The organism is Pantoea folii, from assembly GCF_056678875.1.
In genome coordinates this window covers 1-48,766 of the sequence record NZ_JBWXON010000030.1, presented here as the reverse complement: position 1 = coordinate 48,766, position 48,766 = coordinate 1, and the positions used below count along the sequence as shown (strand labels likewise).

Annotated in this window: 46 protein-coding genes and 9 tRNA genes; 36 read left to right on the top strand and 19 right to left on the bottom strand. The window is 53.8% G+C overall.

All coding sequences use genetic code 11. From position 1 onward, the window contains the following. The 13 genes from AC1MDE_RS24895 to nagB form a co-directional block, all read right to left on the bottom strand. Positions 1-75, bottom strand: a tRNA-Gln gene (locus tag AC1MDE_RS24895). A 27-nt stretch (positions 76-102) separates the two neighbouring features. Then, positions 103-177, bottom strand: a tRNA-Gln gene (locus AC1MDE_RS24890). A gap of 29 nt (positions 178-206) precedes the next feature. Then, positions 207-281: transfer RNA gene (locus AC1MDE_RS24885), tRNA-Gln, on the bottom strand. Between the two features lie 6 nt (positions 282-287). Then, a tRNA-Met gene (locus AC1MDE_RS24880) sits at positions 288-364 on the bottom strand. Between the two features lie 28 nt (positions 365-392). Further along, positions 393-467, bottom strand: a tRNA-Gln gene (locus tag AC1MDE_RS24875). Between the two features lie 34 nt (positions 468-501). Beyond that, a tRNA-Gln gene (locus AC1MDE_RS24870) sits at positions 502-576 on the bottom strand. A 21-nt stretch (positions 577-597) separates the two neighbouring features. After that, positions 598-682: transfer RNA gene (locus AC1MDE_RS24865), tRNA-Leu, on the bottom strand. Positions 683-689: 7 nt separating this feature from the next. After that, positions 690-766 (bottom strand) — tRNA-Met (locus tag AC1MDE_RS24860). Between the two features lie 215 nt (positions 767-981). Next, positions 982-2,649, bottom strand: a complete 1,668-nt coding sequence (asnB, locus tag AC1MDE_RS24855; protein WP_160867870.1) for an asparagine synthase B — start codon at positions 2,647-2,649, stop codon at positions 982-984. A gap of 330 nt (positions 2,650-2,979) precedes the next feature. Next, entirely contained in the window at positions 2,980-3,732 is a 753-nt protein-coding gene (locus AC1MDE_RS24850; RefSeq protein ID WP_034829095.1) for an HAD-IIA family hydrolase, read from the bottom strand. Positions 3,733-3,771: 39 nt separating this feature from the next. Next, on the bottom strand, positions 3,772-4,992 hold the full coding sequence (gene nagC, locus AC1MDE_RS24845; RefSeq protein WP_034829098.1) for a DNA-binding transcriptional regulator NagC: 1,221 nt from the start codon (positions 4,990-4,992) through the stop codon (positions 3,772-3,774). A gap of 7 nt (positions 4,993-4,999) precedes the next feature. Then, positions 5,000-6,148 carry an N-acetylglucosamine-6-phosphate deacetylase gene (gene nagA, locus AC1MDE_RS24840; protein ID WP_058962152.1) on the bottom strand — a complete coding sequence of 383 codons (1,149 nt, stop codon included), beginning with the start codon at positions 6,146-6,148 and terminating at the stop codon, positions 5,000-5,002. Between the two features lie 60 nt (positions 6,149-6,208). Next, a complete protein-coding gene (gene nagB, locus AC1MDE_RS24835) occupies positions 6,209-7,009 on the bottom strand; it encodes a glucosamine-6-phosphate deaminase (protein ID WP_479414699.1) in 801 nt (266 codons plus the stop codon). 342 nt (positions 7,010-7,351) lie between these two features. Here nagB and nagE point away from each other — a divergent pair, with 342 nt between their 5' ends. The 3 genes from nagE (at position 7,352) to AC1MDE_RS24820 (ending at position 11,825) form a co-directional block, all read left to right on the top strand. Beyond that, positions 7,352-9,376 carry an N-acetylglucosamine-specific PTS transporter subunit IIBC gene (gene nagE, locus AC1MDE_RS24830; RefSeq protein WP_058962154.1) on the top strand — a complete coding sequence of 675 codons (2,025 nt, stop codon included), beginning with the start codon at positions 7,352-7,354 and terminating at the stop codon, positions 9,374-9,376. A gap of 151 nt (positions 9,377-9,527) precedes the next feature. Then, the gene (glnS, locus tag AC1MDE_RS24825; protein ID WP_480345164.1) at positions 9,528-11,195 is read left to right on the top strand and encodes a glutamine--tRNA ligase; all 1,668 of its coding nucleotides are present in this window, start codon (positions 9,528-9,530) and stop codon (positions 11,193-11,195) included. Between the two features lie 234 nt (positions 11,196-11,429). Further along, positions 11,430-11,825 (top strand): hypothetical protein, encoded by a 396-nt coding sequence (locus AC1MDE_RS24820; protein WP_038648263.1) that lies wholly within the window; start codon positions 11,430-11,432, stop codon positions 11,823-11,825. A 61-nt stretch (positions 11,826-11,886) separates the two neighbouring features. On the opposite strand, the gene fur is transcribed toward AC1MDE_RS24820, so the two are convergent. From fur to ybfF, 4 genes are all read right to left on the bottom strand, one after another. Further along, entirely contained in the window at positions 11,887-12,336 is a 450-nt protein-coding gene (gene fur, locus AC1MDE_RS24815; RefSeq protein ID WP_058962149.1) for a ferric iron uptake transcriptional regulator, read from the bottom strand. 355 nt (positions 12,337-12,691) lie between these two features. Continuing rightward, positions 12,692-13,222, bottom strand: coding sequence for a flavodoxin FldA (gene fldA / locus AC1MDE_RS24810; RefSeq protein ID WP_058962148.1), 531 nt, complete (start codon positions 13,220-13,222; stop codon positions 12,692-12,694). Positions 13,223-13,357: 135 nt separating this feature from the next. Beyond that, a complete protein-coding gene (gene ybfE / locus AC1MDE_RS24805; protein WP_034829114.1) occupies positions 13,358-13,633 on the bottom strand; it encodes a LexA regulated protein in 276 nt (91 codons plus the stop codon). A gap of 168 nt (positions 13,634-13,801) precedes the next feature. Next, entirely contained in the window at positions 13,802-14,566 is a 765-nt protein-coding gene (gene ybfF, locus AC1MDE_RS24800; RefSeq protein ID WP_480345163.1) for an esterase, read from the bottom strand. 248 nt (positions 14,567-14,814) lie between these two features. Here ybfF and seqA point away from each other — a divergent pair, with 248 nt between their 5' ends. Both seqA and pgm read left to right on the top strand, forming a co-directional pair. Further along, positions 14,815-15,360, top strand: coding sequence for a replication initiation negative regulator SeqA (seqA, locus tag AC1MDE_RS24795; protein ID WP_058962146.1), 546 nt, complete (start codon positions 14,815-14,817; stop codon positions 15,358-15,360). A 25-nt stretch (positions 15,361-15,385) separates the two neighbouring features. After that, a complete protein-coding gene (gene pgm, locus AC1MDE_RS24790) occupies positions 15,386-17,026 on the top strand; it encodes a phosphoglucomutase (alpha-D-glucose-1,6-bisphosphate-dependent) (protein WP_034829119.1) in 1,641 nt (546 codons plus the stop codon). 79 nt (positions 17,027-17,105) lie between these two features. On the opposite strand, the gene kdpE is transcribed toward pgm, so the two are convergent. Next, a complete protein-coding gene (gene kdpE / locus AC1MDE_RS24785) occupies positions 17,106-17,780 on the bottom strand; it encodes a two-component system response regulator KdpE (protein ID WP_479401065.1) in 675 nt (224 codons plus the stop codon). Positions 17,781-18,025: 245 nt separating this feature from the next. Here kdpE and AC1MDE_RS24780 point away from each other — a divergent pair, with 245 nt between their 5' ends. The 11 genes from AC1MDE_RS24780 to nei all read left to right on the top strand — a co-directional run bounded on the left by AC1MDE_RS24780 (position 18,026) and on the right by nei (position 27,257). Beyond that, positions 18,026-18,226, top strand: coding sequence for a YbfA family protein (locus AC1MDE_RS24780; protein ID WP_480345162.1), 201 nt, complete (start codon positions 18,026-18,028; stop codon positions 18,224-18,226). Positions 18,227-18,379: 153 nt separating this feature from the next. Next, positions 18,380-19,336, top strand: a complete 957-nt coding sequence (locus AC1MDE_RS24775; RefSeq protein ID WP_034829125.1) for a YbgA family protein — start codon at positions 18,380-18,382, stop codon at positions 19,334-19,336. Between the two features lie 12 nt (positions 19,337-19,348). Next, positions 19,349-20,776 carry a deoxyribodipyrimidine photo-lyase gene (gene phrB / locus AC1MDE_RS24770; RefSeq protein WP_058962142.1) on the top strand — a complete coding sequence of 476 codons (1,428 nt, stop codon included), beginning with the start codon at positions 19,349-19,351 and terminating at the stop codon, positions 20,774-20,776. Positions 20,777-20,798: 22 nt separating this feature from the next. After that, positions 20,799-21,542 carry a type 2 GTP cyclohydrolase I gene (locus tag AC1MDE_RS24765; protein ID WP_058962141.1) on the top strand — a complete coding sequence of 248 codons (744 nt, stop codon included), beginning with the start codon at positions 20,799-20,801 and terminating at the stop codon, positions 21,540-21,542. Between the two features lie 148 nt (positions 21,543-21,690). Further along, positions 21,691-22,347: a 5-oxoprolinase subunit PxpB gene (gene pxpB / locus AC1MDE_RS24760; RefSeq protein WP_034829131.1), complete on the top strand. Its 657-nt coding sequence runs from the start codon at positions 21,691-21,693 to the stop codon at positions 22,345-22,347. After that, a complete protein-coding gene (gene pxpC / locus AC1MDE_RS24755; RefSeq protein WP_480345161.1) occupies positions 22,341-23,273 on the top strand; it encodes a 5-oxoprolinase subunit PxpC in 933 nt (310 codons plus the stop codon). The genes pxpB and pxpC overlap by 7 nt, the downstream gene beginning before the upstream one ends. Continuing rightward, positions 23,263-24,000, top strand: coding sequence for a 5-oxoprolinase subunit PxpA (gene pxpA, locus AC1MDE_RS24750; protein WP_058962139.1), 738 nt, complete (start codon positions 23,263-23,265; stop codon positions 23,998-24,000). The genes pxpC and pxpA overlap by 11 nt, the downstream gene beginning before the upstream one ends. A 57-nt stretch (positions 24,001-24,057) precedes the next feature. Further along, the gene (locus tag AC1MDE_RS24745; RefSeq protein WP_034829137.1) at positions 24,058-24,786 is read left to right on the top strand and encodes a DUF969 domain-containing protein; all 729 of its coding nucleotides are present in this window, start codon (positions 24,058-24,060) and stop codon (positions 24,784-24,786) included. Continuing rightward, positions 24,786-25,802 carry a DUF979 domain-containing protein gene (locus AC1MDE_RS24740; protein ID WP_058962138.1) on the top strand — a complete coding sequence of 339 codons (1,017 nt, stop codon included), beginning with the start codon at positions 24,786-24,788 and terminating at the stop codon, positions 25,800-25,802. The genes AC1MDE_RS24745 and AC1MDE_RS24740 overlap by 1 nt, the downstream gene beginning before the upstream one ends. Positions 25,803-25,809: 7 nt before the next feature. Next, positions 25,810-26,457 (top strand): pyroglutamyl-peptidase I, encoded by a 648-nt coding sequence (gene pcp, locus AC1MDE_RS24735; RefSeq protein WP_058962137.1) that lies wholly within the window; start codon positions 25,810-25,812, stop codon positions 26,455-26,457. 11 nt (positions 26,458-26,468) lie between these two features. Further along, positions 26,469-27,257 carry an endonuclease VIII gene (gene nei, locus AC1MDE_RS24730; RefSeq protein WP_097117417.1) on the top strand — a complete coding sequence of 263 codons (789 nt, stop codon included), beginning with the start codon at positions 26,469-26,471 and terminating at the stop codon, positions 27,255-27,257. A 76-nt stretch (positions 27,258-27,333) separates the two neighbouring features. On the opposite strand, the gene AC1MDE_RS24725 is transcribed toward nei, so the two are convergent. Then, positions 27,334-28,617, bottom strand: a complete 1,284-nt coding sequence (locus AC1MDE_RS24725) for a citrate synthase (RefSeq protein WP_034829145.1) — start codon at positions 28,615-28,617, stop codon at positions 27,334-27,336. Positions 28,618-29,249: 632 nt separating this feature from the next. Between AC1MDE_RS24725 and sdhC the strand changes: the two genes are divergently transcribed. The 20 genes from sdhC to AC1MDE_RS24625 all read left to right on the top strand — a co-directional run bounded on the left by sdhC (position 29,250) and on the right by AC1MDE_RS24625 (position 48,765). Beyond that, positions 29,250-29,639 (top strand): succinate dehydrogenase cytochrome b556 subunit, encoded by a 390-nt coding sequence (gene sdhC / locus AC1MDE_RS24720; protein WP_480345160.1) that lies wholly within the window; start codon positions 29,250-29,252, stop codon positions 29,637-29,639. Further along, a complete protein-coding gene (sdhD, locus tag AC1MDE_RS24715; RefSeq protein WP_058962135.1) occupies positions 29,633-29,980 on the top strand; it encodes a succinate dehydrogenase membrane anchor subunit in 348 nt (115 codons plus the stop codon). The genes sdhC and sdhD overlap by 7 nt, the downstream gene beginning before the upstream one ends. Further along, positions 29,981-31,747, top strand: a complete 1,767-nt coding sequence (gene sdhA / locus AC1MDE_RS24710) for a succinate dehydrogenase flavoprotein subunit (protein ID WP_034829148.1) — start codon at positions 29,981-29,983, stop codon at positions 31,745-31,747. It abuts the gene before it with no gap. A gap of 14 nt (positions 31,748-31,761) precedes the next feature. Beyond that, positions 31,762-32,478 carry a succinate dehydrogenase iron-sulfur subunit gene (locus tag AC1MDE_RS24705; protein WP_034829149.1) on the top strand — a complete coding sequence of 239 codons (717 nt, stop codon included), beginning with the start codon at positions 31,762-31,764 and terminating at the stop codon, positions 32,476-32,478. A 209-nt stretch (positions 32,479-32,687) separates the two neighbouring features. Continuing rightward, entirely contained in the window at positions 32,688-35,495 is a 2,808-nt protein-coding gene (sucA, locus tag AC1MDE_RS24700; protein WP_160832598.1) for a 2-oxoglutarate dehydrogenase E1 component, read from the top strand. A 15-nt stretch (positions 35,496-35,510) separates the two neighbouring features. Next, positions 35,511-36,731, top strand: coding sequence for a 2-oxoglutarate dehydrogenase complex dihydrolipoyllysine-residue succinyltransferase (gene odhB / locus AC1MDE_RS24695; protein WP_034829152.1), 1,221 nt, complete (start codon positions 35,511-35,513; stop codon positions 36,729-36,731). Between the two features lie 61 nt (positions 36,732-36,792). After that, complete coding sequence (sucC, locus tag AC1MDE_RS24690) at positions 36,793-37,959, top strand: ADP-forming succinate--CoA ligase subunit beta (RefSeq protein ID WP_097117414.1); 1,167 nt, start codon at positions 36,793-36,795, stop codon at positions 37,957-37,959. After that, on the top strand, positions 37,959-38,834 hold the full coding sequence (sucD, locus tag AC1MDE_RS24685) for a succinate--CoA ligase subunit alpha (protein WP_034829155.1): 876 nt from the start codon (positions 37,959-37,961) through the stop codon (positions 38,832-38,834). The genes sucC and sucD overlap by 1 nt, the downstream gene beginning before the upstream one ends. 701 nt (positions 38,835-39,535) lie before the next feature. After that, positions 39,536-41,107: a cytochrome ubiquinol oxidase subunit I gene (gene cydA, locus AC1MDE_RS24680; RefSeq protein ID WP_058962353.1), complete on the top strand. Its 1,572-nt coding sequence runs from the start codon at positions 39,536-39,538 to the stop codon at positions 41,105-41,107. Between the two features lie 11 nt (positions 41,108-41,118). Continuing rightward, complete coding sequence (gene cydB / locus AC1MDE_RS24675; protein ID WP_058962354.1) at positions 41,119-42,258, top strand: cytochrome d ubiquinol oxidase subunit II; 1,140 nt, start codon at positions 41,119-41,121, stop codon at positions 42,256-42,258. A gap of 15 nt (positions 42,259-42,273) precedes the next feature. Then, positions 42,274-42,387, top strand: coding sequence for a cytochrome bd-I oxidase subunit CydX (cydX, locus tag AC1MDE_RS24670; RefSeq protein ID WP_058962355.1), 114 nt, complete (start codon positions 42,274-42,276; stop codon positions 42,385-42,387). Next, entirely contained in the window at positions 42,387-42,680 is a 294-nt protein-coding gene (gene ybgE / locus AC1MDE_RS24665; protein WP_045833524.1) for a cyd operon protein YbgE, read from the top strand. Before cydX ends, ybgE begins: the two co-directional genes overlap by 1 nt. 177 nt (positions 42,681-42,857) lie before the next feature. Then, positions 42,858-43,280, top strand: a complete 423-nt coding sequence (gene ybgC, locus AC1MDE_RS24660) for a tol-pal system-associated acyl-CoA thioesterase (RefSeq protein ID WP_202404442.1) — start codon at positions 42,858-42,860, stop codon at positions 43,278-43,280. Next, positions 43,277-43,963: a Tol-Pal system protein TolQ gene (gene tolQ, locus AC1MDE_RS24655; protein WP_034829162.1), complete on the top strand. Its 687-nt coding sequence runs from the start codon at positions 43,277-43,279 to the stop codon at positions 43,961-43,963. Before ybgC ends, tolQ begins: the two co-directional genes overlap by 4 nt. Positions 43,964-43,976: 13 nt before the next feature. Next, a complete protein-coding gene (gene tolR, locus AC1MDE_RS24650) occupies positions 43,977-44,405 on the top strand; it encodes a colicin uptake protein TolR (RefSeq protein ID WP_034829164.1) in 429 nt (142 codons plus the stop codon). A gap of 25 nt (positions 44,406-44,430) precedes the next feature. Further along, a complete protein-coding gene (gene tolA, locus AC1MDE_RS24645; RefSeq protein WP_034829166.1) occupies positions 44,431-45,717 on the top strand; it encodes a cell envelope integrity protein TolA in 1,287 nt (428 codons plus the stop codon). 115 nt (positions 45,718-45,832) lie between these two features. Continuing rightward, complete coding sequence (gene tolB, locus AC1MDE_RS24640) at positions 45,833-47,128, top strand: Tol-Pal system beta propeller repeat protein TolB (RefSeq protein WP_479398125.1); 1,296 nt, start codon at positions 45,833-45,835, stop codon at positions 47,126-47,128. 64 nt (positions 47,129-47,192) lie between these two features. Then, positions 47,193-47,708, top strand: coding sequence for a peptidoglycan-associated lipoprotein Pal (gene pal, locus AC1MDE_RS24635; RefSeq protein WP_034829168.1), 516 nt, complete (start codon positions 47,193-47,195; stop codon positions 47,706-47,708). A 9-nt stretch (positions 47,709-47,717) separates the two neighbouring features. Beyond that, positions 47,718-48,527 carry a cell division protein CpoB gene (cpoB, locus tag AC1MDE_RS24630; protein WP_058962357.1) on the top strand — a complete coding sequence of 270 codons (810 nt, stop codon included), beginning with the start codon at positions 47,718-47,720 and terminating at the stop codon, positions 48,525-48,527. Between the two features lie 165 nt (positions 48,528-48,692). Further along, a tRNA-Lys gene (locus AC1MDE_RS24625) sits at positions 48,693-48,765 on the top strand. Position 48,766: the final 1 nt, after the last annotated feature.

The window sequence follows — 48,766 nt, the reverse complement described above, 5'->3', positions numbered from 1 at the left end:
TGGCTGGGGTGCAGGGATTCGAACCCCGGAATGCTGGTATCAGAAACCAGAGCCTTACCGCTTGGCGACACCCCAATAATTCGTTTTCAAATTGTCTTTAATTGGCTGGGGTGCAGGGATTCGAACCCCGGAATGCTGGTATCAGAAACCAGAGCCTTACCGCTTGGCGACACCCCAATTAATGGCGTTACAAATTATCTTTAATATGGCTGGGGTGCAGGGATTCGAACCCCGGAATGCTGGTATCAGAAACCAGAGCCTTACCGCTTGGCGACACCCCAAAAATTTGGTGGCTACGACGGGATTTGAACCTGTGACCCCATCATTATGAGTGATGTGCTCTAACCAGCTGAGCTACGTAGCCTGAGTTTACTGCTTATTACTTCCGATAATGGCTGGGATACCTGGATTCGAACCAGGGAATGCCGGTATCAAAAACCGGTGCCTTACCGCTTGGCGATATCCCATCTGTCGACTCGCATCCACGAGTAAATATCGGATTGGCTGGGGTACCAGGATTCGAACCTGGGAATGCTGGTATCAAAAACCAGTGCCTTACCGCTTGGCGATACCCCATCCGGCTGCCGAAGACTGAAATGGTGCGGGAGGCGAGACTTGAACTCGCACACCTTGCGGCGCCAGAACCTAAATCTGGTGCGTCTACCAATTTCGCCACTCCCGCGAAAAGATGGTGGCTACGACGGGATTTGAACCTGTGACCCCATCATTATGAGTGATGTGCTCTAACCAGCTGAGCTACGTAGCCATCTTTTTTCGCTAACCTTCATCGGCGTTGCGGGGCGCATTATGCGTATTGAGCTTTGTAGCGTCAACAAGTTTTTTGCCGTTTTTTGCCTTAAAACGCCTGTTTGACTGGCTTGTAACCAGGGTGGCGATTTATTCAGCAGTTTTCGATCGCAACATCGACGATGAAAACAAAAAGGGGCCTTTTCAGACCCCTTATCCTACTCATTCACAAGCTTATTTGTAGGCAGACTGATGCACACCGACAGCACGACCAGATGGGTCATCCATGTTCTTGAAGGCTTCATCCCACTCAATCGCTTTAGCCGATGAACAGGCGACGGATGGACCGCCCGGTACACACTCTGCTGCACTGGCAATCGGGAACAGCTCTTCAAAGATTTCACGATACAAATACGCTTCTTTCGAGTTCGGCGTGTTGTACGGGAAACGGAAGTGCGCGGTAGACAATTGCTGATCGGTGATCTGCTTCGCGGCCACTTCTTTCAGGCTATCGATCCAGCTGTAGCCTACGCCATCAGAGAACTGCTCTTTCTGGCGCCATGCCACGCTCTCCGGCAGGTAAGAAGAGAAGCATTCACGCAGAATGTGTTTCTCCATTTTGCCGTTGCTGCCGCACATTTTGTCTTCCGGGTTGATGCGCATCGCCACATCAAGGAATTTCTTGTCAAGGAACGGTACGCGCGCTTCAACGCCCCATGCCGACATCGCTTTGTTGGCACGCGCACAGTCAAACATGTGCAGCGCCAGCAGTTTACGCACGTTCTCTTCGTGGAATTCCTGAGCGTTAGGTGCTTTGTGGAAATACAGGTAACCACCAAACACTTCGTCCGCACCTTCACCAGACAGCACCATTTTGATGCCCATTGCCTTGATTTTACGCGACATCAAATACATCGGCGTAGAGGCGCGAATGGTGGTGACGTCATAGGTTTCGATGTGGTAAATCACATCGCGAATCGCATCCAGACCTTCCTGCACGGTGAAGTGAATCTCGTGGTGCACGGTGCCCAGATGTTCCGCCACTGATTTGGCCGCTTTCAGATCAGGTGAGCCTTCCAGACCTACCGCAAAAGAGTGCAGCTGTGGCCACCAGGCATCACTTTTATCTTCATCTTCCACACGTTTTGCCGCAAAGCGCTTCGTCACGGCAGAAATGATAGAGGAGTCGAGGCCGCCAGACAGCAGCACGCCATAAGGCACGTCAGACATCAGGTGGCTTTTCACTGACTCTTCCAGTGCATGCTTCAGGCCCGCAGCGTCAGTGGTGTTCTCGGCAACGGCAGCGAAATCCATCCAGTCGCGCTGCCAGTAACGACGGATTTCGCCATCGCTGCTGCACAGGAAGCTTCCCGGCGGGAATTCTTTGATGGTGCGGCAAACCGGCACCAGCGCTTTCATTTCAGAGGCGACAAACAGGTTGCCGTGCTCATCGTTGCCCATGTACAGCGGGATAATCCCGATGTGGTCACGACCAATCAGATACTGCTGCTTCACGCTGTCCCACAGAATAAAGGCGAACATACCTTGCAGATCATCGAGGAAATCGAGACCTTTTTCCTGATACAGCGCGAGAATCACTTCGCAGTCAGAACCGGTCTGGAACGCGTAACGATCGCTGAGTTCAGCACGCAAAGCCTGATGGTTGTAGATCTCGCCGTTCACGGCCAGTACGTGGGTGTGGTCAGCGTTGTACAGCGGCTGTGCACCGTTGTTAACGTCAACAATCGACAGGCGCTCATGCACCAGAATGGCTTTGTCATCGGCATACACGCCAGACCAATCCGGTCCACGGTGACGCATCAGACGGGAACACTCCAGCGCTTTCTTGCGCAGTTCAACAGGATCGGATTTCAGATCCAGCACACCAAAAATCGAACACATAACTGACTCCTGATCTCACCTTGCGGCGATGTTATTTCTACGTTTGTCCGGCAGCCTTGACTGCGTGATGTATAAGAAAATGCGCTATCAGGTGGTGTCAACGCAAGTTAAATTGCGATCTTTTGATAAAAAGATTGTTGTGATGGCTTAAAAATTGGATATCATCTAATTAAATGTCAATTAAATTAGATGGCGTCTAATGAATTGGCGTTTTGGATGATTTCCTGCGCAATTAACGGTGCACAGAATCATAATAAAGGGATGTAAAAACAAACGCCCTGCTCACACGACGTGCGGGCAGGGCGATAAGTAAACGCGATAAGAGAAGGTTTAGAACAGGTCGATATCGGCCACTGAAGGGTAAATCCAGTCAGGGCGGAAAGGCATCGCATCAATGTCACTCAGCGTCGAAACCCCGGAGAGCACCAGAATGGTTTCCAGGCCCGCCTGGAATCCGGCCAGAATATCGGTGCGCAGGTTATCGCCGACAATCACCGTCTCTTCCGAGTGGGCATGCATCTTATTTAGCGCAGCACGCATGATATACGGGCTCGGCTTACCGACGTAAAACGGTTTGCGACCGGAGATGGTTTCGATACCGGCGCAGAGTGCACCGCAGGCTGGCACAAAACCGCGTGCGTGGGTATCCGGGTTGGTGGCGATAAAGCGTGCGCCATTAGCCACAAAGAAAGCCGCTTTATGCATCATTTCCCAGTTAAAGGAGCGCGTCTCCCCAACAATCACAAAATCGGGATTCACATCGGTGATGGTAAATCCGGCTTTATACAGTTCGTGAATCAGCGCGCCTTCGCCAATCACGTAGGCTTTTTTGCCTTCCTGACGACGCAGGAAATCGGCTGTCGCCATCGCCGAGGTATAGAACACTGAATCCGGTACCTCGACACCCGCATTGGCAAAACGGTTTGCCAGATCCTGAGCGGTTTGCGACGGATAGTTGGTCAGCACCACCAGCGGCATCTCTTTTTCAAGGATGCGCTGCAGAAACTCATTCGCGCCTTTCACGGCGGTATTGTCGTGCATCAACACGCCGTCGATGTCACAGATTACGCTTTTGATGGTCATATTGGCTTCCGGTCGGGCCCGCCAGACGGCAGGCTTCAATTATTCTTCCAGCAGATGCTGCAGCAAAATACCATTCAGCATCGCACGTTTCGCCAGGGCAAAAGCGCCAATAGCGGAACGGTGATCCAGTTCGGAACGCACCACCGGCAGGTTTTTGCGGAAGGCATTCAGCGCTTGGGTATTAATGCAGCCTTCAATCGCCGGGAACAGCACTTTGTCTGCGTCGGTGATTTCCCCCGCCAATACCACCTTTTGTGGGTTGAACAGGTTAATGGCAATCGCAATCGCTTTCCCGAGATAACGCCCTACATACTCAATCACTTCGCAGGCCAGCGCATCGCCCTGGTTGGCGGCACGGCAAATTTGCGGCATCAGGCAGTTATCCAGCGTCAGCGTGCTGGGATAGCCCTGGTTGAGCAAATGGCGCACGCGATTTTCAATCGCGCCATTGGCGGCAATCGTTTCCAGACAGCCAAAGTTGCCGCAGTGGCAGCGCTCACCCAAGGGATCGACCTGGATGTGGCCAATTTCGCCCACGTTGCCGTTGCTGCCGAGGAAAATATGGCCGTTAGCGATGATGCCCGCGCCGGTACCGCGATGTAAACGCACCAGTATGGAGTCTGCACAGTCACGACTTGCACCGAAATAGTGCTCCGCCAGCGCCAGACTACGGATATCGTGACCGACAAAGCTGGTGACGTTAAAGCGTTTCTGCAAGCTGGATACCAGCGGCCAGTGGCTGACAGCGATGTGCGGCATATAGCGAATAATGCCGTTAATCGGGTCCACCAGGCCTGGCAGAATCACCGCGATCGCGATTAATTCATGAATCTTGCGTTGATGCGCCGCCATAAATGCCGTGATGGCATTGAACAGCGCATTCTCCAGCGTTTCCTGGGTGCGCTCAGGCAGGGGATAATCTTCCTGCGCCAGCGATTTTCCGCTCAGATCGAATAATGTCAGCGTGGCATCATTGCGTCCTAAGCGAACGCCGATGGTATGAAAATGGCGAGTTTCGGTAATGATGGAAATGGCGCGGCGACCACCGGTAGAGGCTTGTTGCTCTACCTCTTTGATCAGGCCGCGCTCAATAAGCTGGCGGGTAATTTTCGTGACGCTGGCGGGCGCAAGCTGGCTGAGATCGGCGATCTGTATGCGCGATATCGGCCCTTGTTGATCAATTAGCCGGTAAACGGCTGCACTATTGAGTTGTTTGACAAGATCGACATTTCCTATTTGAGTCTGGCCGCCAGTGGTCATTCAGTACTTACTCGCTGAGGACGTCGTCTCCATTGACTAACGTCTTAGTGATTTGATAATCGCGGGTAAAGACAGTGAGGTTAGCGACTTTTCCTGCTGTCACTGAACCCAGCTGTTTTTCCACACCCATTGCCTGGGCCGGGTAGAGCGTTGCCATGCGCAAAGCTTCATCCAGCGCGATACCGCAATGTTCGACGCTGTTTTGCACCGCTTCAATCATGGTGAGCGCAGAACCGCTTAAGGTACCGTTTTCGTCAACGCAAAGGCCGTCGCGATAGTATATTGTTTTGCCTGCAAAAATGAATTTATCAATTGACGCGCCAGCGGGTGCGGTCGCATCCGTTACCAACACCAGCTTGTCACCTTTGATGCGCTTTGCATTACGCACGTTAGCGTAGTGGACATGTAAACCATCCGCAATGATGCCGCAGTATACATCAGGTGAATCAAACAGCGCACCGATCAGACCAGGTTCACGCCCTGCAAAGGTTGGCATGGCATTATAAAGGTGAGTGGCAAAAGAGACACCCGCACTAAAGCCCGCTTTGGCTTCTTCATAAGTGGCGTTTGAATGGCCCGCAGAAATAATAATGCCGGCATTGCGCAGCTTGCCAATCACCTCGGCACCGGCATTTTCTGGCGCCAGCGTCACTTTGGTGATCACGTCTGCGTTGGCGCAAAGAAAATCGACCATCTCCGCATCGGGCAGACGAATCAAATCTGGATTATGGGTACCTTTTTTGGCTTTGTTCAGCCATGGACCTTCCAGGTGTAGGCCTAACGCCTGATTAGGGTGTTTGGCCAGATAGGCGCGCATGGTTTCGATGGCACGCTTCATCAAAGCATTGGTGCTAGTGATCAGCGTTGGCAGATAGCTGGTGCAGCCTGATTTTTCGTTGGCACGCTGCATGATTTCCAGCGTTTCCACGCTCAGCGCATCGATATCATCGTTAAACTGCACGCCGCCGCAGCCGTTTAACTGCAAATCAATAAATCCGGGAGCGATAAACGCACCAGCCACATCCTGCTGTGTCATCGTTGCATCAAGCGCATCTCGTGGGCACACGCGCTCAATCAGGCCATCTGCAATCACCACTGCATGATTGTCCAGAATTTCATGACCGGTAAAAATCCGGCCGTTCACTAATGCGTACATCGTTTTTCTCTCCCGGCTAAGCCTGCCACCTTACGGCAGCAGGTTTTTCACAACGTGTTCTCACACACCTTTCATATTTTCCGCTTCCATTTCGCGGAAATATTTCACGGTTTTCACTTTCAGTTCCATGGTGGCCGGTTCGTCACACACCACCACAGATTTCGCATGCAGCTGCAGGCAGCTGATGGTCCACATATGATTAACGTTACCTTCTACAGCGGCCTGCAACGCCTGCGCTTTAAGATGGCCCGTCACCAGAATCATCACTTCTTCGGCATCCAGAAGCGTACCCACACCCACGGTCAGAGCGTACTTTGGCACCTGATCGACATCGCCGTTAAAGAAACGCGAGTTGGCGATGCGGGTATCGTGCGTCAGGGTTTTGATGCGGGTGCGGGAAGAGAGTGAAGAAGCCGGCTCATTAAAGGCAATGTGTCCGTCGTTGCCCACGCCGCCCATAAACAGATTAATTTTACCGTAAGAGCGAATCTTCTCTTCGTACTGGCGACATTCTGCGTCAATATCTGGCGCATTGCCATTCAGAAGATTAATATTTTCTGGTTGGATATCAACGTGATCGAAAAAATTGCGGTACATGAAGCTGTGGTAGCTTTCCGGATGCTCTTTTGGCAGGCCCACGTATTCGTCCATATTGAACGTCACCACATGCTTGAAACTAATCTGGCCCGCTTTGTGCATATCAATCAGGTGCTTGTAAGCTTCCAGTGGCGTACCACCGGTTGGCAAGCCCAGCACGAAGGGACGTTCTGCGTTAGGCTTAAACGCATTAATGCGGTTAACAATGTGGCGTGCAGCCCATTTACCCACCTGGGTCGGTGTGGCCAAGGGGATCAGTCTCATGTCTTCACCTCAATTAAGATTAGGAAAATGTTGTCGCCGATGCTGGTTTAGGTTGCTGCCATTAAGCGTAATCGGTTTAAGCGCAACCAGCAGGGAAAAGTGCGACCTGATATTTTTCATCATAAAATAAGTTTGTGGTGGTGGCTAGCATTTCGCAGTGATAAACGTCCATTATGGTGATTAAAGTCACAGTTACTGTGGTTTTAATTTGCGAGGCGAATTAATTTATCTTTACACTGCGCCTCGTGGTGAAAGATGTCATCAAGGTACCGAGCGTAGGGATAATAAAATCAACCCGCGCTACGGCAAACGCCAGTCTCATAGGGGGAGAAAAAGGTGAGTATTTTAGGATATCTGCAAAAGGTCGGCCGCGCGCTTATGGTGCCGGTAGCGACACTGCCGGCAGCGGCAATCTTGATGGGGGTAGGGTATTGGATTGATCCAGACAGCTGGGGTGCAGGCAATGCGCTGGCCGCTCTGCTGATCAAGTCCGGTTCTGCCATTATCGAAAATATGTCAGTGCTGTTTGCCATCGGTGTGGCTTACGGTATGTCCAAAGATAAAGATGGTGCGGCCGCGTTAACCGGCTTCGTGGGCTTCCTGGTGGTGACGACACTCTGTTCACCTGCCGCAGTAGCGATGATTCAGAAGATTCCGGTCGATCAGGTGCCTGCTGCCTTCGGCAAGATCAACAACCAGTTCGTGGGTATTCTGGTCGGTATTCTCTCCGCTGAAGTGTATAACCGCTTTAGCCATGTTGAGCTGCCCAAAGCGCTGTCGTTCTTCAGCGGGCGCCGTTTGGTGCCGATCCTTGTCTCCTTCCTGATGATCGTTGTGGCGTTTATCCTGATGTACATCTGGCCAATCATCTTCGGCGGCCTGGTGAACTTCGGTGAGCACATTCAGAAAATGGGCTCGGTGGGCGCAGGCGTGTATGCCTTCTTTAACCGCTTGCTGATTCCGGTCGGTCTGCATCACGCACTGAACTCCGTATTCTGGTTTGACGTGGCAGGCATTAACGATATTCCTAAGTTCCTTGGCGGTGCACAATCAATCGCGAATGGCACGGGTATCCCGGGCATCACCGGTCGCTATCAGGCGGGCTTCTTCCCGATCATGATGTTTGGCTTGCCGGGTGCAGCATTGGCTATCTTCCACTGCGCACGTCCAGAAAACCGCGCGAAAGTCGGCGGTATTATGCTGGCTGCGGCCTTCGCGGCCTTCTTCACGGGGATCACTGAACCGCTGGAATTCTCCTTCATGTTCGTGGCACCGGTGTTGTATGTGATCCATGCCGTATTGACCGGTATCTCGGTATTTATTGCTGCGAGCATGCACTGGATTGCAGGCTTCGGCTTCAGTGCCGGTTTGGTGGATATGGTGCTGTCAACGCGTAACCCGCTGGCGGTGAATTGGTGGATGCTGATTCCACAAGGTCTGGTGTTCTTCGCCATCTACTATGTGGTATTCCGTTTCACTATCCAGAAATTCAATCTGATGACGCCGGGTCGTGAATTGTCTGCGGGCGATGAAACTGACGGCTACGACGTCAACGTTGATCACAGCGGTAACGGTGAAAGCCAGACCGAATCACTGGCACGTCGTTACATTGCCGCCATCGGCGGTTCAGACAACCTGACCAACATCGATGCCTGCATTACTCGTCTGCGTCTGAACGTCAAAGACTCAGCCCAGGTGAATGAAGGCGTGGCGAAACGTTTGGGTGCGTCTGGTGTGATTCGTTTGAACAAGCAGAGCGTGCAGGTGATTGTCGGCACTCAGGCTGAAAGCATCGCCTCCGCAATGAAAACGGTATTGAGCAAAGGCCCGGTTGCTGCGGCTTCCGCTCCTGCCACCGCTGCGCCGGTCGTGACTAAACCCCAGGCCGTGCTGAATACTGAAAAAGCGGTGATTGCTACGCTGGTGGCACCGGTGACCGGTGAGATTGTCGCGCTCGACGCGGTGCCGGATGAGGCGTTCGCCAGCAAAGCGGTGGGCGATGGTCTGGCAATCAAGCCAACCGACAAAACGGTGGTGGCTCCGATCGCCGGTACCGTGGTGAAAATCTTCAACACCAACCATGCGTTCTGTCTGGAAGCCGCTAACGGCGTTGAGATCGTGGTGCACATGGGCCTGGACACCGTGGCGCTGGAAGGAAAAGGCTTTACACGTCTGGTAGAAGAGGGAGCAACCGTCACTGCCGGTCAGCCGATTCTGGAGATGGATCTGGACTTCCTCAACGCCAACGCGCGCTCAATGATTAGCCCGGTGGTGGTCAGCAACAGCGATGATTTCGCCGGACTGAATCTGCTGGCCAGCGGTTCGGTGGTTGCAGGCGTCACGCCGCTGTATGAAGTGAAAAACTAAGTCCTTGTGATTTAGCCAGAAGGCAGGAAGAAATTCCTGCCTTTTTTGTTTTAAAACGACCAACAAACGGTTGTTTCCCTCCTGCGCTTTGTGGATCATACTCCGTTACTTCGTGGTACAAATCACCCGCTATTGTTTTGAGGATTTTGAGATGAGTGAGGCTGAAGCCCGCCCAACGAACTTTATTCGTCAGATCATCGACGAAGACTTGGCGAGCGGTAAGCACAGCAGTGTGCATACCCGTTTCCCGCCTGAGCCCAATGGTTATCTGCATATTGGCCATGCGAAATCAATCTGCCTGAACTTTGGTATCGCCCAAGATTATCAAGGACAGTGCAACCTGCGTTTTGACGATACTAACCCGGTGAAAGAAGACCTGGAGTTCGTTGAATCCATCAAGCGTGACGTGCAATGGCTGGGCTTTGAGTGGAGCGGCAACATTCGTTACTCCTCAGACTATTTCGACCAACTGTTTAACTACGCCGTTGAGCTGATCAATAAAGGTCTGGCTTACGTTGATGAGTTGTCGGCGGAAGAGATCCGTGAATATCGCGGCACCTTGACTGCGGCGGGTAAAAACAGCCCGTACCGCGACCGCAGCGTGGAAGAGAACCTCGCGCTGTTCCAGAAAATGCGTGATGGCGGTTTCGAGGAAGGTAAAGCTTGTCTGCGTGCCAAAATCGACATGGCATCGAGCTTCATTGTGATGCGCGATCCGGTGCTATACCGCATTAAGTTTGCCGATCACCATCAGACCGGCAGCAAGTGGTGCATCTACCCGATGTACGACTTCACCCACTGCATTTCGGATGCGATCGAAGGCATTACCCACTCATTGTGTACGCTGGAGTTCCAGGACAACCGTCGCCTTTACGATTGGGTGCTGGACAATATCACCATTCCGCAGCATCCGCGCCAGTACGAATTCTCGCGGCTGAATCTGGAATACGCGGTGATGTCGAAGCGCAAGCTGACGCAGTTGGTCACCGAGAAAGTGGTGGAAGGCTGGGACGATCCCCGCATGCTGACCGTTTCAGGTCTGCGCCGTCGTGGTTACAGCGCGGCCTCGATTCGTGAATTCTGCCGCCGCATCGGCGTGACTAAACAGGACAATATCGTTGAGATGGCGTCGCTGGAATCCTGTATTCGTGACGATCTCAATGAGAACGCACCACGCGCGATGGCGGTACTTGACCCGTTGAAAGTGGTGATCGAAAACCTGCCCGCCGGCCACGAAGAAACGCTGACCATGCCTAATCATCCAAACAAGCCGGAGATGGGCACGCGTGAAGTGTCGTTCAGCCGTGAAGTGTGGATTGATCGCGCTGACTTCCGTGAAGAAGCCAACAAACAGTACAAACGTTTGATTCTGGGCAAAGAAGTGCGTCTGCGCAATGCTTATGTGATTCGTGCTGAGCGTGTGGCGAAAGACGAAGAGGGTAACATTACCTGCATCTATGCCACTTGTGATGTTGACACCCTGAGCAAGGATCCGGCGGATGGTCGCAAAGTGAAAGGTGTGATCCACTGGGTTTCCGCCATTCATGGACTGCCAGCTGAGTTCCGTCTTTACGACCGTCTGTTCAGCGTGCCAAACCCCGCGGCGGCTGAGGATTTCCTCACCACCATTAACCCGAACTCGCTGGAGATCAAACAGGGCTTCGTGGAGTCTGGTTTGCGTGAAGCGGCCACTACCGCAGCTTATCAGTTTGAACGTGAAGGTTATTTCTGTGCCGATAGCGTCTACTCACAGCCGGGTAAATTGGTGTTTAACCGCACGGTTGGACTGCGCGATACTTTCGCGAAGATTGGCGAGTAATATCTTTCGTCAATAGCACAATATGATCATGAAAGGGCGAGCAATCGCCCTTTTTTATTGCCTGTAATTCGCCACGAGCAATTAATTATGCTGAAGGCGGCAAGCTGAGCTTGTTGTCTATTTTGCGACAATTCTGACTTTAGCAAAATTAACCCATTTGCGAGTGTGAAAAATTGTATTTCAGGTAGGCTATGCGCTCTCAACAAAGCTCTGCGGGTTATCAAAGGAAATAAAATGACAAGTCTCGCCCTGGAAGCTAAGCATAGTGTGGTGGTATTACATCAGCTTATTGAACGTGTTTTTAACCAGGTAGAAGGCAGTGATGACAGCATGGAACTGCTATTGTCACACTTTCACCCGGATTTCAAAATGGTGACGCCGCTGGGTAAGCAGCTGGATCTGAATGAGACCGAAGTGCTGTTTCGCAAACTGCACGGTCAGCGGGAAGGGCTGCGCATTGCCACCAGTGAGCATGCCATCATTTCTCAACAGAGCCAGGAAGTGACGATTCAGTATCGTGAACTGCAGATGTTGAACGGCACCCATCAAACGCGCATCTCTTTGGCTGTGCTGGATTGCAGCACCACCATTCCTCGCTGGCGCTACCTCCACGAGACCTTTATCGCTTGATAACAGGCATAAAAAAACCGGTGACCAGCACCGGTTTTTTTATATTGCATAGCACACTCAATTACTTATCGTGGAGCGTCTCGTCTTCGCGGCAGTCTCCCAGTGCACAGTGGCCGTACAAGTACAGGCTGTGGTTACTGAGTTTAATGCCATGGCGAGTGGCAATCTCACGCTGACGCGTTTCGATTGATTCATCGCTGAATTCGATTACTTTGCCACAATCCAGGCAGATCAAGTGGTCATGGTGATGCTGCTGAGTCAGTTCGAATACGGATTTGCCGCCTTCGAAGTTATGACGGGTGACGATACCCGCGTCATCAAACTGGTTAAGAACGCGATATACCGTTGCCAGGCCAATCTCTTCGCCCATATCGATCAGGCGCTTATACAAATCTTCCGCACTGACGTGATGGGACTCGGGGCCCGGTCCCTGAAGCACTTCCAAAATTTTCAATCTTGGCAGAGTGACTTTCAGGCCAGCCTTCTTCAATGCGGAGTTGTTGTCAGTCATTCGGATATTGTCCTGTTACTTTGCATGTCACTTACGGCGCAGGGGCCTTGAATGTTTAGGTCACACGTATTCTCATTTGCGTCTCATTATAGAACTCAAGCAGTGAAATGAAAACCGGGGTATCGCGCAAATCAACAAAAGTCGTAAGGATAAACATCGCCTACGTCAGCGCGGAACGGTGTGGTTTGGGTTTCCATTTCACTCAGCCTCAGTCAACAATCAGAGGAATAAGCGGATGACCATTGCGGGTATTCTACAGATTTGCGGGGAAAAGTTAAAAAACCGTAGCTATTATTTTTATAGGAAATTCCTTTGTCCCAATGTGAGCCAGCGCTCACATTGGGGAGGCGAGGCATCAGGCTTCGATGATCTCTTTTAACTGCAGCTCATCAAAAATCTGTTTCACCCAGGCATCAACACGTTCGTTGGTCAGCTCAGGTTGACGGTCTTCGTCAATTGCCAGGCCGAGGAAGTGTTTGTCATCGGCCAGACCTTTAGAGGCTTCAAAATGATAGCCCTCGGTCGGCCAGTGGCCCACGATCACCGCGCCATTTGGCTCAATGATGTCGCGAATCGTGCCCATCGCATCACAGAAATATTCTGCGTAGTCTTCCTGGTCGCCACAACCAAACAGCGCCACCAGTTTGCCATTAAAGTCGATCTCTTCCAGCGAAGGGAAGAAGTCATCCCAGTCACACTGTGCTTCGCCGTAATACCAGGTAGGAATGCCCAGCAGCAGGATGTCGAACGCTGCGAGATCTTCTTTGGTGCTCTTAGCAATGTCATGCACTTCGGCGACATCTTTACCCAGTTGTTTCTGGATCATTTTTGCAATGTTTTCAGTGTTGCCGGTATCGCTGCCGAAGAAAATGCCTACGATTGCCATGGGTTAAGTAACCTCTTAAAGCCTGATTGTGAAAGTAAGTCAATTGACTGCACATGTTAGCGAATGATAGCAGACCGTTGAAAAGGGCGGAACGAGTAAAGCCTGAACTTTGTGTTCCTGCGTGCGGTCAGCGCGCTAAGACAGTTTGAGTTGCGCCAGCAGCATTTGTTCAATCAACTCGCTGCGGCTGATGTTTTGTTGCTCGGCCAGCGTGTTCAGGGCGTCAACCGCTTCGCTGGACATTTTCAGCTCAACACGACGCAGCCCTCGCACTTTATCGCGCTTGAGCTGGTTACGTTTGTTGATACGCAACTGTTCGTCACGTGTCAGCAGGCTGGTTTTGGGTCGACCAGGACGCCGCTCGTCTGCAAAAAGATCAAGCGTGGTACGGTCTGTCTGTTCTTTTGCCATGATTTGTGAAACTGAGTGGGCGCGAACGGCGGAAAGGCGCTGCGCGATTTATACATTATCGGCCCGACCACGGCGAAAAAATCATCCGCGGCAAATTTTTAGCGCGACATCATACTCCAGCACCATCCGCGACGCCAACCCTAAACCGCATACGGCAAGCTTTTGCTTTTACAGGTTAAAAAAGCGACGAACTGCGCGCAAAACCGCATCAGGTTTTTCAGCATGTACCCAATGACCGGCCCCGCTAATCACGTGTGCGTGTGCCTGCGGGAACTGGCGTAGCAGTGCATCGCGGTGCTGATTGTCGAGGTAAGGAGAATCGCCACCGCGGATAAACAATGCGGGATGTGGCCAGGCGGGAACTTCTTCCCAGCCAGAAATCGTGGTGTAGTTGTCCCACAGCACCGGCACGTTAAAGCGCCACTCGCCCTCGACAAAGGACTTGAGGATAAACTGAATTACCCCCTCTTCAGTGACATGTTGACGCATCACCTCGGCCGCTTCGCTACGACGCGTTACACCCGCGGCGGTGACGGCGCGAATACCGGCAAAGATTTCATCGTGGCGGCGGGTTTGGTAATCCACGGGCGCGATATCGATCAGCACCATCTTCTCAATACGTTCGGGGGCCACTGCGCTCAATGCCATGGCGATCTTACCGCCCATCGAGTGACCTATCACGCCAGCGCGTTCAATCTGGTGTGCATCCAGCGTCTCAACGATATCTTGCGCCATGGCGTGATAATTCATCACCTCACTGCGCTCAGATAAACCATGGTTGCGTACGTCCACTTGTAGCGTGGGGCGAGCATCCCGTACGCCGCGTGCCAGCACGCCAAGGTTATCCATGCTGCCAAACAGGCCATGAATTAACAGAATCGGGGACGCTTCAGGGGGAGATTGTTCAGTTTGCAGACAGGCGTTCAAAATCATGGCTAAAGTTCTTACGGTTGTGACCTTGGCTTAGGGTATCATGGATTCACCTGTCCAGGAGCCAGCCGGCCAGGCATTAGGGCATATTCCGACTTTTGCCCTGAAACGACGCCAGCGCTATCGGCTGCCACGGATTTAACTTTATAATCCTTATGTTAGAGCCCGCTCACGTTTTGCACAGCTCGATTTTGCTAAGGCCGTTGCAATAAAGCGTGGTTCTGTCATTTGCCAGAATTGTACGGAATAAGATGAAAACGATTGAAGTTGACGAAGAACTCTACCGTTATATTGCCAGCCACACGCAGCACATTGGTGAAAGCGCCTCGGATATTTTGCGCCGCATGCTGAAGTTTACCGCGGGCCAGACCGCACCGACTGCACCTGTCGCTGCGGCTTCGGCTTCGGTCAAGGAAGCGCAGCCAGTGCGCAGCGAAGCGCGTCCTCAGGATCGCGTACGCGCCGTGCGTGAACTGCTGCTCTCTGATGAGTATGCTGAGCAGAATAAGGCGGTTAATCGCTTTATGCTGGTACTGTCAACGCTCTATCGTCTTGATCCAGCTGCCTTTGCTGAAGCCACTGCCTCGCTGCAGGGCCGCACTCGCGTCTATTTTGCGGGTGACGAGCATACGCTGCTGCAAAATGGCACCCATACTAAGCCGAAGCACGTTCCTGGCACACCGTACTGGGTGATCACCAATACCAATACAGGCCGCAAATGCAGCATGGTGGAACACATCATGCTGGCGATGCAGTTCCCACAGGAACTGACAGAGAAAGTTCGCGGCACCATTTAAACTGAAGCGTCAGGGAGAAGCGCCAATGGCCAATCACCCCCGTGCCGGGCAGCCTGCCCAGCAGAGCGATTTGATTAACGTTGCACAATTAACCTCGCAGTATTACGTCCTGAAGCCAGATGCGGCGAACCCGGACCATGCGGTGAAATTTGGCACTTCTGGCCACCGCGGCAGCGCGGGACGCCAAAGCTTCAATGAAGTGCACATTCTGGCGATTGCGCAAGCCATCGCGGAAGAGCGCAAAAAGAATGGCATCACCGGTCCGTGCTACGTGGGTAAAGATACTCACGCACTGTCTGAGCCGGCCATTCTGTCGGTGCTGGAAGTGCTGGCGGCGAACGGTGTAGATGTGATCGTGCAGCAGGACAATGGCTACACGCCAACGCCGGCGATCTCCAACGCCATTCTGGAACACAACAAACGCGGTGGCGCGCAGGCGGACGGTATCGTCATCACGCCTTCACACAACCCGCCAGAAGACGGTGGCATCAAGTACAACCCACCAAACGGTGGCCCGGCTGATACCAACGTCACCAAAGTGGTGGAAGATCGAGCTAATCAGCTGATCAAAGGTGAGCTGAAAGACGTGAAGCGTCTGCCACTGGATCAGGCTTGGGCAAGCGGCCATATCGTTGAGCAGGATCTGATTCAGCCTTATGTGGAAGGTCTGGCTGAGGTCATTGACTTCCCGGCAATCCAGAAAGCGGGCCTGAAAATCGGCGTTGATCCGCTGGGTGGTTCCGGTATCGCGTACTGGCAGCGTATCGCTGAACATTACAAGCTGGATCTGACCATCGTTAATGATGCAGTCGATCAGACTTTCCGCTTCATGCATCTGGACAAAGATGGCGTGGTGCGTATGGACTGTTCGTCTGAGTGCGCGATGGCCGGTCTGCTGGCGTACAAAGATAAGTTCGATCTGGCGTTTGGTAACGACCCGGATTACGACCGTCACGGCATCGTCACGCCTGCTGGCCTGATGAACCCGAACCATTATCTGGCGGTAGCGATCAACTACCTGTTCCAGCATCGCCCGCAGTGGGGCAAAGATGTGGCTGTGGGTAAAACCCTGGTCTCCAGCGCAATGATTGACCGCGTGGTCAACGACATCGGTCGCAAGCTGGTTGAAGTGCCAGTCGGCTTCAAATGGTTTGTTGATGGTCTGTTTGATGGCAGTTTCGGTTTCGGCGGCGAAGAGAGCGCGGGAGCTTCCTTCCTGCGCTTCGATGGTTCCGCCTGGTCAACCGATAAAGACGGTATCATCCTGTGCCTGCTGGCAGCCGAAATCACTGCGGTGACCGGCAAGAACCCGCAGCAGCACTATGACGAACTGGCAGCACGCTTCGGCGCGCCAAGCTATAACCGTCTGCAGGCGCCGGCGACCTCAGCGCAAAAAGCGGCACTGTCTAAGCTGTCACCGGAAATGGTGAGTGCTGACACGCTGGCGGGCGATCCGATTACTGCACGTCTGACCGCAGCACCGGGCAACGGCGCGTCAATCGGTGGTCTGAAAGTGATGACTGAAAACGGTTGGTTTGCTGCGCGTCCGTCAGGCACGGAAGACGCTTACAAAATCTACTGTGAAAGCTTCCTTGGCGCTGAGCATCGCCAGCAGATCGAGAAAGAAGCCGTAGAGATTGTCAGCGAAGTGCTGAAAAACGCGTAATTAAACGTCGAGGCGCGCTATGTGCGCCTTTTCACGCGTTTTCTATGGAACGACCCATGTGACAACATGGGTCGTTTTTTTATGGCATAAACCGATAGCCGATACCGGTTTCGGTCAGCAGATGGTTGGGTTGGGTGGGATTGCTTTCCAGCTTCTGGCGCAGGTGTCCCATATAAATGCGCAGATAATGACTATGCTCCACCGCATTCGGCCCCCACACCTGATTCAGCAACTGACGCTGCGTCAGCACTTTTCCGGCATTGTTCAGCAACAAACTCAGCAGGCGAAACTCGGTGGGCGTCAGGTGAATTTCCTGTTCGTTACGCAGCACGCGGCGCGCAGCCAGATCGACACTCACCTCCCCAAATTTCACGATCGGCTCAGGCTGGCTGCTTTGATGGCGACGTAACGCCACACGCACGCGGGCCAGCAATTCGCCAATACCAAACGGCTTGGTCAGATAATCATCGGCACCGGCATCCAGTGCATCGATTTTGTCCTGCTCATCACTGCGCGCAGACAGCACAATCACCGGCATGCTGCTCCACTGGCGCACTTCACGGATAAAGTCGTTGCCGTCGCCATCCGGCAGCCCAAGATCGAGGATCACTAAATCCGGCTTTCGTGTCGCTGCTTCAATCAGCCCGCGCTGTAATTGCTCCGCTTCCACAATTTTCAGACCTTCGCTTTCCAGCGCCAGGCGCACGAAACGGCGAATCTCTTTTTCATCTTCAACAATCAAGATGGTCGTCACGCTGACTCCTGCCACAGGTAAAGTTAACACGGCACTTTATCAAGAATTGGTCACCGCGTCCGTCATGATGTTTGTAACGGTGCAATATCCATATTTTTACAATTATGTAACTTACTTTCAGCGAAAGTCGAAAAGCACAAAAAAAGACCGAAATTAGTGGTCGGATGAGTAGTAAAATTACACAACCAGGCGTAATATCTGAGGCAGATCACATTTCAATGCAAAAATTACCCCAGGAGGCAATCATGTATCAGGCATATCCACTCTATAAAATCGTGTTGCGCCGTTTTCTGACGGTATTGGTCGGCATACTTGCCTTGCCCGTCATGCTGTTCCGCCAGGATCGTGCCCGTTTCTATAGCTATCTGCACCGCGTCTGGTGTAAGACCAGCACCAAGCCAGTCTGGCTGGCGCAGACAGAAGCGATAGGCAGCATCCACTGGTAAGTGCTCTCTCGACTCTCTAAGAACCCGGCAGCTTCAATCAAGCGCCGGGTTTTTTTATTCTAAACTTTGTCTGTATTCCCCGGTTACCCGCTGTTATCCCTCGCCGTTTCAGCTACACTTAAACCTCTACAAGAATTTGGAGGTTGTACAAGTATGAGCGAAAAAATTCCTGTCGGTATCAGCGCTTGCCTGCTCGGGGATAAGGTCCGTTTTGACGGTGGCCACAAGCGTTTCGCTTTTGCAACTGAAGAACTGACTCCCTTTATCCGCTTTGAACCGGTGTGTCCGGAAATGGCAATTGGCTTGCCCACGCCGCGTCCCGCACTGCGTCTGGTCAAAGAGTCGGATGATCAAATCCATCTTTGTTTCAGTAAAGATGGCGGGCAAGAGGTGACCGATGAGATGGAGCGCTGGTCGGCCGATCGCGTGAAATCCCTGCATCACCTTTGCGGCTATATTCTCTGCGCAAAATCACCCAGCTGCGGTCTTGAGCGCGTGCGCGTCTATCAGCCCGATACCAATGACAATCGCAAAGCGGGCACCGGCGTATTCACTGCCTTTCTGCAAAAAGAGATGCCATGGCTGCCTTTAGAGGAAGATGGCCGTTTACATGATGATGCTATCCGCGAAAACTTTATGGGCCGCGTGTATGCGCTGCATGAGTTCAATGAAATGTGGCGCAGCGGTTTAACCCGCCACAAGCTGATCGCCTTCCATAGTCGATACAAGTTGCTGCTGCTGTCGCATGCGCAGGATGAGTATCGCGAGATGGGACGCTTTGTGGCCGCGATGGAGCAGTGGGATTCGCTGGATGATTACGCCTATGAATACCGGATTCGCCTGATGCATTTGATGTCACATCAAGCTTCGCGTCGTAATCATACCAATGTGCTGATGCATGTGCAGGGCTACTTCCGCCCGCAGTTGTCGTCACCGCAGCGTCAGGAACTGGCACAGCTAATCGATCGTTATCGCACTGGCGTCCAGCCACTGTTGGTTCCCATCACCATGCTGAAACACTATATGGCGGAATATCCGCATCCGTGGCTGGCGCAGCAACGTTACTTTGATCCTTACCCGGAAGCGCTGCGTCTGCGCTACGGACAATAATCCCGGAGCATTATGACCACCCACTTAGTCTGGTTGCGTAACGATCTGCGCATCAATGACAACACTGCGCTGGCTGCTGCCTGCCGCGACAGCCATGCCAGGGTGCTGGCGCTGTTTATTGCCACGCCCAAACAGTGGCAGCAACACCATATGGCACCGAGGCAGGCGGCTTTTATTCATCAGAATCTGTGTGCGTTGCAAGATTCACTGGCCGAGCGCGGTATTCCGTTGCATTACCATCAGTGCGATGACTTTGCTGCTTCTGTGGATTACCTGAGTGCGTTTTGCGACCAGCATCAGGTGGATGAGTTGTATTACAACTATCAGTATGAAATTAATGAGCGCGAACGTGATGCGACCGCCGAAAAGCGTCTCGATGCCCAGGGCGTAATTTGTCAGGGCTTTGATGACAGCCTGTTATTGCCGCCTGGCAGCGTGCAGACCGGCAATCACACCATGTTTAAAGTCTTCACACCGTTCAGCCGCGCCTTTGTCCGTCGACTGCATCAGGGGTTACCGGAGTGTCATCATGCACCGAAAGCGCGCCGTGATGCGCCGATCAGTGCGGGTAAGAAAATCCCTGCTTTTGATTATCCGCAGGAAGATTTCGATGCATCGCTGTTTCCCGCTGGGGAAGAGGCAGCGCTGAAGCAATTGCGCCATTTCGGCAAACAATCGGTGCAGCACTATCCTGAGGTGCGCGATTTACCGGCACTAGATGGCACCAGCCGCTTATCGCCTTATCTGGCGATTGGGGTGCTGTCTCCGCGCCAATGTTTGCATCGTATTCTGAAAGAACACCCAGATGCACTGAACGAGGGTAAAGCCTTTACCTGGCTTAATGAACTGATCTGGCGCGAGTTTTACCGTCATCTGATGGTGGCCTTTCCAGCGTTGTGCAAGCACCAGCCGTTTGTGGAGTGGACGCATAACGTACAGTGGCAGAAAAACGAGGCGCATCTCACCGCCTGGCAGCAGGGCAAAACCGGTTATCCCATCGTCGATGCGGCAATGCGCCAACTCAACACACTGGGCTGGATGCACAATCGCCTGCGCATGATTGTTGCCAGCTTTCTGGTAAAAGACCTGCTGATCGACTGGCATGACGGTGAGCGCTACTTCATGCAGCAACTGATCGATGGCGATCTGGCGGCCAACAACGGTGGCTGGCAGTGGGCGGCCTCAACGGGCACCGACGCGGCACCGTACTTTCGCATATTCAATCCTACGACTCAGGGGGAACGCTTTGACGAGAAAGGCGAATTTATCCGTCAGTGGCTACCGGAATTGAAAGATGTGCCGGAGAGTGACATTCATCAGCCGCAGGTGTGGGCGAAGAAAAACAATAAGAAACTCGATTATCCTGCGCCAATCGTGGAACATAAGGACGCACGTAAAAAGACACTAGACGCCTTTGAGCGCGCGCGCAGCGCGGCCTGAGGCGATCAGGGAGCCGTACTAAATGAATCATGTTGAGTTAGAACATATTGTTAATCAGCAGCTGAACACCAGCGCCTTCAGTGACTATGCACCCAATGGTTTGCAGGTAGAGGGTCGCGCGGAAGTGAAAACTGTCATCACGGGCGTGACCGCCTGTCAGGCGCTGCTGGATGAAGCGGTCAAGCGCAATGCTGACGCTGTTCTGGTCCATCACGGATATTTCTGGAAAAGCGAATCGCCGCTGATTAAAGGAATGAAACGCCAACGCCTGCGCACGTTGCTGCTCAATGATATCAACCTGTATGGCTGGCACCTGCCGCTCGATGCCCATCCGCAGCTCGGCAACAATGCGCAGCTGGCAAAGTTATTTGATATTGACGTGAAAGGGGAAATTCAGCCGCTGGTGCCGTGGGGCGAATTGACTGAACCGTTGAGCGGTGAAGCGCTGGCGGCGAAAATCGCCGAACGTTTAGGTCGTAAACCGTTGCACTGTGGTGATAATGCCCCGGCACTGATAAAACGTATCGCCTGGTGTAGTGGCGGCGGACAGGGCTTTATCGATAGCGCGGCTGCTTTTGGTGTAGATGCATTTATCACGGGCGAAGTTTCTGAGCAAACCATTCACAGCGCACGTGAACAAGGTCTGCACTTTTTCGCCGCCGGACATCATGCCACCGAGCGCGCCGGTATCAAGGCGCTGGGCGAATGGCTGGCGCAGAGCTATGGCCTCGACGTAACCTTTATTGATATCGACAATCCTGCCTGATCTCTCTCTCTGCGTCCTTAATCCACGTTAAGGACGCAAATCTGTTGACACATCTCTGTCACTTTCGCATAACTTATTGACTTTCATTATAAGCAAAGCGATTTGTGGACATTTTTTGTCCGCGCTAATCATGACCGGGAGGTGGGTTTTGCAACGAGCACGTTGTTATCTACTGGGTGAGCGAGCAGTGGTACTGGAGCTGGAACCCCCCGTTTCACTCGCCAGCCAGCAGCGCATCTGGGGACTGTGCCAGCGCCTGCAGCACAATGAACAGGTTCAGGAAGTGATTCCGGGGATGAATAACCTGACGCTGCTACTGCGCGATCCGCAATTGAATGCACTGGATGCCATCGAGCGTTTACAGCGCTGGTGGGAAGAGAGTGAAGAACAGATCCCTGAATCGCGTCGGGTAGAGATTCCGGTGGTGTACGGTGGCTCGGGTGGGCCTGATCTGCAGGTGGTGGCAGATGGCGCCAGCATGACGCCAAAGCAGGTCGTCGAGCTGCACAGCAGTGTTGATTACGTGGTCTATTTTATCGGCTTCCAGCCGGGTTTTCCCTATATGGGCGGATTGGATGAGCGTTTGCACACGCCGCGCCGTGCTGAACCGCGAGTTATCGTTCCCAGTGGATCAGTCGGCATCGGTGGCAGTCAGACGGGTATCTACCCATTGGCCGCACCTGGCGGTTGGCAGCTAATTGGCCATACGCCCGTCAGCCTGTTTGACCCCTTACAACACCCGCCGACACTGCTGCGCCCCGGTGACAGCGTGCGCTTTGTGCCGCAACAGGAGGGCGTATGTTAAACATTCTACGTGCCGGATTGATGACCTCGATTCAGGATCAGGGTCGTACCGGCTGGCGGCAATATGGTATTAGCGTTAGCGGAGCGCTGGATCAACCCTCAATGCGTACCGCCAATATGCTGGTGGGCAACCCGGAAGAGAGCGCGGTATTAGAGATGGTGCTTGGCCAGTTTAAAGCGGAATTTAAACGTGACGGCTGGTTTGCGCTGACCGGAGCAGGTTGTAATGCCGATCTGGATGGCAAACCGGTGTGGACTGGCTGGCGCTTACCGGTGAAAAAAGGCCAGGTCTTATCACTGGCGATGCCGGTGCGCGGTATGCGCAGTTATCTGGCAGTGAATGGTGGTTTCGCCATCGATGAGATGCTCGGTTCGCACTGTACCGATCTCAAAGCTGGTTTTGGTGGTTTCCAGGGTCGTAAGTTGCAGGATGGCGATCAGTTGCCGTTGGGCAAACCCTCCCGCACCTTCAAAGGCAAAGCGGGCGTACGTCAGTTGTTGTGGGGCAACCGTATTCGCGCCTTGCCGGGCCCGGAGTACAACGAGTTCACCCGCGAAGCCCAGGAAGGTTTCTGGCGCAGCCCGTGGAAGCTCAGCCCGCAGAGCAATCGTATGGGTTACCGCATGCAGGGGCGTCAACTGCAGCGTAAAGCCACGCGTGATTTGTTGTCACATGGGTTAGTGCCCGGTGTAGTGCAGGTGCCGCCTAATGGCCAACCGATTGTGCTGATGGCCGATGCGCAAACTACGGGCGGTTATCCGCGTATCGCCTGTGTTATCGAAGCTGACCTGTATCAACTGGCGCAGATTCGCCTCGGTGAGCCGATTCACTTTATCCATTGCACACTAGAAGAAGCGCTGCTGGCGAAACAACATCAGCAACGCTCCTTCGACCAAATAGCCTGGGGGCTTGCACATGAAGATTGATCTTAATGCTGACCTGGGCGAAGGCAGCGCCAGCGATCAGGAGCTGCTAACGCTGGTGAGTTCGGCCAATATCGCCTGTGGATTCCACGCCGGTGATGCGCAAACCATGCTGCAATCGGTGCGCTGGGCCAAAGCCTCAGGTGTGGCGATCGGCGCCCACCCGAGCTTTCCGGATCGCGAGAACTTTGGTCGCACCGCGATGCAGCTGCCGCCGGAAACGGTGTATGCGCAGATGATCTATCAGATCGGTGCATTAAAGAGCATCGCCGAAAGTGAAGGTGAGCGTTTAGTGCATGTGAAGCCGCACGGTATGCTGTACAACCAGGCCGCGGCGGATGCCACGCTCGCCGATGCGATTGCCCGCGCGGTGAAAGCGGTGGATCCCGCATTGATTCTGGTCGGTCTGGCGGGCAGTGCTTCCATCAAGGCGGCTGCGCATCATGGCTTGCGCACGCGGGAAGAGGTATTCGCCGACCGTGGCTATCTGGCAACCGGCGCACTGGTGCCGCGCAGCCAGCCAGGCGCGATGATTGAAGAAGCCGAGCAGGCGCTGGCGCAAACGCTCACCATGGTGCAGCAGCGTCAGGTGCAGAGTATCAGCGGGGAGTGGGTGAAAGTGAATGCCGAGACCGTCTGCTTACATGGTGATGGCGCACATGCGCTGCAATTTGCGCGCACGTTGCGTGCGGCTTTTGCTACCCATCAAATTACTGTGACCAGCGCATAACAAATAACAACTCGCCCGATCTGTATCGGGCTTTTTATTTCTGATGAGGGGAAAAACATGGATAACGTGGTCAATCTCTGGCCGTTACTCGGCATTGCCGCCATCGTTCTGGGATTCGTGTTGCGCTTTAACCCGGTGCTGGTGGTGATTGTTGCCGGTTTTGTTACCGGCCTGGCCGCGCATCTGCCGCTGGCCGATATTCTGGAGAAACTTGGTTCCGGCTTCCTGAACACCCGCAACCTGCCGCTGATTTTGCTGCTGCCGCTGGCCGTGATCGGTTTGCTGGAGCGCCACGGTTTGAAGGAGCGCGCACAAAGCTGGATCGCGCAGATCAAAACCGCAACGGCGGGCCGTTTGCTGATTGTCTATCTGTTCGTGCGTGAAATCACCGCGGCACTCGGTTTAACCAGCCTCGGAGGTCATCCGCAGATGGTGCGCCCACTGCTGGCACCGATGGCAGAAGGCGCCACTGAAAACCGCTATGGCGAAGTACCCGATGAAGTGCGCCATCGCTTGCGCGCCATGTCGGCAGCCACCGATAACGTCGGGCTGTTCTTTGGTGAAGATATCTTTGTCGCATTCGGCGCGATTATCTTCATGCACAACTTTATGCAGGAGTCGGCAGGCATTAGCACCGAGCCGCTGCATATCGCCTTGTGGGGTATTCCCACCGCACTCTGTGCCTTCCTGATCCATTCGGCGCGACTGGTGCGCCTTGACCGCCAGCTGGCGCGTGAATTGGGTGCCATTAATCAGCAGGCGTTGCACGCCAAAGGCGGGAAATAATGTTTCAGCAACAATATCTGATGTGGCTGGCAGGTGTAATCCTGCTGGTGGTCGCCGTTCTCTCCTGGCGCGATGCGGCTAACCCAAGACGCTTTACCACCGGTTTATTCTGGGCGCTGTATGGCCTGATGTTCCTGATTGGTGATGGTGCTTATCAACTGATGGGGCAGTGGGCAGGCGATGCCGCTGCGGGTAAACGCATGCTGCACATTGGCGTCGGCATTGCGGTGGTGTTGATGGCGTTAATTGCCGGTTTCGGCGGCGTGCGCCTCGGCAGCTATCATCAGCGCAGCGATCAGCAGAAGCGCGAAAGTGCACAGCGTCTGCGTAATAAGCTGTTTTTACCCGCGCTGGCGATTCCGGTGGTCACCGTGATTGGTGTGCTGGCGTTTAACAACATCCCGGGTTTGCAAGATGCTGTGTTTGGCCCGGGTAATCATTCAACGCTGGTGACCCTGTTCTCGATGATGGTCGGCTGCGTGCTGGGCTGGGTCATCGCGCTGCAAATCACCCATGAAAAACCGCTGCAGTCGATGCAGGAAACTCGCCGCCTGCTGGATGCGGTGGGTTGGGCATTTATTCTGCCGCAAATTCTTGCCACGCTTGGTCTGTTATTCACCAGCGCGGGCGTCGGCACTGCGATTTCACATCTGACTGAACAGTATCTGGCAGTGGACAATCGCCTGATTGCGGTTGCGGTGTATGCGATTGGCATGGCCCTGTTAACCATGGTGATGGGCAATGCGTTTGCCGCTTTCCCGATAGTGACGGCTGGCATTGGGATTCCTATTCTGGTGCTGCAACACGGCGGCAATCCGGCGGTCATGGCGGCAATTGGCATGTTCTCTGGCTATTGCGGCACCCTGATGACGCCGATGGCGGCGAACTTCAACATCGTACCCGCGCGGTTACTGGAGTTGCCGGATCGAAACGGGGTGATCAAGGCTCAGGTGCCAACCGGTGTGCTACTGTTGGTGGTAAACGTATTCCTGCTCTACTTCCTGATGTTCTTGTGAGGTCGCAATGAAAACGGTATTGATGACGGCGTTTGAGCCGTTCGGTGGCGAAACCATTAACCCTTCATGGGAAGCGGTGCGCAGTTTTGACGGTAAAGAGATTGCCGGAGCCCGAATTGTGGTACGCCAGCTACCCGTGGTGTTTGCCACCTGCGGAAAGGTGCTAACGCAAGCGCTGGATGAGATTCAACCTGACCGAGTATTATGCGTGGGCCAGGCCGGTGGGCGTGTTGATATCACCGTCGAACGTGTGGCGATCAACGTGGATGATGCGCGTATTCCCGACAACGATCAGCAGCAGCCGATCGACCAGCCCATCGTGATGGATGGACCTGCCGCCTATTTTTCCACCTTACCGATTAAAGCGATGGTTGCAGCACTGCGTGAAGTGGGTGTGCCGGCCTCGGTATCGCAAACGGCCGGCACATTTACCTGTAATCACGTGATGTACAGCCTGTTGCACTGGCTGAAGACCACCAACAGTCCGGCACGCGGGGGCTTTATTCATATCCCCTATATGCCTGAACAGGCGGTGAACCATCCCGGCGTCGCCAGTATGGCGACGGCCAGCGTGATCCTGGCGCTGGAAACCTCGTTGCAGGTGATGCTGAGCACTGAAAATGACATCCGCGTGGTCGGTGGATCGACGCATTAACAGGAGAAGTTATGCCTGAAGGACCGGAGATCCGCCGTGCGGCGGATCAACTGGCAGCGGCGATGGAAGGCAGGCCACTCACTGATGTGTGGTTTGCCTTTCCTGAATTGAAAACCTACGAACCAGCACTAATGGGTGAAACCATTACGGCTTTTGAAACACGTGGCAAAGCACTGCTGACGCATTTTTCGAATGGCTTAATTCTCTATAGCCATAATCAATTGTACGGTGTGTGGCGAGTGGTGCCGACCGGCACTGAACCCAACACTTCGCGGCAGTTGCGCGTGCGGTTGGCAAACGCCGAACAGACCATCCTGCTCTACAGCGCTTCGGATATCGAACTGCTCAATGCAGATACCGTCGGCGCACATCCCTTTCTGCAGCGCGTGGGGCCCGATGTGCTCGATGCCACTTTAACGGTGGCAGAGGTGCGTGAGCGGCTGCTATCGCCGCGTTTTCGTCGCCGTCAGTTCAGCGGATTGTTACTCGATCAGGCCTTTCTGGCGGGATTGGGTAACTATTTGCGTGTGGAGATTTTATGGCATGCCGGATTGCTGGCGTCGCATCGGGCGCAGGATCTCACTGAGGCACAGCTCAATGCATTAAGTGAGGCGATGCTGGCGGTGCCACGTTTGTCGTATCAGATGCGCGGCAGTATGAAGAAATACCATGCCGATGCGGCGTTTCGCTTTGAGGTGTTTCATCGCCAGGGCAAGAGATGTCGGCGCTGCGGCACGCTGATTGAGAAGGGCACGCTATCGTCGCGGCCATTTTACTGGTGCCCGGGATGTCAGTTTTGACGCCATAATTCGAACAATAAAAAAGCTGCCATCTCAATGAAATGGCAGCCTTTTTTCACACTCATTCAGCTGTGGATTACTTTTTCAGCGCCGAGTTAAATGGACGCTCGGTGTAACCGGTGTACAGCTGACGTGGACGTGCAATCTTCATGCCTTCGTCGTGCATCTCTTTCCAGTGTGCAATCCAACCCACGGTACGCGCCATCGCGAAGATCACGGTAAACATGGAAGAAGGAATACCCATCGCTTTCAGAATAATGCCAGAGTAGAAATCGACGTTTGGATAGAGTTTACGCTCGATGAAGTACGGGTCGTTCAGCGCGATATGTTCCAGCTCCATCGCCACTTCCAGCAGGTCATCTTTCATACCCAACTCATTCAGCACTTCGTGACAGGTTTCACGCATCACGGTGGCGCGAGGGTCATAGTTTTTGTAAACACGGTGACCGAAGCCCATCAGACGGAACGAATCGTTTTTGTCTTTCGCGCGACGTACGAATTCTGGAATGTGCTCAACGGTGCTGATCTCTTCCAGCATACGCAGGGTAGCTTCGTTGGCGCCACCGTGTGCCGGTCCCCACAGTGAAGCGATACCCGCAGCGATACAGGCAAATGGGTTTGCACCAGAAGAACCGGCGGTACGCACGGTTGAGGTAGAGGCGTTCTGCTCATGATCAGCATGCAGAATCAGAATACGGTCCATGGCGCGTTCCAGCACCGGGTTCACTTTGTACTCTTCACACGGTGTGGCGAACATCATATGCAGGAAGTTGCCTGCGTAGGACAGGTCGTTACGTGGGTAAACGAACGGCTGGCCAATCGAATATTTGTAGCACATCGCTGCCATGGTCGGCATTTTGGACAGCAGGCGGAAGGCAGCGATTTCACGGTGACGTTCAATGTTGACGTCTAAGGAGTCGTGATAGAACGCCGCCAGGGCGCCAGTGACACCACACATTACCGCCATTGGATGCGAGTCGCGGCGGAAGCCATGGAACAGTCGGGTGATTTGCTCGTGGATCATGGTGTGGCGGGTAACGGTGGTGCGGAATTCTTCAAACTGGGCTTGGGTCGGAGCTTCGCCATTCAGCAGGATGTAACACACTTCGAGGTAGTTGGAGTGGGTTGCAAGTTCGGAAATCGGGAAGCCGCGGTGTAACAGAATGCCTTCATCACCATCAATAAAAGTGATTTTAGATTCGCATGACGCAGTAGAGGTGAAACCGGGATCGAAAGTGAACAGGCCGTGATTGCCAAGTGTGCGGACATCAACAACGTCTTGTCCCAGCGTACCTTGCATCACATCCAGTTCAACGGAAGCATTATCTTGTAGGGTTAGCGTCACTTTTTTATCTGTCATTTTTCGTCTCCATAGCGCCTTAGTAGGTAAGGATCTTAGACACCAGAATAGCCTTCATGTTGTGTAAAACCACAATCTTCACAGTATCACTCTGCGGTAACGTTTGTCGTGCAGGGTTACAGGTAGATGTATTAGGGCCAGTCGGTGGCGTTCGGGCATGACATGCTGAACAGCGCGGATGTTAAAGATCCTGTCACGACATAACTTCTTGGTAACCAATAACCTGATGCTTTGTGTTGCTCGTAAAGGCAATGTTACATAACTTGAGCTTAGGGGAAAGTGTATCCCCATAACTTTTGTGCATCATAGGGCTTTAATGCGTTTGTTTGTAACTGAATTGTTGATCTTTTGTCAAATCAGATAATTAAAAATGTATGAATTGTGAAATTCGTGAGTCGGATCACTGTTCAGCCTAAATGTGACCAAAGAGATTGTAGGGGAATTGTAATCAGAATGTGATCCTCCTATACTGCCGCCAGGTCTCCGGAATACCCTGACACCAGGAGCCACCCAGCGTTTTTTTCGCTTCACTTAACACTGGATGTTGCTTTTTTGGTGGCGGTTGCAGTCTGAACACGCGCTGTGCTCTGATGCGACTCAGGTCCGGAGGAAGCAAAATAAAAAAGAGCTGTGTGGGCAAAACCGTGAAAAAACAAAGACCTGTTAACTTGGATCTCTCGACGATCCGGTTTCCCGTTACTGCAATATCGTCCATTCTCCACCGCGTCTCCGGCGTGATCACCTTTGTCGCTCTCGGAATACTGCTCTGGTTACTGGGTCTCTCTCTCTCTTCTCCTGAAGGCTTCCAGCAAGCGGCTTCCATCATGGACAGCTTCTTCGCCAAATTCATCATGTGGGGCATCCTGACTGCGCTGGCGTACCACGTCGTGGGCGGTATTCGTCACATGCTGGCTGATTTTGGCTTTATGGAAGAAACCCTGCAGGTGGGAACCCGTTCCGCGCAGGCGGCTTTTGGTATCACTTTCGTGCTCTCAATTTTGGCTGGAGTCCTCGTATGGTAAGCAATGCTTCTGCATTAGGACGCAACGGTATTCATGACTGGCTGTTACTGCGTGCTGCTGCAATCTTAATGACGCTCTACATCATCTACCTCCTTGGTTTTGTGGTGATGACCGGCACCCTGACCTATGACGCCTGGCACGGCTTCTTCGCCTCTGCCTTCACGAAAGTGTTTACGATACTGACGCTGTTCTCGATTCTGGTCCACGGCTGGATTGGTATGTGGCAGGTCCTGACCGACTACGTTAAACCAGTAGCAACCCGCTTGCTGCTGCAGTTTGTGATTGTGGTCGCGCTGTTGTCGTATGCCGTTTATGGAATCGTTGTTGTGTGGGGTGTGTAAATGAGTTTGCCAGTCAGAGAATTTGATGCCGTGGTGATCGGCGCGGGTGGCGCGGGAATGCGCGCGGCTCTGCAAATCTCCCAATCGGGCCAGACTTGTGCCCTGTTATCCAAAGTTTTCCCAACCCGTTCTCATACCGTATCGGCGCAGGGCGGTATTACCGTTGCGCTGGGTAACACCCATGAAGATAACTGGGAATGGCATATGTACGATACCGTCAAAGGCTCCGACTATATCGGTGACCAGGACGCGATCGAGTATATGTGTCACGTCGGTCCGGAAGCGATTCTGGAACTGGAACACATGGGGCTGCCTTTCTCCCGTCTTGATGACGGCCGCGTATATCAGCGTCCGTTTGGTGGTCAGTCGAAGAACTTCGGCGGTGAGCAGGCGGCGCGTACCGCTGCGGCAGCCGACCGTACTGGCCACGCACTGCTGCATACCCTGTATCAGCAGAACCTGAAAAACAAAACCACCATCTTCTCCGAATGGTATGCGCTGGATCTGGTGAAAAATGAAGACGGTGCGATTGTCGGCTGTACCGCTATCTGCATGGAAACCGGTGAAACCGTTTACTTCAAAGCGAAAGCGACCATTCTGGCAACGGGCGGTGCAGGCCGTATTTACCAGTCCACCACTAACGCGCACATCAACACCGGTGACGGCGTAGGTATGGCGCTGCGTGCCGGTGTGCCGGTGCAGGATATGGAAATGTGGCAGTTCCACCCAACCGGTATCGCCGGTGCGGGTGTGCTGGTAACTGAAGGTTGCCGTGGTGAAGGTGGATACCTGCTGAACAAACACGGCGAACGCTTCATGGAGCGTTATGCGCCAAACGCCAAAGACCTGGCAGGTCGTGACGTGGTCGCACGCTCCATGATGGTGGAAATTCGTGAAGGCCGTGGTTGTGACGGTCCATGGGGCCCGCACATCAAGCTGAAACTCGATCATCTGGGCGCAGAAGTTTTGGAATCGCGTCTGCCGGGTATCCTTGAGCTGTCGCGTACCTTTGCGCACGTCGATCCGATTAAAGAGCCGATTCCGGTTATTCCAACCTGCCACTACATGATGGGCGGCGTGCCGACCAAAGTGACCGGTCAGGCGCTGCGCGTGAATGAGCAGGGTGAAGACGAAGTGATTCCGGGCCTGTTCGCGGTGGGCGAAATTGCTTGTGTATCAGTACACGGCGCTAACCGTCTCGGCGGTAACTCGTTGCTCGACCTGGTGGTATTTGGCCGCGCGGCGGGTGTGCACCTGCTGGAGTGTCTGGAAGAGCAGGGTGAACTGCGCGAAGCCACGCAGGAAAACATTGATGCCGCCATGGCGCGCTTCAACCGCTGGGAAAACAACACCACGGGTGAAGATCCGGTTGAAATCCGTAAAGCGTTGCAGCGTTGCATGCAGAACAACTTCTCGGTCTTCCGCGAAGGTGATGCGATGCGTGAAGGTCTGGAAGAGCTGAAAGTGATTCGTGAACGTCTGAAGTCAGCGCGTCTTGATGACCGTTCGCCAGATTTCAACACCCAGCGTATCGAGTGCCTTGAGCTGGATAACCTGATGGAAACCGCGTACGCCACGGCGGTCGCCGCAAACTTCCGTACCGAAAGCCGTGGCGCACACAGCCGCTTCGACTACCCGGAACGTGATGATGCTAACTGGCTGTGTCACAGCCTCTATGTTCCGCAAACGGAAAGCATGACGCGCCGTGAGGTGAACATGCAACCGAAACTGCGTGCGGCCTTCCCGCCGAAAGCGCGTACCTACTAATTGCGGAGATCATCATGAGACTCGAATTTTCTATCTATCGTTACAACCCGGAAGTCGATGACAAGCCGCGTATGCAGGAATACACGCTGGAGTCAGAAGACGGTCGTGACATGATGTTGCTGGACGCGTTGATTCGTCTGAAAGAGAAGGACCCAACGCTGGCCTTCCGTCGCTCATGCCGTGAGGGTGTTTGCGGTTCTGACGGCCTCAACATGAACGGTAAAAACGGTCTGGCCTGCATCACGCCAGTCTCCGCACTGGGTAATGGCACGAAGAAAATTGTTATCCGTCCACTGCCTGGTTTGCCGGTGATCCGCGACCTCGTCGTTGATATGGGACAATTCTATACGCAGTATGAGAAGATTAAGCCTTTCCTGTTGAATAATGGGGAAAATCCGCCAGCACGCGAGCATCTGCAGACCCCGGCAGACCGTGAGCACCTGGATGGATTGTACGAGTGTATTCTGTGCGCTTGCTGCTCGACCTCGTGCCCATCGTTCTGGTGGAACCCGGACAAGTTCATCGGTCCGGCAGGTTTGTTAGCCGCTTACCGTTTCCTGATCGACAGCCGCGATACCGAAACCGATGCGCGTCTGGACAATCTGAACGATGCTTTCAGTGTATTCCGCTGTCACAGCATCATGAACTGTGTGAGCGTGTGCCCGAAAGGACTAAACCCGACGCGCGCTATCGGCCATATTAAGTCGATGCTGCTGCAACGCGGGGCGTAACACACTGAAGTCACTGTCCGGGAACTTAAGGTTCCCGGCAGTTTACGGAAGCCTTTATAAGCGCGGTACTGACCACGCTTATAAAGGTTCCCTTACGGGCCAGGCGCCGGTTGCGCACAGGTTCGTATCGCTGAACTCACTACGGCAAGCCGCGAAAGCGGCAACAAATGAAACCTCATAAAAAGCAGATTAATGCTTAAGGGATCACAATGCAGAACAGCGCGATGAAACCCTGGCTGGACTCCTCCTGGCTGGCCGGCGCGAACCAATCCTACATAGAGCAACTCTATGAGGATTTCCTGACCGATCCTGACTCAGTTGATGAAATGTGGCGCGAGCTGTTCCAACAGCTGCCCGGCACTGGCGTGAAACCTGAGCAGTTTCACTCCACCACGCGTGATTACTTCCGCCGCCTGGCAAAAGATGCGACCCGCTACACATCCTCAGTCACCGATCCGGCTACTAATTCCAAACAGGTTAAAGTGCTGCAGCTGATCAATGCGTTCCGCTTCCGCGGCCATCAGCACGCTAACCTCGATCCGCTCGGCCTGTGGAAACAAGATCGGGTTGCGGATCTTGACCCTTCTTATCACGATCTCACCGACGCCGATTTTCAGGAAAGCTTTAACGTAGGTTCCTTTGCCATTGGTAAAGAGACCATGAAGCTGGCTGATCTGTTCGCGGCGCTGCAGCAGACCTATTGTGGCTCGATTGGTGCAGAGTACATGCACATCAACAACACCGATGAGAAACGCTGGATTCAGCAGCGTCTGGAATCGGTGGTCGGCCATGCGTCATTCAGCAGCGACGAGAAAAAAGGTTTCCTGAAAGAGCTGACCGCGGCTGAAGGTCTGGAAAAATACCTCGGCGCGAAATTTCCAGGTGCAAAACGCTTCTCACTGGAAGGCGGTGATGCACTGGTGCCGATGCTGCGCGAAATGATCCGCCATGCAGGCAAAAGCGGCACGCGTGAAGTGGTACTGGGGATGGCACACCGTGGTCGTCTCAACGTCCTGATCAACGTACTGGGTAAAAAGCCACAGGATCTGTTTGACGAATTCTCCGGCAAACACAAAGAGCACCTTGGCACTGGCGACGTGAAGTACCACATGGGCTTCTCGTCTGACGTTGAAACCGAAGGTGGTTTAGTGCACCTGGCGCTGGCGTTTAACCCGTCACACCTCGAAATCGTAAGCCCAGTGGTCATGGGTTCGGTGCGTGCACGTCTGGATCGTCTGGCTGAGCCAAGCAGCAACAAAGTTCTGCCGATCACCATCCACGGTGATGCGGCGGTGATCGGCCAGGGCGTGGTGCAGGAAACCCTGAACATGTCTGCGGCGCGCGGTTACGAAGTGGGCGGTACCGTTCGCATCGTGATTAACAACCAGGTAGGTTTCACCACCTCGAACCCGAAAGATGCGCGTTCAACGCCTTACTGCACCGACATCGGCAAGATGGTGCTGGCGCCAATCTTCCACGTGAATGCGGACGATCCAGAAGCGGTGGCCTTCGTGACTCGCCTGGCGCTGGATTATCGCAACACCTTTAAACGCGACGTGTTTATCGATCTGGTGTGCTACCGCCGTCACGGCCATAACGAAGCGGATGAGCCAAGTGCAACCCAGCCGCTGATGTACCAGAAAATCAAGAAACACCCAACGCCACGTAAGATCTACGCCGATCAGCTGGAAAGCGAAGGTGTGGCGACGTTAGAAGATGCGACCGAACTGGTCAATCTCTACCGTGATGCGTTGGATGAAGGCGAATGCGTGGTGCCAGAATGGCGTCCGATGAGCCTGCACTCCTTCACTTGGTCGCCGTACCTGAACCACGAGTGGGATGAAAACTATCCTGCCACGGTTGAGTACAAACGCCTGCAAGAGCTGGCGCGCCGCATCAGCAGTGTACCGGAAGCCGTCGAAGTGCAGTCGCGCGTGGCGAAGATTTACAACGACCGTAAAGAGATGGCGGAAGGCAACAAGCCATTTGACTGGGGCGGCGCGGAAAACCTGGCGTACGCCACGCTGGTAGATGAAGGCATTCCTGTTCGTCTGTCGGGTGAAGACTCCGGCCGTGGCACCTTCTTCCACCGTCATGCGGTGATCCACAACCAAACCAACGGCTCAACCTATACCCCGCTGCACCATGTCCATAACGGCCAGGGTCAGTTCAAGGTCTGGGATTCCGTGCTGTCAGAAGAAGCGGTACTGGCCTTTGAATACGGCTATGCCACCGCAGAACCGCGCGTGCTGACCATTTGGGAAGCGCAGTTCGGCGACTTCGCCAACGGTGCTCAGGTGGTGATCGACCAGTTCATCAGCTCCGGCGAGCAGAAGTGGGGCCGTATGTGTGGCCTGGTGATGCTGCTGCCACACGGTTATGAAGGCCAGGGTCCAGAGCACTCCTCTGCGCGTCTGGAGCGCTATCTGCAACTCTGTGCTGAACAGAACATGCAGGTATGCGTGCCGTCAACGCCAGCACAGGTTTACCACATGCTGCGTCGTCAAGCGCTGCGCGGTATGCGCCGTCCGCTGATTGTGATGTCACCGAAATCGCTGCTGCGCCATCCACTGGCGGTCTCCAGCCTGGAAGAGCTGGCCAATGGTAGCTTCCAACCGGCGATTGGCGAGATTGACGATCTGGATCCGAAGCAAGTGAAACGCGTGGTGATGTGTTCCGGTAAGGTTTATTACGATCTGCTGGAACAGCGTCGCAAGAATGAGCAGACCGATGTCGCCATCGTGCGTATCGAACAGCTCTATCCGTTCCCGCACAAAGTGGTGCAGGACGTATTGAAAAATTATGCACATGTGCAGGATTTCGTCTGGTGTCAGGAAGAGCCACTGAATCAGGGCGCATGGTATTGCAGTCAGCATCATTTCCGCGAAGTGGTTCCCTTCGGTGCGTCACTGCGTTACGCAGGTCGTCCGGCTTCTGCTTCACCAGCCGTGGGCTACATGTCCGTACATCAACAACAGCAGCAAGACCTGGTTAACGACGCGCTGAACCTTGGTTAATTAAAAGGAAAGAAAATGAGTAGCGTAGAAATTCTGGTTCCCGATTTGCCTGAATCCGTAGCGGACGCAACGGTTGCAACCTGGCACAAAAAACCCGGCGATGCGGTCAGTCGCGATGAAGTACTGGTTGAGATTGAAACGGACAAAGTTGTGCTTGAAGTGCCTGCTTCAGCAGACGGTGTACTGGAAGCGATTCTGGAAGACGAAGGCGCTACGGTGCTCTCGCGCCAGCTGTTAGGCCGCCTGGTGGAAGGCAACAGCGGTGGTAAAGAGACCTCTGCGAAAGTAGAAACGAAAGAAGCGACACCAGAACAGCGTAAAACCGCGTCTCTGGAAGAAGAGAGCAACGATGCGCTGAGCCCTGCGGTTCGTCGCCTGATCGCTGAAAACAACCTCGACGCGAGCCAGATTAAAGGCACCGGTGTCGGCGGTCGTCTGACGCGTGAAGATGTTGAGAAGCATGTCGCGAAGAAAGCTGACGGCGCGAAAGCGGCGCCTGCAGCAGCGGCCGCGGCACCACAGGCTGCTGTGGCTAACCGCAGCGAAAAACGCGTACCAATGACGCGTCTGCGTAAGCGTGTGGCTGAGCGTCTGCTGGAAGCGAAAAACAGCACCGCGATGCTGACCACCTTCAACGAAATCAACATGAAGCCGATCATGGATCTGCGTAAGCAGTACGGCGACGCGTTTGAGAAACGTCACGGTGTGCGTCTGGGCTTCATGTCCTTCTACATCAAAGCGGTGGTTGAAGCCCTGAAACGCTATCCAGAAGTGAACGCTTCTATCGATGGCGAAGATGTGGTTTACCACAACTACTTCGACGTCAGCATCGCGGTGTCTACGCCGCGCGGCCTGGTAACCCCAGTGCTGAAAGATGTTGATGCGCTGAGCATGGCTGACATCGAGAAGAAAATTAAAGAACTGGCGGTGAAAGGCCGTGACGGTAAGCTGACGGTTGACGAGCTGACCGGCGGTAACTTCACCATCACCAACGGCGGTGTGTTCGGTTCTCTGATGTCTACCCCGATCATCAACCCACCGCAGAGCGCGATTCTGGGCATGCACGCGATCAAAGAGCGCCCGATGGCGGTCAATGGTCAGGTTGTGATCCTGCCAATGATGTATCTGGCACTCTCTTATGACCACCGTCTGATCGATGGCCGTGAATCCGTGGGCTATCTGGTCGCGGTGAAAGAGATGCTGGAAGATCCGGCACGTCTGCTGCTGGACGTCTAATTTTCGCCGGGCGCATCGCACAACGGTGCGCCCAAACTCATATCTGAATGGATAGAACATCATGAACTTACATGAATACCAGGCGAAGCAGTTGTTTGCTCGCTATGGCATGCCAGCTCCAACTGGTTACGCCTGCGCTACGCCACGTGAAGCAGAAGAAGCCGCCTCTAAAATTGGCGCAGGTCCGTGGGTAGTAAAATGTCAGGTACATGCCGGTGGCCGCGGTAAAGCGGGTGGCGTGAAAGTGGTGAACAGCAAGGAAGATATCCGTGCATTTGCTGAGCATTGGTTGGGCAAGCGTCTGGTGACCTACCAAACTGATGCTGATGGCCAGCCGGTAAACCAGATTCTGGTTGAAGCCGCGACTGACATCGACCAGGAACTGTATCTGGGTGCGGTAGTTGACCGTGCTACCCGTCGCGTGATCTTCATGGCTTCCACCGAAGGCGGCGTGGAAATCGAGAAAGTGGCGGAAGAAACCCCGCACCTGATCCACAAAATGGCATTGGATCCGCTGGCCGGACCTCAGCCATACCAGGGTCGTGAGTTGGCGTTCAAACTGGGCCTGTCCGGTAAGCAAGTTAGCCAGTTCACCAAAATCTTCATGGGTCTGGCGACCATGTTCCTGGAACGCGACCTGGCGATGGTTGAGATCAACCCGCTGGTGATCACCAAGCAGGGCGACCTGATCTGCCTCGATGGCAAACTGGGCGCCGACGGTAACGCATTGTTCCGTCAGCCTGAGCTGCGTGAAATGCGCGATCCAAGCCAGGAAGATCCACGTGAAGCACATGCAACACAGTGGGAACTGAACTACGTTGCGCTGGATGGCAACATCGGCTGTATGGTGAACGGTGCCGGTCTGGCAATGGGTACCATGGACATCGTGAAACACCACGGTGGCCAGCCAGCTAACTTCCTTGATGTCGGCGGCGGCGCGACCAAAGAGCGCGTAACCGAAGCCTTCAAAATCATCCTGTCTGACGATGCCGTTAAAGCGGTATTCGTTAACATCTTCGGCGGCATCGTGCGTTGCGACCTGATCGCAGACGGCATCATCGGTGCAGTTGCAGAAGTGGGTGTGAACGTGCCAGTAGTGGTACGTCTGGAAGGTAACAACGCCGAGCTGGGCGCGCAGAAACTGGCCGACAGCGGTCTGAACATCATTGCAGCAACCAGCCTGACAGACGCTGCGCAGCGTGTTGTTGCTGCCGCGGAGGGTAAATAATGTCCATTCTTATCGACAAAAACACCAAAGTCATTTGCCAGGGTTTCACCGGTGGCCAGGGGACTTTCCACTCTGAGCAGGCTTTGGCCTATGGTACGCAGCTGGTTGGCGGTGTCACGCCAGGCAAAGGCGGCACCACGCATCTGGGTCTGCCAGTGTTTAACACCGTGCGTGAAGCGGTAGAAGCCACAGGCGCGACCGCGACCGTGATCTACGTTCCAGCTCCGTTCTGCAAAGACGGTATCCTGGAAGCCATCGACGCAGGCATCAAACTGATCATCACCATCACCGAAGGCATCCCAACGCTGGATATGCTGACCGTGAAAGTGAAGCTGGATGAAGCTGGCGTGCGCATGATCGGCCCGAACTGCCCAGGCGTGATCACCCCAGGCGAATGTAAGATCGGTATCATGCCGGGCCACATTCACCAGCCAGGCCGTGTCGGTATCGTATCCCGTTCAGGTACCCTGACTTATGAAGCCGTTAAGCAGACCACTGACATTGGTTACGGCCAGTCAACCTGCGTCGGTATCGGTGGTGACCCGATCCCAGGTTCAAACTTCATCGATATCCTGAAAATGTTCCAGGATGACCCACAGACCGAAGTGATTGTCATGATCGGTGAGATCGGTGGTAGCGCTGAAGAAGAAGCCGCAGCCTTCATTAAAGAGCACGTGACCAAGCCGGTTGTCGGCTACATCGCGGGTGTAACTGCACCGAAAGGCAAACGTATGGGCCACGCAGGCGCCATCATTGCTGGTGGTAAAGGCACCGCTGACGAGAAATTCGCCGCGCTGGAAGCGGCCGGTGTGAAAACCGTACGCAGCCTGGCTGACATTGGCGACGCCGTTAAAGCAGTTCTGCCAATCAAATAAGTCATCACTGTGGATGCGCATGAAGCCACCTTCGGGTGGCTTTTTTATGCCTGAAAGGGAGGGGAAGCCAGTGGCAACAGCGCCCTGTGCAGAGTCACACAAAAAGCAGGGAAAAACCGTAACGGAGATAAAATCTGCGGCTATGCTTACTGAGTTGGTAAGGTAAAGATAAGAAAATGTGCGTGATCTCACAGGGGAAATTAAACCTGAGTATCCGGTATTAACGTTAAAAAAATACGGGAGAAGTAATTATTTCCTTAATTGCATCACGCGTTCATGACAACTAATTAACAACAACGCTAACACTACATATCTGAAAAAATATTGTCTTAATCCAGATCAATAAAGGGTGAGATATAACAAACTTTACTGCTGGCATCACGCACGACAAACGGTATAAATTGCGCTGCATCAATTCAGTCTTTTCCGCGAATTTTCAGGAGTTTGAGCCAGGCGTTGTTAGCGCAATTCTGCCGCCTTCTTGCATCACACTCCTGCTCGAAACAGATTGAAGCGATCGGTTTTTCGGGAAATTTTCAACACTGTTACTCACTCATTTCGGGCTACAGATTTCTCTGTTCTGTCAGTAATAAAACTGGAATCAATAATCAGTCGTTCCTGGATCTTATTCTGCACGTCAATGTTCGTTGTTTACCGTTGTCAGCCGCAGAGTAAATTCATGCGAGGAGCAAGGAGTCATCATGTTAGATATTGTCGAGCTGTCGCGTTTACAGTTTGCCCTGACGGCGATGTACCATTTCCTGTTCGTCCCCTTAACGCTGGGTATGGCGTTTTTGTTGGCGATCATGGAAACCGTATATGTCCTGACGGGTAAGCAAATTTATAAAGACATGACCAAGTTCTGGGGCAAGTTGTTCGGTATCAACTTTGCGCTGGGTGTCGCAACCGGTCTCACCATGGAGTTTCAGTTCGGGACCAACTGGTCATATTACTCCCACTACGTCGGCGATATCTTTGGTGCGCCGCTCGCCATTGAAGGCTTGATGGCGTTCTTCCTTGAATCCACCTTTGTTGGTCTGTTCTTCTTCGGTTGGGATCGCCTTGGCAAAGTCCAGCACCTGGCGGTCACCTGGCTGGTGGCGCTCGGTTCTAACATGTCTGCGCTGTGGATTCTGGTGGCGAACGGTTGGATGCAAAACCCGATCGCATCCGAATTTAATTTCGAAACCATGCGCATGGAGATGGTGAGCTTCTCCGAGTTGGTGCTCAACCCGGTTGCGCAGGTGAAATTTGTCCACACCGTGGCGGCAGGTTACACCGCTGGCGCGATGTTTGTGCTGGGTATCAGTGCCTGGTATCTGCTGAAAGGCCGCGATGTGGCTTTCGCTAAGCGCTCATTCGGTATCGCGGCCAGCTTCGGCATGGCGGCGATTCTGTCCGTTATCGTGCTGGGTGATGAATCCGGTTATGAAATGGGTGACGTACAGAAAACCAAACTCGCAGCGATTGAAGCCGAGTGGGAAACGCAGCCTGCACCTGCGGCCTTCACGCTGTTTGGTATTCCCGATCAGGATTCGCAGGAGAACAAGTACGCGATTCAAATCCCGTATTTGCTCGGGCTGATCGCGACGCGATCGGTGGATACACCGGTCACCGGTCTGAAAGATCTGCTGTCGCAGCATGAAGTGCGTATCCGCAACGGCATGAAAGCCTACGCGTTGCTGAATGAACTGCGCGCGGGCAGCAAAGATCCTGCGGTGCGTAGCCAGTTCGAAGCCAGCAAACAGGATCTCGGTTATGGCTTGCTGCTGAAGCGCTATACCCCGGATGTGGCGAATGCGACTGAAGCGCAGATTCAGAAAGCGACACAGGATTCGATTCCACGTGTGGCTCCGCTCTATTTCGCCTTCCGCATCATGGTGCTGTGTGGCGTGTTGCTGCTGGGCATTATCGCACTGTCATTCCTGAGTGTGATTCGCAACCGCATTGGTAAGAGCCGCTGGCTGCTCAAGGCGGCGCTGTACGGTATTCCGCTGCCATGGATTGCCATCGAATCAGGCTGGTTTGTCGCTGAGTATGGTCGTCAGCCGTGGGCGATTGGTGAAGTGCTGCCGACCGCCGTGGCGAACTCCTCACTGACCGTTGGCGATCTGCTGTTCTCAATGATTTTGATCTGCGGTCTCTACACCCTTTTCCTGGTGGCGGAAATGTACCTGATGTTCAAGTTCGCCCGTCTGGGACCCAGCAGCCTGAAGACTGGCCGCTACCATCATGAGACCGTGAAAGCGGCTGCTCAGCCCGTTCGTGGATAAGGAGAGCAACCATGTTTGATTATGAAGTATTGCGCTTTGTCTGGTGGTTGCTGATTGGCGTGCTGCTAATTGGCTTTGCGGTTACCGACGGGTTTGATATGGGGGTCGGTATGCTGACGCGCATCCTTGGCCGTACCGATACCGAACGACGTATCATGATTAACAGCATCGCCCCGCACTGGGACGGCAACCAGGTATGGCTGATCACCGCGGGTGGCGCGCTGTTTGCCGCCTGGCCAATGGTTTACGCCGCCGCGTTTTCCGGCTTCTATGTGGCGATGATTTTGGTGCTGGCTTCGCTGTTCTTCCGCCCGGTGGGTTTTGACTACCGTTCGAAGATTGAGGACATGCGCTGGCGCAACACCTGGGACTGGGGCATTTTCATCGGCAGCTTTGTACCACCACTGGTGATTGGCGTGGCCTTCGGCAACTTGCTGCAGGGCGTACCTTTCCATGCGGATGAGTATCTGCGTCTGTTCTACACCGGTAACTTCTTCCAGTTACTCAATCCGTTTGGCTTGCTGGCGGGTGTGATCAGCGTCGCGATGATCCTGACACAGGGTGCGACCTATCTGCAGATGCGTACCAACGGCGATCTGCACCTGCGTGCGCGCGGCACTGCGCAAATCAGTGCGCTGGTGATGATGGTGTGCTTCGTATTAGCCGGTGTGTGGGTGAAATACGGAATAGATGGCTATGTGGTGAAAAGCGTCATCGATCATCACGCTGCATCCAACCCGCTGGGCAAAGAAGTGGTGCGTGAAGCCGGTGCGTGGATGGTGAACTTCGAGCAGACGCCAATCCTGTGGCTGTTCCCGCTGCTTGGTGTAGTGCTGCCGCTGCTGACCGTGCTCTGTTCGCGCATGGAGAAGGGCGCCTGGGCGTTTGTCTTTTCTTCATTGACGCTGGCATGCGTCATCATGACTGCAGGCATCGCGATGTTCCCGTTCATTATGCCTTCCAGCACCGTGCCGGGCACTAGCCTGACCATGTGGGATGCCACCTCAAGCCTGCTGACGCTGAAAGTGATGACCTTCGCCGCCATCATCTTTGTCCCGATTATCCTCGCCTATACCGCGTGGTGTTATTACAAGATGTTTGGCCGTATCACCAAAGAACACATTGAGAGCAATACGCACTCCCTGTACTGATTAAGGAGATTGAGCATGTGGTATTTTGCCTGGATTCTTGGCACTTTGCTGGCCTGTGCGTTTGGCGTGATCACGGCGCTGGCGATTGAGCAAGCAGAAGAGAGTGGCGCAAAGGATAAACAACACTGATGCGCACACTGATTCAGACGCTGTATCGTCTGATGGACAAGGGCCCGTTACGGGCCCTTTCGCTGATACTGGCGCTGTGGCTGGCGGGCTGTGTTATCTGGCAACCGTCACGCTTTGCCGCCCGCACGAGCGACTTAGCCATCTGGCATGGATTATTGATGATTTGGGCGGTGTGCACCGGCGTGATTCATGGTACGGGCTTCCGTCCATTGCAAACGCGTTGGCGAGCCGTGTTTTCACCGTTGCCTGCGATGATCGTACTCATTCTGGGAATCTATTGGTTCTATCATTGAGTCCCCGAGGCTGTTTTTATCCGCTTTATTCGGGCGCTGACGTGAGTTTATGTCAGCGCCTGGTCAAGAAATATCCTGAAATTCCTTCCAGTTGTTAACGTGTGATAATTATTTTCTCCTGGCTCTGGCGGACCATTCCCAAGCCGATCTCACTTGCGTATAGTAGCAACGTTTAAAATGAGACCGGGATGTAGAGTGAGTACAACGCTGTTTCGCTGGCCGGTTCGGGTCTATTACGAAGACACCGACGCCGGTGGTGTGGTTTACCACGCCAGTTATCTTGCTTTCTATGAACGAGCACGTACCGAGATGTTGCGCCAGCACCATTTCAATCAACAAGCCCTGTTAGAAGAACAGGTGGCGTTTGTGGTACGACGCATGACGATAGACTTTGTTGCCGCAGCACGTCTTGACGATCTTCTGGATATCCAGAGTGAAGTGACCGCCATGACTCGCGCCACCATGACGTTCTCGCAGCGTATCGTGAATGCAGAAGGCAAAGTGCTGAATGAAGCAGAAGTCCTGATTGCCTGCATCAACCCACATCTAATGAAGCCGATTGCGCTTCCCAAGTCTATTGTCGCGGAGTTCAAGCAGTGACTGACATGAATGTTCTTGATTTGTTCCTGAAGGCGAGCCTTCTGGTCAAACTTATCATGTTGATTTTGATCGGCTTTTCTATTGCCTCATGGGCGATCATTATTCAGCGCACGCGCATCCTGAATGCGGCGGGTCGCGAAGCCGAAGCCTTTGAAGATAAGTTCTGGTCAGGCATCGAGTTATCGCGCCTGTATCAGGAAAGCCAGGGACGCCGCGATGAGCTGGGCGGATCTGAGCAAATTTTCTATTCGGGCTTCAAAGAGTTTGCCCGTTTGCACCGTGCTAACAACCACGCGCCAGAAGCGGTGGTCGAGGGCGCCAGCCGTGCGATGCGCATCTCAATGAACCGTGAGCTGGAAGCGCTGGAAAACCACATTCCTTTCCTTGGCACCGTTGGTTCCATCAGCCCGTATATCGGTCTGTTCGGTACGGTGTGGGGGATCATGCACGCCTTTATCGCGCTTGGCGCGGTGAAACAGGCGACGTTGCAGATGGTTGCGCCGGGTATTGCCGAAGCGCTGATCGCCACTGCCATCGGTTTGTTCGCGGCCATTCCTGCCGTTATGGCGTATAACCGTCTGAACCAGCGCGTCAACAAGCTGGAGCAGGGCTACGACAACTTTATGGAAGAGTTCACGGCTATCCTGCATCGTCAGGCTTTCTCCACCGACAACACGAAGTAAGTCGAGGTTAACGATGGCCAGAACCCGTGGTCGCGGGCGCCGCGACCTTAAGTCGGAAATCAACATAGTTCCACTGCTGGACGTACTGTTGGTGTTGCTGCTCATCTTCATGGCAACTGCGCCGATTATTACGCAAAGCGTGGAAGTGGATCTGCCTGATGCGACCGACTCGAAAACGGTCTCAACGGATGATAATCCCCCGGTCATTGTTGAAGTGGCTGGCGTCGGGCAATACAGCCTGGTGGTGGATCACGATCGTATGACGCAGCTGCCGCCGGAACAGGTGGTGAGCGAAGCACAGCGTCGCATTGAAGCCAATCCGAAGACGGTGTTCCTGATTGGTGGAGCGAAAGACGTGCCTTACGACGAAATCATCAAGGCGTTGAACCTGTTACATCAGGCAGGCGTGAAATCTGTCGGTTTGATGACACAGCCGATTTAAAGCGAACCGTTTTTGGGATCCGAGAGTGTCGAAGGTAACCGAGCAGAACGACAAGTTAAAACGCGCGATAATCATTTCGGTGATTCTGCACATCGTGCTGATCGCCCTGCTGATCTGGAGCTCGTTTAACGAAAAGATCGAATCCAGCGGCGGTGGCGGCGGCAGTGACATTGATGCCGTGATGGTCGATTCCGGCGCGGTGGTTGAACAGTACAACCGCCAGCAGAATCAGCAACGCGACAGCCAACGTGCCGAGCAGCAGCGCCAGAAACAATCACAGCAGCAGGCTGAAGAGTTACAGCAGAAGCAAGCCGCTGAGCAGCAGCGCTTGAAAGAGATGGAAAAAGAGCGTTTGCAGGCGCAGCAGGAAGCCAAAGAGCAGGCCAAACAGCAAGCTGAGCAGCAGAAAGCCGCTGAAGCAGCTGCGAAGCAGGCGCAGGATCAGCAGAAGGCAGCTGAAGCGGCCGCCGCAAAAGCTAAGGCCGACGCCAAAGCTGAAGCGGATGCGCAAGCTAAAGCGGCGGCAGATGCCAAAGCCAAAGCGGTAGAAGAGGCGAAGCAGGCTGCAGCGGACGCGAAGAAGAAAGCGGACGAACAGGCCAAAGCAGCGGCTGCTGAAGCGGCGAAAGAGAAAGCGGTAGAGCAAGCCAAAGCCGCCGCCGAAGCGAAAGCGCAAGCTGCCGCCGAGGCCAAAGCGCAGGCTGCTGCGGACGCTAAAGCGAAAGCGGCTCAGGAAGCGAAAGAAGCGAAAGAGCAGGCTGCCGCAGAAGCAAAAGAGAAAGCCGCTGAGGCAGCGAAAGAGAAAGCGGCTGCCGACGCGAAAGCTAAAGCGGATGCTGCCGCGAAAGCGAAAGCTGATGCAGCAGCCAAAGCGAAAGCAGCCGCAGATGCTAAAAAGAAAGCCGCTTCTGAAGCTGCCAAGAATGAAAGTGACGTTGATGACCTGTTAGGTGGTCTCTCGTCCGGTAAGAATGCACCGAAAAGTGGCACGGCCTCTGGCGGTGCGGCAGGGCAGGGGAATCAGAAGAAAGCGGGTGCATCAGGCGCTGAGATTAACTCTTATATGGGCCAGGTCGTTGGTGCGATTCAAAGTCGCTTCTACGATGCGGATACCTTTAAGGGTAAAGAGTGTAATCTGCGTATCAAATTGGCACCTGACGGTTTGCTGATTGATGTCAAAGCAGAAGGTGGCGACCCGGCATTGTGCCAGGCTGCAATCACCGCCGCGAAGCAGGCTCGAATTCCTAAGCCGCCATCGCAAGCGGTGTATGAAGTGTTTAAAAACGCCCCAATGCGTTTCAAACCGGAATAATGCAGTAACTCACGGCAGGTTGAACTAAGGTTAGCTTGCCGTAATTTATGAACACTCGTGTTTTTCAGGAACTGTGCGAATTATCGTGGACTCAGGTTCAGATAAGGGAGAAAAGATGAAGCAGGCACTTCGTGTAACCTTAGGTTTTTTTGTACTGCTGTGGGCAGCCATGCTGCACGCAGAAGTGCGCATTGAAATTACGCAGGGCGTGAACACCGCACGTCCAATTGGTGTGGTGCCGTTCAAATGGGCTGGCCCAGGCGCGGCGCCAGAAGACATTGGCGGCATCGTCGCGGCTGACTTGCGCAATAGCGGTAAATTCAACCCGCTGGATCGTTCACGTCTGCCACAGCAGCCGACCAGCGCGCAGGAAGTGCAACCTGCTGCCTGGAGCGCATTGGGTATTGATGCGGTTGTCGTGGGCCAGGTCACGCCAAACCCGGACGGTAGCTACCAGATCGCTTACCAGCTGGTGGACACTGGCGGTGCACCTGGCACGGTGCTGGCGCAGAACTCTTACAAAGTCACTAAGCAATGGCTGCGTTATGCAGGCCACACCGCCAGTGATGAAGTGTTTGAGAAGCTGACCGGTATCAAAGGCGCATTCCGTACGCGTATCGCGTATGTGGTGCAAACCAACGGCGGCCAGTTCCCGTATGAATTGCGCGTATCTGATTACGATGGCTACAACCAGTTTACCGTGCACCGTTCACCAGAACCGTTGATGTCACCGGCCTGGTCTCCAGACGGCAGCAAAGTAGCCTACGTGACCTTTGAAAGCGGTAAATCGGCGTTGGTAGTACAAACGCTGTCAAACGGTGCCATCCGTCAGGTGGCTTCTTACCCGCGCCACAACGGTGCGCCGGCCTTCTCGCCGGATGGTACAAAACTGGCGTTCGCGCTGTCTAAAACTGGCAGCCTGAACTTGTACGTGATGGATCTGGCCTCAGGTCAGACGCGTCAGGTGACCGACGGTCGCTACAACAGCACCGAACCGACCTGGTTCCCGGATAGCCAGACACTGGCCTATACCTCGGATCAGGCAGGTGCGCCTCAGATTTATAAAGTGGGTATCAACGGCGGTGCGCCACAACGTATTACCTGGGAAGGTTCTCAGAACCAGGATGCGGATGTGTCAACTGACGGCAAAACCATGGTGATGATCAGCAGCGCCGGTGGCGCTCAGCATGTCGCCAAACAGGATCTGGTAACGGGAGCCGTTCAAACAATAACGGACACGTTCCTGGATGAGACGCCAAGTCTGGCGCCTAACGGCACGATGGTAATCTATAGCTCTACTCAGGGGATGGGTTCCGTGTTGCAGTTGGTTTCAACAGATGGGCGTTTCAAAGCGCGTCTTCCGGCAACTGATGGACAGGTCAAATTCCCTGCCTGGTCGCCGTATCTGTAATGCATGAGTCCCCTGCATAGCGGGGGATGACAATGTATAGCAAACAAAATAATAGGATAAAGAAATGCAACTGAACAAAGTGCTGAAGGGTTTGATGCTGGCTCTGCCGGTAATCGCGGTAGCTGCATGTAGCTCGCACAAAAACAACAACAACGACCAGACTGGTATGGGCGCAGACAACGGCGCTTACGGTGCTGGCCAGAACGGTAACATGTCTTCTGATGAGCAAGCGCGTCTGCAGATGCAGCAGCTGCAGCAGAACAACATCGTTTACTTCGGTCTGGACAAGTATGACGTGGCTTCTGACTATGCTCAGATGCTGGATCAGCACGCAGCATTCCTGCGCGGCAACCCGTCTTACAAAGTCACCATCGAAGGTCACGCGGATGAGCGCGGTACCCCAGAGTACAACATCGCCCTGGGCGAACGTCGTGCTAGCGCAGTGAAAATGTACCTGCAGGGTAAAGGCGTTTCTGCTGACCAGATGTCTATCGTTTCTTACGGTAAAGAAAAACCAGCTGTACTGGGTCATGACGAAGCGGCTTACGCTAAAAACCGTCGTGCCGTACTGGTTTACTAAGAGCATGACATGATGAGTAACTTCAGACTTCATCTATTGAGTCTGTCGTTACTGGTTGGCGTAGCGGCCCCCTGGGCCGCTAATGCCCAGGCGTCAATCAGTAGCGTTGGCTCAGGCTCGGTCGAAGACCGTGTCACCAATCTTGAACGTATCTCCAATGCCCAGGCTCAGCTTCTGCAGCAGTTGCAGCAGCAGATGAGTGACAACCAAAGCGATATCGATTCGCTGCGCGGCCAAATCCAGCAGAACAGCTATCAACTTAATCAGGTGATTGAGCGCCAAAAGCAGCTCTATCAGCAGATCGATACGTTGAGCAGTGGTAATGCGGGCGCACAGGCGAGCGGTGGCGGTGATGCCGCAGCGGCGGGCGCAGGTGCAGCAGCGGGAAACGCTGATGCAGGTGGTAGCAATGCCAGTGGAAGTTCCGCTGCCCCTGCACAAACCGGCGATGCGAATACCGATTACAATGCGGCAGTTGCGCTGATTCTTGAGAAGAAACAGTTCGATCAGGCCATCACGGCCCTGCAGGCGTGGGTGAAGAAGTATCCTGACTCCACCTACCAGCCCAATGCCAATTACTGGCTCGGTCAGTTGTATTACAACAAGGGCAAGAAAGATGATGCCGCTTATTATTTTGCCACTGTGGTAAAAAATTACGCGAAATCGCCGAAGGCCCCGGAAGCGCTGTTTAAGGTTGGCGTGATCATGCAAGAGAAGAACGATACGGCGAAAGCTAAAGCGGTCTATCAACAAGTGATCAAACAATTCCCGACCAGCGAATCTGCCAAACTGGCGCAAAAGCGTCTGGCTGGGATGTAATTTGTGCAGCAGAGACCGGATTTCGTATGATTTCTGGTCTTGCAGCATGAAAGGTAAGCAATTGAGTGATTTGGTGATAAATAAGGGTTGCGCCCTCCCGCTAAATCAGTAATATATGCCGCCGTTGCCCGGGCAGTTTAACAAAGCGTCCGGCAGCCTGAAGATGGGTCGTTAGCTCAGTTGGTAGAGCAGTTGACTTTTAATCAATTGGTCGCAGGTTCGAATCCTGCACGACCCAC

Bases quoted from the DNA above. Each gene is read 5' to 3' on its own strand.
- asnB (WP_160867870.1), bottom strand. From the start codon at position 2,649: ATGTGTTCGATTTTTGGTGTGCTGGATCTGAAATCCGATCCTGTTGAA.
- AC1MDE_RS24850 (WP_034829095.1), bottom strand. From the start codon at position 3,732: ATGACCATCAAAAGCGTAATCTGTGACATCGACGGCGTGTTGATGCAC.
- nagC (WP_034829098.1), bottom strand. From the start codon at position 4,992: ATGACCACTGGCGGCCAGACTCAAATAGGAAATGTCGATCTTGTCAAA.
- nagA (WP_058962152.1), bottom strand. From the start codon at position 6,148: ATGTACGCATTAGTGAACGGCCGGATTTTTACCGGTCATGAAATTCTG.
- nagB (WP_479414699.1), bottom strand. From the start codon at position 7,009: ATGAGACTGATCCCCTTGGCCACACCGACCCAGGTGGGTAAATGGGCT.
- glnS (WP_480345164.1), top strand. From the start codon at position 9,528: ATGAGTGAGGCTGAAGCCCGCCCAACGAACTTTATTCGTCAGATCATC.
- AC1MDE_RS24820 (WP_038648263.1), top strand. From the start codon at position 11,430: ATGACAAGTCTCGCCCTGGAAGCTAAGCATAGTGTGGTGGTATTACAT.
- fur (WP_058962149.1), bottom strand. From the start codon at position 12,336: ATGACTGACAACAACTCCGCATTGAAGAAGGCTGGCCTGAAAGTCACT.
- fldA (WP_058962148.1), bottom strand. From the start codon at position 13,222: ATGGCAATCGTAGGCATTTTCTTCGGCAGCGATACCGGCAACACTGAA.
- ybfE (WP_034829114.1), bottom strand. From the start codon at position 13,633: ATGGCAAAAGAACAGACAGACCGTACCACGCTTGATCTTTTTGCAGAC.
- ybfF (WP_480345163.1), bottom strand. From the start codon at position 14,566: ATGATTTTGAACGCCTGTCTGCAAACTGAACAATCTCCCCCTGAAGCG.
- seqA (WP_058962146.1), top strand. From the start codon at position 14,815: ATGAAAACGATTGAAGTTGACGAAGAACTCTACCGTTATATTGCCAGC.
- pgm (WP_034829119.1), top strand. From the start codon at position 15,386: ATGGCCAATCACCCCCGTGCCGGGCAGCCTGCCCAGCAGAGCGATTTG.
- AC1MDE_RS24780 (WP_480345162.1), top strand. From the start codon at position 18,026: ATGTATCAGGCATATCCACTCTATAAAATCGTGTTGCGCCGTTTTCTG.
- AC1MDE_RS24775 (WP_034829125.1), top strand. From the start codon at position 18,380: ATGAGCGAAAAAATTCCTGTCGGTATCAGCGCTTGCCTGCTCGGGGAT.
- phrB (WP_058962142.1), top strand. From the start codon at position 19,349: ATGACCACCCACTTAGTCTGGTTGCGTAACGATCTGCGCATCAATGAC.
- AC1MDE_RS24765 (WP_058962141.1), top strand. From the start codon at position 20,799: ATGAATCATGTTGAGTTAGAACATATTGTTAATCAGCAGCTGAACACC.
- pxpC (WP_480345161.1), top strand. From the start codon at position 22,341: ATGTTAAACATTCTACGTGCCGGATTGATGACCTCGATTCAGGATCAG.
- pxpA (WP_058962139.1), top strand. From the start codon at position 23,263: ATGAAGATTGATCTTAATGCTGACCTGGGCGAAGGCAGCGCCAGCGAT.
- AC1MDE_RS24745 (WP_034829137.1), top strand. From the start codon at position 24,058: ATGGATAACGTGGTCAATCTCTGGCCGTTACTCGGCATTGCCGCCATC.
- AC1MDE_RS24740 (WP_058962138.1), top strand. From the start codon at position 24,786: ATGTTTCAGCAACAATATCTGATGTGGCTGGCAGGTGTAATCCTGCTG.
- pcp (WP_058962137.1), top strand. From the start codon at position 25,810: ATGAAAACGGTATTGATGACGGCGTTTGAGCCGTTCGGTGGCGAAACC.
- nei (WP_097117417.1), top strand. From the start codon at position 26,469: ATGCCTGAAGGACCGGAGATCCGCCGTGCGGCGGATCAACTGGCAGCG.
- AC1MDE_RS24725 (WP_034829145.1), bottom strand. From the start codon at position 28,617: ATGACAGATAAAAAAGTGACGCTAACCCTACAAGATAATGCTTCCGTT.
- sdhD (WP_058962135.1), top strand. From the start codon at position 29,633: ATGGTAAGCAATGCTTCTGCATTAGGACGCAACGGTATTCATGACTGG.
- sdhA (WP_034829148.1), top strand. From the start codon at position 29,981: ATGAGTTTGCCAGTCAGAGAATTTGATGCCGTGGTGATCGGCGCGGGT.
- AC1MDE_RS24705 (WP_034829149.1), top strand. From the start codon at position 31,762: ATGAGACTCGAATTTTCTATCTATCGTTACAACCCGGAAGTCGATGAC.
- sucA (WP_160832598.1), top strand. From the start codon at position 32,688: ATGCAGAACAGCGCGATGAAACCCTGGCTGGACTCCTCCTGGCTGGCC.
- odhB (WP_034829152.1), top strand. From the start codon at position 35,511: ATGAGTAGCGTAGAAATTCTGGTTCCCGATTTGCCTGAATCCGTAGCG.
- sucC (WP_097117414.1), top strand. From the start codon at position 36,793: ATGAACTTACATGAATACCAGGCGAAGCAGTTGTTTGCTCGCTATGGC.
- sucD (WP_034829155.1), top strand. From the start codon at position 37,959: ATGTCCATTCTTATCGACAAAAACACCAAAGTCATTTGCCAGGGTTTC.
- cydA (WP_058962353.1), top strand. From the start codon at position 39,536: ATGTTAGATATTGTCGAGCTGTCGCGTTTACAGTTTGCCCTGACGGCG.
- cydB (WP_058962354.1), top strand. From the start codon at position 41,119: ATGTTTGATTATGAAGTATTGCGCTTTGTCTGGTGGTTGCTGATTGGC.
- cydX (WP_058962355.1), top strand. From the start codon at position 42,274: ATGTGGTATTTTGCCTGGATTCTTGGCACTTTGCTGGCCTGTGCGTTT.
- ybgE (WP_045833524.1), top strand. From the start codon at position 42,387: ATGCGCACACTGATTCAGACGCTGTATCGTCTGATGGACAAGGGCCCG.
- ybgC (WP_202404442.1), top strand. From the start codon at position 42,858: ATGAGACCGGGATGTAGAGTGAGTACAACGCTGTTTCGCTGGCCGGTT.
- tolR (WP_034829164.1), top strand. From the start codon at position 43,977: ATGGCCAGAACCCGTGGTCGCGGGCGCCGCGACCTTAAGTCGGAAATC.
- tolB (WP_479398125.1), top strand. From the start codon at position 45,833: ATGAAGCAGGCACTTCGTGTAACCTTAGGTTTTTTTGTACTGCTGTGG.
- pal (WP_034829168.1), top strand. From the start codon at position 47,193: ATGCAACTGAACAAAGTGCTGAAGGGTTTGATGCTGGCTCTGCCGGTA.
- cpoB (WP_058962357.1), top strand. From the start codon at position 47,718: ATGATGAGTAACTTCAGACTTCATCTATTGAGTCTGTCGTTACTGGTT.